The 55,205-nt window shown below is 70.8% G+C and carries 61 protein-coding genes and 1 pseudogene (1 of these 62 cut by a window edge); 33 read left to right on the forward strand and 29 right to left on the reverse strand.

The window, feature by feature from the left end:
* Nucleotides 1-75 precede the first annotated feature (75 nt).
* From ID574_RS36530 to ID574_RS63045, 4 genes are all read left to right on the forward strand, one after another.
* A complete protein-coding gene (locus tag ID574_RS36530) occupies nt 76-342 on the forward strand; it encodes a heavy-metal-associated domain-containing protein (protein ID WP_188193583.1) in 267 nt (88 codons plus the stop codon).
* Nucleotides 343-527: 185 nt separating this feature from the next.
* Complete coding sequence (locus ID574_RS36535; RefSeq protein ID WP_188193584.1) at nt 528-683, forward strand: hypothetical protein; 156 nt, start codon at nt 528-530, stop codon at nt 681-683.
* Nucleotides 684-720: 37 nt separating this feature from the next.
* The gene (locus tag ID574_RS36540) at nt 721-927 is read left to right on the forward strand and encodes an FAD binding domain-containing protein (protein ID WP_188193585.1); all 207 of its coding nucleotides are present in this window, start codon (nt 721-723) and stop codon (nt 925-927) included.
* Complete coding sequence (locus ID574_RS63045) at nt 882-1,013, forward strand: (2Fe-2S)-binding protein (RefSeq protein ID WP_223167489.1); 132 nt, start codon at nt 882-884, stop codon at nt 1,011-1,013. Before ID574_RS36540 ends, ID574_RS63045 begins: the two co-directional genes overlap by 46 nt.
* Before the next feature lie 82 nt (nt 1,014-1,095).
* On the opposite strand, the gene ID574_RS36545 is transcribed toward ID574_RS63045, so the two are convergent.
* From ID574_RS36545 to ID574_RS36555, 3 genes are all read right to left on the reverse strand, one after another.
* Nucleotides 1,096-1,701, reverse strand: a complete 606-nt coding sequence (locus ID574_RS36545; protein ID WP_188193586.1) for a DUF305 domain-containing protein — start codon at nt 1,699-1,701, stop codon at nt 1,096-1,098.
* A gap of 79 nt (nt 1,702-1,780) precedes the next feature.
* Nucleotides 1,781-2,185, reverse strand: a complete 405-nt coding sequence (locus ID574_RS36550; protein ID WP_188193587.1) for a DUF6153 family protein — start codon at nt 2,183-2,185, stop codon at nt 1,781-1,783.
* A gap of 189 nt (nt 2,186-2,374) precedes the next feature.
* Nucleotides 2,375-2,584 carry a heavy-metal-associated domain-containing protein gene (locus ID574_RS36555; protein WP_188193588.1) on the reverse strand — a complete coding sequence of 70 codons (210 nt, stop codon included), beginning with the start codon at nt 2,582-2,584 and terminating at the stop codon, nt 2,375-2,377.
* Between the two features lie 881 nt (nt 2,585-3,465).
* On the opposite strand from ID574_RS36555, the gene ID574_RS36560 reads away from it, so the two are divergent.
* Nucleotides 3,466-3,780, forward strand: a complete 315-nt coding sequence (locus ID574_RS36560) for a response regulator transcription factor (protein ID WP_336245586.1) — start codon at nt 3,466-3,468, stop codon at nt 3,778-3,780.
* Between the two features lie 59 nt (nt 3,781-3,839).
* On the opposite strand, the gene ID574_RS36565 is transcribed toward ID574_RS36560, so the two are convergent.
* From ID574_RS36565 to ID574_RS36580, 4 genes are read right to left on the reverse strand one after another with little or no spacing between them, the layout of a single operon-like run.
* On the reverse strand, nt 3,840-6,065 hold the full coding sequence (locus tag ID574_RS36565; protein ID WP_188193589.1) for a heavy metal translocating P-type ATPase: 2,226 nt from the start codon (nt 6,063-6,065) through the stop codon (nt 3,840-3,842).
* Between the two features lie 21 nt (nt 6,066-6,086).
* Nucleotides 6,087-7,070, reverse strand: coding sequence for a hypothetical protein (locus tag ID574_RS36570; protein WP_188193590.1), 984 nt, complete (start codon nt 7,068-7,070; stop codon nt 6,087-6,089).
* Nucleotides 7,067-7,279: a heavy-metal-associated domain-containing protein gene (locus ID574_RS36575; RefSeq protein ID WP_188193591.1), complete on the reverse strand. Its 213-nt coding sequence runs from the start codon at nt 7,277-7,279 to the stop codon at nt 7,067-7,069. The genes ID574_RS36570 and ID574_RS36575 overlap by 4 nt, the downstream gene beginning before the upstream one ends.
* A gap of 28 nt (nt 7,280-7,307) precedes the next feature.
* The gene (locus ID574_RS36580; protein ID WP_188193592.1) at nt 7,308-7,589 is read right to left on the reverse strand and encodes a metal-sensitive transcriptional regulator; all 282 of its coding nucleotides are present in this window, start codon (nt 7,587-7,589) and stop codon (nt 7,308-7,310) included.
* Between the two features lie 194 nt (nt 7,590-7,783).
* Between ID574_RS36580 and ID574_RS36585 the strand changes: the two genes are divergently transcribed.
* Together ID574_RS36585 and ID574_RS36590 are read left to right on the forward strand one after the other, a co-directional pair.
* Complete coding sequence (locus ID574_RS36585; RefSeq protein WP_223167446.1) at nt 7,784-8,494, forward strand: MFS transporter; 711 nt, start codon at nt 7,784-7,786, stop codon at nt 8,492-8,494.
* A gap of 126 nt (nt 8,495-8,620) precedes the next feature.
* On the forward strand, nt 8,621-8,839 hold the full coding sequence (locus ID574_RS36590; protein WP_188193593.1) for a hypothetical protein: 219 nt from the start codon (nt 8,621-8,623) through the stop codon (nt 8,837-8,839).
* Nucleotides 8,840-9,170: 331 nt separating this feature from the next.
* On the opposite strand, the gene ID574_RS36595 is transcribed toward ID574_RS36590, so the two are convergent.
* The 4 genes from ID574_RS36595 to ID574_RS36610 all read right to left on the reverse strand — a co-directional run bounded on the left by ID574_RS36595 (nt 9,171) and on the right by ID574_RS36610 (nt 11,910).
* Entirely contained in the window at nt 9,171-9,728 is a 558-nt protein-coding gene (locus ID574_RS36595; RefSeq protein WP_188193594.1) for a dihydrofolate reductase family protein, read from the reverse strand.
* Nucleotides 9,729-9,783: 55 nt separating this feature from the next.
* Nucleotides 9,784-10,722, reverse strand: a complete 939-nt coding sequence (locus ID574_RS36600; protein ID WP_223167447.1) for an RNA polymerase subunit sigma-70 — start codon at nt 10,720-10,722, stop codon at nt 9,784-9,786.
* 92 nt (nt 10,723-10,814) lie between these two features.
* A complete protein-coding gene (locus ID574_RS36605; protein ID WP_188193826.1) occupies nt 10,815-11,060 on the reverse strand; it encodes a hypothetical protein in 246 nt (81 codons plus the stop codon).
* 13 nt (nt 11,061-11,073) lie between these two features.
* On the reverse strand, nt 11,074-11,910 hold the full coding sequence (locus ID574_RS36610) for a nucleotidyltransferase domain-containing protein (RefSeq protein WP_188193596.1): 837 nt from the start codon (nt 11,908-11,910) through the stop codon (nt 11,074-11,076).
* A gap of 87 nt (nt 11,911-11,997) precedes the next feature.
* Between ID574_RS36610 and ID574_RS36615 the strand changes: the two genes are divergently transcribed.
* Genes ID574_RS36615 through ID574_RS36635 form a run of 5 tightly spaced genes read left to right on the forward strand, consistent with a single transcriptional unit; the run spans nt 11,998 to nt 15,463 of the window.
* Nucleotides 11,998-12,342 (forward strand): YciI family protein, encoded by a 345-nt coding sequence (locus tag ID574_RS36615; protein ID WP_223167490.1) that lies wholly within the window; start codon nt 11,998-12,000, stop codon nt 12,340-12,342.
* A gap of 54 nt (nt 12,343-12,396) precedes the next feature.
* Nucleotides 12,397-13,629, forward strand: coding sequence for an RNA polymerase sigma factor (locus ID574_RS36620; RefSeq protein WP_188193598.1), 1,233 nt, complete (start codon nt 12,397-12,399; stop codon nt 13,627-13,629).
* A 31-nt stretch (nt 13,630-13,660) separates the two neighbouring features.
* Entirely contained in the window at nt 13,661-14,248 is a 588-nt protein-coding gene (locus ID574_RS36625) for an ArsR/SmtB family transcription factor (protein ID WP_188193599.1), read from the forward strand.
* 1 nt (nt 14,249) lies between these two features.
* Entirely contained in the window at nt 14,250-14,972 is a 723-nt protein-coding gene (locus tag ID574_RS36630) for an SRPBCC family protein (protein WP_188193600.1), read from the forward strand.
* 8 nt (nt 14,973-14,980) lie between these two features.
* Complete coding sequence (locus tag ID574_RS36635) at nt 14,981-15,463, forward strand: metallophosphoesterase family protein (protein WP_188193601.1); 483 nt, start codon at nt 14,981-14,983, stop codon at nt 15,461-15,463.
* Here the strand turns inward: ID574_RS36635 and ID574_RS36640 are convergent.
* On the reverse strand, nt 15,456-16,481 hold the full coding sequence (locus ID574_RS36640) for an ABC transporter substrate-binding protein (protein ID WP_188193602.1): 1,026 nt from the start codon (nt 16,479-16,481) through the stop codon (nt 15,456-15,458). The two genes, ID574_RS36635 and ID574_RS36640, sit on opposite strands and share 8 nt — an antisense overlap.
* Nucleotides 16,482-16,757: 276 nt before the next feature.
* Here ID574_RS36640 and ID574_RS36645 point away from each other — a divergent pair, with 276 nt between their 5' ends.
* The 4 genes from ID574_RS36645 (at nt 16,758) to ID574_RS36660 (ending at nt 21,742) form a co-directional block, all read left to right on the forward strand.
* Nucleotides 16,758-17,540: an ABC transporter ATP-binding protein gene (locus ID574_RS36645; protein WP_223167491.1), complete on the forward strand. Its 783-nt coding sequence runs from the start codon at nt 16,758-16,760 to the stop codon at nt 17,538-17,540.
* Entirely contained in the window at nt 17,537-19,102 is a 1,566-nt protein-coding gene (locus ID574_RS36650) for an ABC transporter permease (RefSeq protein ID WP_188193603.1), read from the forward strand. Before ID574_RS36645 ends, ID574_RS36650 begins: the two co-directional genes overlap by 4 nt.
* A 33-nt stretch (nt 19,103-19,135) precedes the next feature.
* A complete protein-coding gene (locus tag ID574_RS36655; RefSeq protein WP_188193604.1) occupies nt 19,136-20,161 on the forward strand; it encodes an ABC transporter substrate-binding protein in 1,026 nt (341 codons plus the stop codon).
* 294 nt (nt 20,162-20,455) lie between these two features.
* Entirely contained in the window at nt 20,456-21,742 is a 1,287-nt protein-coding gene (locus ID574_RS36660; protein WP_188193605.1) for an FAD-binding oxidoreductase, read from the forward strand.
* A 37-nt stretch (nt 21,743-21,779) separates the two neighbouring features.
* Here the strand turns inward: ID574_RS36660 and ID574_RS36665 are convergent, their stop codons facing one another.
* Together ID574_RS36665 and ID574_RS36670 are read right to left on the reverse strand one after the other, a co-directional pair.
* Nucleotides 21,780-22,709: a lysophospholipid acyltransferase family protein gene (locus ID574_RS36665; protein WP_223167448.1), complete on the reverse strand. Its 930-nt coding sequence runs from the start codon at nt 22,707-22,709 to the stop codon at nt 21,780-21,782.
* A gap of 32 nt (nt 22,710-22,741) precedes the next feature.
* Nucleotides 22,742-23,461, reverse strand: a complete 720-nt coding sequence (locus tag ID574_RS36670) for a GNAT family N-acetyltransferase (RefSeq protein WP_188193607.1) — start codon at nt 23,459-23,461, stop codon at nt 22,742-22,744.
* Nucleotides 23,462-23,862: 401 nt separating this feature from the next.
* Between ID574_RS36670 and fusA the strand changes: the two genes are divergently transcribed.
* Nucleotides 23,863-25,866 carry an elongation factor G gene (gene fusA / locus ID574_RS36675; RefSeq protein WP_188193608.1) on the forward strand — a complete coding sequence of 668 codons (2,004 nt, stop codon included), beginning with the start codon at nt 23,863-23,865 and terminating at the stop codon, nt 25,864-25,866.
* A 72-nt stretch (nt 25,867-25,938) separates the two neighbouring features.
* Here fusA and ID574_RS36680 read toward each other — a convergent pair whose 3' ends face one another.
* Nucleotides 25,939-26,094, reverse strand: a complete 156-nt coding sequence (locus ID574_RS36680; protein WP_188193609.1) for a hypothetical protein — start codon at nt 26,092-26,094, stop codon at nt 25,939-25,941.
* Between the two features lie 71 nt (nt 26,095-26,165).
* A complete protein-coding gene (locus ID574_RS36685) occupies nt 26,166-28,334 on the reverse strand; it encodes an MMPL family transporter (protein ID WP_188193610.1) in 2,169 nt (722 codons plus the stop codon).
* 112 nt (nt 28,335-28,446) lie between these two features.
* Here ID574_RS36685 and ID574_RS36690 point away from each other — a divergent pair, with 112 nt between their 5' ends.
* The 3 genes from ID574_RS36690 to ID574_RS36700 all read left to right on the forward strand — a co-directional run bounded on the left by ID574_RS36690 (nt 28,447) and on the right by ID574_RS36700 (nt 31,293).
* On the forward strand, nt 28,447-29,133 hold the full coding sequence (locus ID574_RS36690) for a response regulator transcription factor (RefSeq protein WP_188193611.1): 687 nt from the start codon (nt 28,447-28,449) through the stop codon (nt 29,131-29,133).
* Nucleotides 29,133-30,242: a sensor histidine kinase gene (locus tag ID574_RS36695; RefSeq protein ID WP_188193612.1), complete on the forward strand. Its 1,110-nt coding sequence runs from the start codon at nt 29,133-29,135 to the stop codon at nt 30,240-30,242. The genes ID574_RS36690 and ID574_RS36695 overlap by 1 nt, the downstream gene beginning before the upstream one ends.
* A 118-nt stretch (nt 30,243-30,360) precedes the next feature.
* Nucleotides 30,361-31,293 (forward strand): GNAT family N-acetyltransferase, encoded by a 933-nt coding sequence (locus ID574_RS36700; protein WP_223167449.1) that lies wholly within the window; start codon nt 30,361-30,363, stop codon nt 31,291-31,293.
* A gap of 21 nt (nt 31,294-31,314) precedes the next feature.
* Here ID574_RS36700 and ID574_RS60475 read toward each other — a convergent pair.
* Nucleotides 31,315-31,534 (reverse strand): annotated as a pseudogene (locus ID574_RS60475) (IS5/IS1182 family transposase); the annotation flags it as partial.
* A gap of 163 nt (nt 31,535-31,697) precedes the next feature.
* On the opposite strand from ID574_RS60475, the gene ID574_RS36705 reads away from it, so the two are divergent.
* Nucleotides 31,698-32,846 carry an aminoglycoside phosphotransferase family protein gene (locus tag ID574_RS36705; protein ID WP_188193613.1) on the forward strand — a complete coding sequence of 383 codons (1,149 nt, stop codon included), beginning with the start codon at nt 31,698-31,700 and terminating at the stop codon, nt 32,844-32,846.
* A gap of 242 nt (nt 32,847-33,088) precedes the next feature.
* Here ID574_RS36705 and ID574_RS36710 read toward each other — a convergent pair whose 3' ends face one another.
* The 8 genes from ID574_RS36710 to ID574_RS36745 form a co-directional block, all read right to left on the reverse strand.
* The gene (locus ID574_RS36710) at nt 33,089-33,643 is read right to left on the reverse strand and encodes a dihydrofolate reductase family protein (RefSeq protein ID WP_188193614.1); all 555 of its coding nucleotides are present in this window, start codon (nt 33,641-33,643) and stop codon (nt 33,089-33,091) included.
* Nucleotides 33,644-34,261: 618 nt separating this feature from the next.
* Nucleotides 34,262-34,573: a helix-turn-helix domain-containing protein gene (locus ID574_RS36715; protein ID WP_188193615.1), complete on the reverse strand. Its 312-nt coding sequence runs from the start codon at nt 34,571-34,573 to the stop codon at nt 34,262-34,264.
* Complete coding sequence (locus ID574_RS36720) at nt 34,570-34,815, reverse strand: tyrosine-type recombinase/integrase (RefSeq protein WP_223167450.1); 246 nt, start codon at nt 34,813-34,815, stop codon at nt 34,570-34,572. The genes ID574_RS36715 and ID574_RS36720 overlap by 4 nt, the downstream gene beginning before the upstream one ends.
* A gap of 183 nt (nt 34,816-34,998) precedes the next feature.
* Entirely contained in the window at nt 34,999-35,745 is a 747-nt protein-coding gene (locus ID574_RS36725; RefSeq protein WP_223167451.1) for a class I SAM-dependent methyltransferase, read from the reverse strand.
* Between the two features lie 385 nt (nt 35,746-36,130).
* The gene (locus tag ID574_RS36730) at nt 36,131-37,753 is read right to left on the reverse strand and encodes an ABC-F family ATP-binding cassette domain-containing protein (RefSeq protein WP_188193616.1); all 1,623 of its coding nucleotides are present in this window, start codon (nt 37,751-37,753) and stop codon (nt 36,131-36,133) included.
* A gap of 684 nt (nt 37,754-38,437) precedes the next feature.
* Complete coding sequence (gene tsaA, locus ID574_RS36735; protein ID WP_188193617.1) at nt 38,438-38,839, reverse strand: tRNA (N6-threonylcarbamoyladenosine(37)-N6)-methyltransferase TrmO; 402 nt, start codon at nt 38,837-38,839, stop codon at nt 38,438-38,440.
* Nucleotides 38,836-38,976: a sigma-70 factor domain-containing protein gene (locus ID574_RS36740; RefSeq protein ID WP_188193618.1), complete on the reverse strand. Its 141-nt coding sequence runs from the start codon at nt 38,974-38,976 to the stop codon at nt 38,836-38,838. The genes tsaA and ID574_RS36740 overlap by 4 nt, the downstream gene beginning before the upstream one ends.
* A gap of 162 nt (nt 38,977-39,138) precedes the next feature.
* Nucleotides 39,139-39,714 carry a hypothetical protein gene (locus tag ID574_RS36745; RefSeq protein WP_223167452.1) on the reverse strand — a complete coding sequence of 192 codons (576 nt, stop codon included), beginning with the start codon at nt 39,712-39,714 and terminating at the stop codon, nt 39,139-39,141.
* Between the two features lie 12 nt (nt 39,715-39,726).
* On the opposite strand from ID574_RS36745, the gene ID574_RS36750 reads away from it, so the two are divergent.
* The 10 genes from ID574_RS36750 (at nt 39,727) to ID574_RS36795 (ending at nt 46,831) form a co-directional block, all read left to right on the forward strand.
* Complete coding sequence (locus tag ID574_RS36750; protein WP_188193619.1) at nt 39,727-39,972, forward strand: tyrosine-type recombinase/integrase; 246 nt, start codon at nt 39,727-39,729, stop codon at nt 39,970-39,972.
* Between the two features lie 208 nt (nt 39,973-40,180).
* On the forward strand, nt 40,181-40,486 hold the full coding sequence (locus ID574_RS36755; RefSeq protein WP_188193620.1) for a hypothetical protein: 306 nt from the start codon (nt 40,181-40,183) through the stop codon (nt 40,484-40,486).
* A 295-nt stretch (nt 40,487-40,781) separates the two neighbouring features.
* Nucleotides 40,782-41,618 (forward strand): SGNH/GDSL hydrolase family protein, encoded by an 837-nt coding sequence (locus ID574_RS36760; protein ID WP_223167453.1) that lies wholly within the window; start codon nt 40,782-40,784, stop codon nt 41,616-41,618.
* On the forward strand, nt 41,618-42,808 hold the full coding sequence (locus tag ID574_RS36765; protein ID WP_188193621.1) for an acyltransferase family protein: 1,191 nt from the start codon (nt 41,618-41,620) through the stop codon (nt 42,806-42,808). Before ID574_RS36760 ends, ID574_RS36765 begins: the two co-directional genes overlap by 1 nt.
* 44 nt (nt 42,809-42,852) lie before the next feature.
* Complete coding sequence (locus ID574_RS36770; protein ID WP_223167454.1) at nt 42,853-43,377, forward strand: GerMN domain-containing protein; 525 nt, start codon at nt 42,853-42,855, stop codon at nt 43,375-43,377.
* Nucleotides 43,374-44,057, forward strand: coding sequence for a response regulator transcription factor (locus ID574_RS36775; RefSeq protein ID WP_188193622.1), 684 nt, complete (start codon nt 43,374-43,376; stop codon nt 44,055-44,057). Before ID574_RS36770 ends, ID574_RS36775 begins: the two co-directional genes overlap by 4 nt.
* Complete coding sequence (locus ID574_RS36780) at nt 44,054-45,487, forward strand: sensor histidine kinase (protein WP_223167455.1); 1,434 nt, start codon at nt 44,054-44,056, stop codon at nt 45,485-45,487. Before ID574_RS36775 ends, ID574_RS36780 begins: the two co-directional genes overlap by 4 nt.
* Nucleotides 45,484-45,627, forward strand: a complete 144-nt coding sequence (locus ID574_RS36785; protein WP_188193623.1) for a hypothetical protein — start codon at nt 45,484-45,486, stop codon at nt 45,625-45,627. Before ID574_RS36780 ends, ID574_RS36785 begins: the two co-directional genes overlap by 4 nt.
* Nucleotides 45,628-45,685: 58 nt before the next feature.
* Entirely contained in the window at nt 45,686-46,258 is a 573-nt protein-coding gene (locus ID574_RS36790; RefSeq protein WP_188193624.1) for a GNAT family N-acetyltransferase, read from the forward strand.
* Between the two features lie 246 nt (nt 46,259-46,504).
* Nucleotides 46,505-46,831 (forward strand): rhodanese-like domain-containing protein, encoded by a 327-nt coding sequence (locus ID574_RS36795; protein WP_188193625.1) that lies wholly within the window; start codon nt 46,505-46,507, stop codon nt 46,829-46,831.
* 233 nt (nt 46,832-47,064) lie between these two features.
* On the opposite strand, the gene ID574_RS36800 is transcribed toward ID574_RS36795, so the two are convergent.
* From ID574_RS36800 to ID574_RS36815, 4 genes are all read right to left on the reverse strand, one after another.
* Nucleotides 47,065-49,638 (reverse strand): M14 family zinc carboxypeptidase, encoded by a 2,574-nt coding sequence (locus ID574_RS36800; protein WP_223167456.1) that lies wholly within the window; start codon nt 49,636-49,638, stop codon nt 47,065-47,067.
* A 249-nt stretch (nt 49,639-49,887) separates the two neighbouring features.
* The gene (locus ID574_RS36805) at nt 49,888-50,547 is read right to left on the reverse strand and encodes an aspartate/glutamate racemase family protein (protein WP_223167457.1); all 660 of its coding nucleotides are present in this window, start codon (nt 50,545-50,547) and stop codon (nt 49,888-49,890) included.
* Nucleotides 50,544-51,449, reverse strand: a complete 906-nt coding sequence (locus ID574_RS36810) for a hypothetical protein (protein ID WP_188193627.1) — start codon at nt 51,447-51,449, stop codon at nt 50,544-50,546. The genes ID574_RS36805 and ID574_RS36810 overlap by 4 nt, the downstream gene beginning before the upstream one ends.
* Nucleotides 51,450-51,467: 18 nt before the next feature.
* A complete protein-coding gene (locus tag ID574_RS36815; protein WP_188193628.1) occupies nt 51,468-52,970 on the reverse strand; it encodes an FGGY-family carbohydrate kinase in 1,503 nt (500 codons plus the stop codon).
* 71 nt (nt 52,971-53,041) lie between these two features.
* Here ID574_RS36815 and ID574_RS36820 point away from each other — a divergent pair, with 71 nt between their 5' ends.
* Both ID574_RS36820 and ID574_RS36825 read left to right on the forward strand, forming a co-directional pair.
* Nucleotides 53,042-53,809 (forward strand): DeoR/GlpR family DNA-binding transcription regulator, encoded by a 768-nt coding sequence (locus tag ID574_RS36820; protein WP_188193629.1) that lies wholly within the window; start codon nt 53,042-53,044, stop codon nt 53,807-53,809.
* 130 nt (nt 53,810-53,939) lie between these two features.
* On the forward strand, nt 53,940-55,205 hold the 5' portion of the coding sequence (locus tag ID574_RS36825) for a rhamnogalacturonan lyase (protein WP_188193630.1). Its footprint extends 1,059 nt past the window's final position; only the first 1,266 of its 2,325 coding nucleotides appear in the window; the start codon lies at nt 53,940-53,942; the stop codon falls past the right edge of the window.

A 55,205-nucleotide genomic window follows, 5' to 3' on the forward strand; every position in this document is an offset into this window, starting at 1 on the left:
TCTTCCGGCTTGGGGCACGATCGCTCAGAGAGGGCGAGAACCGATCATCGTCCCCATCTTGAAGGAGGAATCCGGTTGATCACCGTTGCGTACAGCCTTACCGCCTACCGGGTCAGCGGCCTGTCACCGGCGACCTGTGAACACTGCTTGTCCGCCGTCAAATCGGAGCTCATCCGAGTGCCGGGCGTCGTGGGCGTGGATGTGACGCCGGCGCGATCTCAGGTGAGCATCCTCACCGACGGCCCCGTGGACGAGAGCGTGCTCCGAGAGGCCTTCGCCGCAGCCGGTTGCGACATGGCGGGTCCGTCCGGTGCCGACCGCGCCGAAACGCCAGAAGGGTAGGTCCAGCCCGCGTCATCGCACAAACGCCGACCGGTGCCGGCCGGCCACCTGGGGAGTCATGGGCAACGGTCGCCTGAGGCGATGCCGAGCGATTCGCATGCGCACCCCGGCCTTGGCGGAATACGGGCATGGGGTATGGTGGCCCATAAGTCGTACATACATGTACGAGAGGTATGGAGTGATCGATGAGCCGCCATACCCTCGTGCCCCTCCGGGTGAACGGAAGACCGTACGAGCTGATCGTCGGCATGCTGGTCGAGGTCTCGGCCGAACAGGCGGTGCTCACCGACGCCGAGATCAGGGAGCGTCTGGCGGGGAACCTGTGCAGGGGCGGTGCCTAAACGGCATCGCCGCCGCCGTCAGGGAGGTGGCCGGGGCGTGGAGTTCGCCTTCGAGCGAGCGGCCGGCGTGGCCGAAGCGCTCGAGCTGGCCTCGGCGGGCAACTCGGTGAAGTACCTGGCCGGGGGTACGAACCTGCTCGACCTGATGTGGGAGGGGGTGGAGCGGCCCGAGCGGGTGGTCGACCTCTCGCGGTCTGGCTGCGCAACACCTGCTGCCTCTACTACACCTCTGCCGAACAGGTGAAGTGCTCAAGCTGCGGCCTGGACACCGTCGACGACCGCGTTGCGAACTACCGGCGGATGCTGGCCGACGGCGTCGTCCCGCACTGACGACCGAGATCCGCGCTCAAGATGGAGGCGCATGGGGATGCCCGGGCGCCTGTGGCGCGCAAGCGCCCGGGCAGGTCCTTGATCAGAGCCGGTCGAGAATCTTCTGCAGCTGCTCCACCTCGGCCTGCTGCGTGGACTCGATCGTCTTGGCCAGCTCCTTCGCCTGCGCGTTGGAGCCGCCGGCCTGCTCGGTCTTGGCCATCTCGATCGCGCCGTCGTGATGGGCGATCATCTGCTGGGCGAACAACTTGTCGAACTCCTTGCCCTTGGCCGCCTCGAGCTTCTTCATGTCCTCATCGGACATGACGCCCGGCATGTCGTGCCCCATGCCACCCTCAGGTGCGGGCTTGCCCCACTCGGTCAGCCAGCCCTTCATGGTCTGGATCTCAGGATCCTGCGCCGCCTTGATCTTGGTCGCGAGCTCCTTGATCTCCGCGTCGCTCGCCCGCGTCGCCGCCAGGTCGGCCATCTCGACCGCCTGCTCGTGATGCGGGATCATCATCTGCGCGAACATGACGTCCGCGTCGTTGAAAGAAGCCGACGGCGAGGCGCCGGCGGTGGTCGCGGCAGGGGCGCTGCTGCTCATCCCCTCGTGGCCGGCCATCGAGTCGCCGTTGCCGCCGCAGGCGGTGAGAAGGGCGAGTGCGCCCGCGGCCACGACGATGGACATCGTACGGTTGATGCGCATGGTTGTTTGCTCTCTTGGTTTGATGCGAACTGTCGGCCTGATCGCGGACAGCCTCGGAGGCATCCGCGTGACCATCGGCCTATATGCGCAGCACCGAGAGACGTGCCAGGCGCAAGGACGTGGGCCTGGGAGGGGGCCTGGCGACCCACCGTGGAGACGCCGGTGACCGGCCCTGAGCACCGGTTCGCCGCCGTGTCCTGATCCAGGCGGCCAAGACCAGCGCGACCATGAGCGAGGTCAGCACGGCCAGGCAAACATCGGTGGGATCGAATCCGGCCATGCCGGGATCGGGTGCGAAGGCCGGCAGACCCACGATGACCGCGGCCTGCTGCGGCGGATTCATGCCGTGTGTGCTGACCGGGGAAGCGGTGTGCCCACCGTCGAGATGTCCCAGCGTGTGCATGCCGCACACGCCCAAGGCGAGGACGACCAGCAGGACGCCGCGCGCGAACCGCGACGCGAGGCGCCGCCGCACTGCTCCCACTGGCTCTCCCCTGGTGATCGGAACTTCCCGAGTCCATCAGTGTACTAACGATCCTCGTAGTGCCCTGTCGCAGGGACGTCCGACACGCGACCGACATCCGCTCACTACGATGCTGAAAGTCATTGGCGGCGATGCCGCGGTGACTACTACGAAAGCCCGGAGGCGGCGGGCCATCTCCGGGCGCCTCGCTCAGACGGTGGCCAGCTCGTAGCCCGCCTCTTCGACGGCGTCGCGGACCAGGGTCTCGTCGATGGGCCGGTCGCCCGTCACCGTCACCTTGCCGGTGGCCAGGTCCACGTCGACGTCCGTGACGCCGGCGATCTTGCCGACCTCGGACTTCACGGTGCCGACGCAGTGGCCGCAGGTCATGCCCTTCACGGTGTAGGTTGCACTGCTCACGGCATCTCCCCCTCGAACTACGGGCACCCCTTATGGGCATAACTCGTGTGCAACTCATGCCGGGTCATGGCCGCTCGGCAACCCTAACCCCCCATGGGTATGCGAGACGTAAGTGACTCCGATCTCTATACCCGCTCCCCCAAGGACCTGATCCAGATCAAGCGCGGCATCGCGGCAGGCACTCGCCTGGACTCCCTGGCGTGACCTCCGCCTCTCGATCGGCGTGAACGTGTGGCCGGGCCGCCGGCGGTCACGGCGCGGCCGGCGGGCCCCGCCATCGTGGCCACTGTCCCCGATGTGAGCGTGTTCCTGACCCACCACCGCCTCCCCTTCCTCACACCTTGACCTTTCTACGACCAGCGATAGTAGCCATCGATAGACTCGCTCCCATCGAACATGCGGGTGAGCGGTCCGATCGACGGACTCAGGCCTCACCTGGACCCAGGGCACCGAGGAGCAGGTCATCGACCTGGGCGTAGGAGCCGCCCGGCCGTCGCGCGTCTACGCCACCACACCGGACGGCCTCAAGGTGAGCGACGACGGCGGCGGGAACTTCACCGACGTGACGAAGGCACCGCTGCTCAGCCACGTGGACGTGCTGAAGGACGGGCTGCCGTTGGGCACCGGAGCCGACGGCCGGATCCATACCAGCCAGGACGACGGCAAGACATGGACGGCCGCCGGCACGCCGCCAGGCCAGGCGGTCGCGTTCACGGCCGTGGACCGGCAACGGCTGCTCGCCGCCATGCAGGAAGGGACGGTGCTGAAGTCCAAGGACGGCGACCACGTTCGAGCAGGACGACTACGTCTTCGGCGCGCTCCGCGCCGGCGCCTCCGGCTTCCTGCTCAAACGCACCCGTCCCGAAGAGCTCATCGCGGCCGTGCACACGATCGCCGCCGGCGACGCGCTGCTGTCCCCTTCGGTCACCCGGCGGGTGATCGACCGCATGGCCCGCCGGCCCGCCCCGCACCTGCCGGCTCAGGCGGGGGCGGTGGGGTTGACGCCGCGCGAAAGTGAGGTCCTCTCCCTTATCGCTCGCGGGCTGTCCAACCGGGAGATCGCCGCGGCTCTCGTGGTCGAGGAATCCACGATCAGAACGCATGTCAAGCGGCTGCTGATGAAGCTCGGCCTGCGTGACCGCGTCCAGGCCGTGATCTACGCCTACGAGAACGGCCTCAGCCGGCCATTGCCGTGATCGCCAAACGCATGTGGCCGAAGGCGGCGATCGCCTTCGGCCACATGGGAGAGTGGTTTCTACTTGAAGCGGCGTAGCCGCAGGCTGTTGCTCACCACGAACACGCTGGAGAACGCCATCGCAGCTCCCGCGATCATCGGGTTGAGCAGACCGAGCGCGGCCAGCGGCAGGGCGGCCACGTTGTAGGCGAATGCCCAGAACAGGTTGCCCTTGATGGTGGACAGCGTGCGGCGCGACAGCCGGATCGCGTCGGCGGCCACACGCAGGTCGCCCCGGACCAGGGTCAGGTCACTGGCCTCGATGGCGGCGTCGGTGCCGGTGCCCATCGCCAGGCCCAGGTCGGCCTGGGCCAGCGCGGCGGCGTCGTTGACCCCGTCGCCCACCATGGCCACGACCTTGCCCTCGCTCTGCAGTTCCTTGACCACGTCCACCTTGTCGGCCGGCAGCACCTCGGCGATCACCTCGTCGATGCCGACCTCGGCGGCCACGGTCTTGGCCACGGCCTCGTTGTCGCCGGTCAGCAACACCGGCGTCAGCCCCAGCGCCCGCAGTTGCTCGATGGCCTCCTTGCTGGTCGGTTTGATCACGTCGGCCACCACCAGCACCGCGCGGGCCTGGCCGTCCCAGCCGACCGCGACGGCGGTACGGCCGGCGGCTTGGGCCGCGTGCAGCGCTCGCTCCAGGTCGGGAGTAAGGTACTGCGACCACTCCTCCAGCAGCCTGGGCCGGCCGACCAGCACTGCGTGCCCGTCGACGATGCCCTGCACGCCGAGCCCTTCGACGTTGGCGAAGTCCTCAGGGGTGGGCAGCTCACCGATCTTCGCCGCGGCGCCCTTGGCGATGGCCTGGGCGATCGGGTGCTCGGAGGCGTGCTCCAGCGCACCGGCCAGGCGCAACACCTCGGCCTCGTCCTCGCCGTCGGCCACGTGGACGTCGACCAGGGTCATCTTGCCTTCGGTGACGGTGCCGGTCTTGTCCAGGACGACCGTGTCGATCTTGCGCGTGGACTCCAGCACCTCGGGGCCCTTGATGAGGATGCCGAGCTGGGCGCCGCGGCCGGTGCCCACCAGCAGCGCGGTCGGCGTGGCCAGCCCGAGCGCACACGGGCAGGCGATGATCAGCACCGCGACCGCGGCGGTGAAGGCGGCGCCCGCGCCGTTTCCGGTGCCCAGCCAGAAGCCGAGCGTCCCGATGGCCAGCGCGATCACGATCGGCACGAAGATCCCGGATATCCGGTCGGCCAGCCGCTGCACCGCCGCCTTGCCGGTCTGCGCTTCCTCCACCAGCTTGGCCATCTGGGCAAGTTGGGTGTCGGAGCCGACCCGGGTGGCGCGGACGATGAGCCGTCCACCGGCGTTGACGGTGGCGCCGGTGACCCCGTCGCCGGGCCTGACCTCGACGGGCACGGACTCGCCGGTCAGCATCGAGGCGTCCACGGCCGAGGTGCCCTCCTCGACCACGCCGTCCGTGGCGATCTTCTCGCCCGGCCGGACGACGAACCGGTCGCCGACCTTGAGCTGCTCGACCGGGACGCGCCGGCCGTCGGCCAGCTCCACGTCCTTGGCGCCCAGCTCCATCAGCGCGCGCAGCGCCGCGCCCGCGCGCCGCTTGGAACGGGACTCGAAGTAGCGCCCGGTCAGGATGAACGCCGTCACCCCCGCCGCGGCCTCCAGGTAGATGTTGCCCGAGCCGTCGGTGCGCTCGATGGTGAACTCGAACGGGTGAGTCATGCCAGGCGTGCCGGCGGTGCCGAAGAACAGCGCCCACAGCGACCAGCCGAGCGCGGCCAGCGTCCCTATCGAGATCAGCGTGTCCATCGTCGCCGCGCCGTGCCGCAGGTTGGTCCACGCGGCCTTGTGGAACGGCCAGCCCGCGTACACCACCACCGGCGCCGCCAGCGTCAGCGACAACCACTGCCAGTTCGTGAACTGCAGCGGCGGGATCATCGCCATCGCGATCACCGGCACGCTGAGCACGATCGAGGTGATCAGCCGGTTGCGCAGGGGCCGCAGCTCGTCCTCGGCCTCCTCCTCAGTGGAGTCCTCGGCGGGTGGGGCGGGAAGCGCGGCGGTGTAGCCGGCCTTCTCCACCTCGGCGATGAGCTGCTGGGGTTCGATGCCGTCGCTGAAGGTGACCTTCGCCTTCTCGGTGGCGTAGTTGACCGTCGCGGTTACGCCGTCGAGCTTGTTGAGCTTGCGCTCGATGCGGTTGGCGCACGAGGCGCAGGTCATGCCGCCGATCGAGAGCTCGACCGCGTTCTGCCGGTCATCGGTGAGGGAGGACATCACCGTTCTCCTTTCTCTCGCTCAGTGGCTGTGATCGCCGTGGCCGCTGTCGGCAGGCGTCGGGGTGGCGTTGGGAATGGCCGGCTTCGCGCCCGCGCCGAGGGTGAAGTCGGCGGTGCGCACTTCGCCGTCGTGCTGGAAGTCCAGGAACAGGCGGTAGTCGCCGGTGCTGGGCACCTCGGCGTAGAAGACGATCTCGGGTCCGGCCTTGGTCTTGCCGTCGCCTGGCTCGCCGTCCGGGTGGACGTGCAGGTAGGCCAGGTCTCTGGCGCGCAGGGCCACCAGGTGCCCGTAGGCGCCGAGGTAGGGCTGCAGGTCGGTGACGGGCTTGCCGTCCTTGCTGACCTTCAGAGTGAGCTTGCCGGCCTGTCCGGGCGTCAGCTCGCCGTCGAGGGTGACCTCGTATCCGTCGACGCTGGCCGTGCGACCGGTGTCCGGCAGTGCCTTGAGCTCGTAGTCGCCGGCGGCGAACAGGTCGGTGCCGAGGGTCAGAGCGCTGCCGCCGGTGGGGGCGAAATCAGCGAAGGCGCGATACGTTCCCGCGTCGGGGAGGGTGAGCTTGACCGACCAGACGCCGTCGGACGTCATCTCGGGGTGCAGGTGCTGGAAGGTGCTCAGATCTCGGGAGACCACGATGAAGTGGAGCTTCTTGTCGTGCTCGACCTCGTAGTCGGTCACCGGCTTGCCATCAGGACCTGTGACGGTGAAACGGAAGTCGGTCGGCTCACCCGGTTTGATCGTTTCGGTGAGCGGGGTGAGGGTGTAACCGTTCTCGGACACTTGGAGCCCTCCGGGGGTATCGTCCTTCGCCTGCTGGGTGGCGTGCTCCCCGTGTCCCGCACTCGCCGTGGGCCCTGCAGTGGGCGTTGCCATGGCCGTCATCGCGGCATGGTCATCCGCTGGGGGCGTCTCGACCGGCCCCACCGCGTTCCCCACGCCCAGGGCGCCGCCGAAGACGACGGCCAGCCCCAGGACGTAGGAACCGAGCTTGGCTGCGGTATTCACGACTGATTCGCCACTTCGTATCCGGCCTCCTCGACCGCGGCGACGATCTTCGCCGGGTCGACGGAGGCGTCGCTGTCCACGGTCAGCAACCCGGTGGCCAGGTCCACTTCGACGTTGGTGACGCCGGGGACTTCGCTGACCTCTTCCTTGACCGAGCTGACGCAGTGGCCGCAGGTCATGCCCTTGACGGTGTAGGTGGCGGTGCTCATATCGATCTCCTTCAATGGTCGGTGACGGTCAGGAACGGACGAGTCTGGCGATGGCGTCGGAGGCTTCCTTGACCTTCGCGTCAGCTTCGGGGCCACCTTTCAGCGTGGCCTCGGCGACGCAGTGGGCCAGGTGCTCCTCCAGCAGCGACAGGGCGAATGACCGCAGCGCGCTGGTGGCGGCCGACACCTGGGTCAGGACGTCGATGCAGTATTTGTCATCCTCGACCATGCGCTGCAGGCCGCGGATCTGTCCCTCCACGCGCCGCAGCCGCATCGCATGGTCATGCTTGGTGTCGGCGTATCCAGCCATGTTGCGCTCCCATCGGGTTCGTCACCCTGCACAACACTATACCCCCCTATGGTATTCCCTACGCAAGAGGTCAATTCACCGGGTGCTCGTCGCACCCTTGACACATACCCATGGGGTGTATGGTCCTCGGCCTACGCCCCAGAGGTATGAACGACTTCGCGCTATCCTTACCCCTGTAAGGCATATAGATCATCATGTCCGCACCATCCCCCCGACGCTGGACCGCCCTGGCCCTGATCGCCACCGCCCAGTTCATCGTCATCATGGACACGTCGATCATCGGCGTGGCCCTCCCCCGCATCCAGGAAGACCTCGGCTTCACCCAGGAAAACCTCTCCTGGGTCTTCAACGCCTACGTCGTCGCCTTCGGCGGGCTCCTCCTGCTCATCGGCTCATTCGCGGCCCGCATCGCCCCCGAGATATGGGTCGAGCTCACCGGCCGCGCCCTCCAAGGCGCCGGCACCGCATTGATCGCCCCCTCCGCCCTCACCCTGCTCATGATGCTCTTCGGCCACGACCCAAGGAACTCACCAAAGCCCTCGCCCTGTACGGCGCCGCCGCCCCGGCCGGCGGCACCGCCGGAGTCTTCCCTCGGCGGCGTCATCACCCGATACCTGAGCTGGCCCTGGGTCTTCTCCATCAACATCCCCCTCGCCGTCATCGCCCTGCTCGCCAACACCCCCCTCATGCCCGCCACCCCCACCCAGCGCGGCACCATCGACATCACCGGCGCGCCTTCTCCCTCGCGTCCGACGCGGCGGTCTCGGTGCTCGATCCGGACGGGACCGTCCTGCGGCAGGAAACCTCCTGCGGCAAGGTCTGCATGCTCGACCCGGTCACCCTCCCGGCGACCGGCACGTACACGATCCTGTTCGACCCGCGCAAGGCGCTCACCGGCTCGCTGACCGCGCAGCTCACCGAGGGCGGACGTCACCGCGACGACCTCGATCGGCGGGCCCGCCTCGACGCTCACCACCGTCGGGGCCGGGCAGAAGGCCGTCTGGTCGTTCACCGGGACGGCCGGGCAGCTCGTGTCGTTCAACCTCACCGACGCGAGCTTCACCGGCTCCACCTACGCGTGGGTGTCGGTGAAGAAGCCGGACGGGACGGCGCTGGGCAGCTCGCCCTACTGCGGGCGCAACTGCACCATCTCGGCGACGACGCTGCCCGACACGGGCACGTACACGATCGTCTTCAACCCACAGAACGACAAGACCGGCTCGCTGACCGCGAAGGTGGCGGCGTCATGATCTGGTAGGAGAGTCGCGCAGGCCCGCCCCCCATCCGGGGGTGGCGGGCCTGCGTCTCTTGCAGGGAAGAGCAGACAGACGCGTCCACAAGGCAGTCTGGATGAACGACAACACGATCGACGCGCGACGGCCGTTCGAGGCACGCGCACCTCAGAGCGGCTGCAAGTCCGACAGTTCGGTCCTGGGTCTTCAGGTGCTGGGGACATCTGGACCCGAACCGGCACGTGGTCTTGGAGAAGTGCGGAGCGCCGGTATGGACGAAGTTTCCGACCTTTGAGTGCTTCGGCTTGTGTCCTAGTGATCTGCCGTCCTTGATGGAGAGCGGGAACGGTCACCTTACGGTTCTCCCGTATCGGGTGAGGACGGTGGCGCCGGTCTGCTCGGCCGTCAGGCACTCCAGGTAAGCGGGTGGCCTGCCGCCGGGAAAGAGCCGCTCGCCGGTGCCCAGGATCGTGGGGAAGGTCAGCAGCCGGTATTCGTCGATCAGGTCTTCGGCCATCAGCGCCTGGACGACGCTCAGGCTGCCGGGGACGATCACATCGCGGTCCTCGCGTTTGACGGCGTCGACGAGGTCGCCGTCGATGACCTTGGAATTCGCCCATGCCGAGGTGTCGGTCAGCGTGCGGGAGGCGACCAGCTTCGGCGCGGCGTTCATCCGCGCGGCGAACGGGTCGTCGCGGCCGGGCCAGATCTGCGAGAACAACTGCCAGGTCGCACGCCCCAGCAGCATGACCCCGTTGTCGAGGGTGCTGCCGAGCTGGAACTTGTCCCCGGCGACGCCTTCGGGGCCGTGTCGGAACGCCCAGCCGCCGGTCGCCGTGCCGGCGGACCCGTCCGGGTCGGCCACGATCCCGTCCAGGGTGATGAACTGTATGACGATGACGCTCACGATGATGTCCTTTCGTTCGATGCTCGCCGGTATGTACCGGCGGCACCGGCTCGACTCATCGCGCCCGGCGGAACTCGTCGAAAGAAATCTGCCGGGGCAGGTCGAACGCCTCGAGCACGTGCGGATCGGCGAACACCACGTTGTGCGCGACCCGGCCGCCGGTAACGGTGAAGACCTGCAGCGTGTGCAGCCGGTGCCCGCCACCGGGCTGGGGTGCGTACGCGGCGAGCGCGGGCTGCCCGTTGGCGGTCAGAAGCCTCGTTCTCCAGTCCGTCCCGTGCATGTCGAACACCCGGCGCATGAACAGTCCGTAGTCGCGGCTGCCGCGGTACCACAACGGCACCGGCGGCATCTCCATGATGGCGTCGTCGGTGAGGAGCCGCACGAGGGCGGGGACGTCCGCCGCCTCGAATGCTCGCGCGTACCGCTGGATCGCCGCGCGGGCCTCGGGATCGTCCGGCTCGGCCACCCCGCTCACATCGCCCACGTCCGCGAGGGCGGCGCGGGCTCGCTGCAAGGCGCTGTTGACGGCCGGGACCGTGGTCTCCAGTTGCGTGGCGACCTCGGCGGCGCTGAACTGCAGAACCTCGCGGAGTACGAGCACAGCCCGCTGCCGCGGCGGCAGCAGCTGCATCGCCGCCACCAGCGCGAGCCGCAGGTCGGCCCGCATCCCCAGGTCGAACCGCGCGTCGGGAAACGGCTGCAACCAGGGGATGTCCAATGCCGGCGTGAGCGGCGCCCCAGGATCATCGCTCGGCGCGCCCAGCCCGGTCGGCAACGGCCGGAGCGCACGACCCTCCAGCGCGGTCAGGCAGGCGTTGGTGGCGATCCGGTACAGCCACGTCCGTACCGACGCGCGAGTGCTGTCGTACCGATCGCGGGCCTTCCACGCCCGCAGCATCGTCTCCTGCACCAGATCCTCAGCCTCGTGGAACGAGCCCAGCATCCGGTAGCAGTACGCGACCAGCTCACCCCGGTAAGGCTCGAACTCCACCGGCCCATCATGGCGCACACGGCATTCCAGCATCACATCGGGCCCAGCTCCGCTGTCGGGTAGCGGCGGCACGTTGCCGTGCCGCCGCCCCCTCAGAACCGGGCGAGCGGGCTTTCCCCGCACCACGGCTCAAACAAGCCCCGAGGGCTCGTCGCCTTGACGATCCTGCGCCGCAGCCTCACTACGTTCTGCTCATGGATCCGCCAGTCGATGGCGTCCCAGTCGAGAATGCCCTCGGGTCCGTTCACCGCGATGGTGTGCAACTTGCCCCTCGGTGCGAAGCCCTCGGCCTCGGCGTCCAAAGGCTCACCTGACCATCCGGCGACACCGAGCGACATCAACCGAGGATTCTCATAATCCGCAGGCGGCGCGTACCTCCGCGATGAGCCGGGCCGCTTCGTCGATGGTGTGGGTGATCTCCTCCGGTGTCCGGCCGACGGCCGCGAGCAAAGACTGGGCGCGGTCGCCGAAGCCGGGCGGTGCCGAGGGGAGCCGGGCGGCGGAGGCCACCATGCCCTTCTCGTTGATGAGCCAGGCGCCGTCGGCCGCGTGCAGGGCGTGGCAGGCGACGCCGATGGCGCGGAACAGCGCTCCCGCCGTGTACACCGGGTCGCGGCCGGCGGCGCCGTAGCGGGCGATCATCAGGGCGAAGTCGGACTCCCACAGGCCTCTGATCAGGGCCGCGCGCAGGGCAGGCGGGTAGTCGGCGGTCTGCTCGCGCAGCGCGGCCAGTTCGCCGCCGGGGTCGGCGAGGATGCGGCACAGGGCCACCTCCCCCACGTACGCGTGGGAGTAGAAGCCCAGCGGGTGGCCGACCTGGACGCCGATCTCGTAGCGGCCTTCCCTGCAGCCCCGCCAGATGCGGTGGACGCGGTCGAGGTCGCGGTAGATCCAGTCGACCCGCCGGCCGTCGACGGTCAGCCAGCCGCCGCCGTCCACCCACGGGCCCCAGCCGCCGGGCTCCGTCACCTCGGTGGGCTCCCCCGTCATCTCCCGAGCGAGGGTGCGCAGTTCGTCCACGGCGAGGTGGCCCCGGTAGTAGAGGCCGAGGTCGATGTCCGAATCGGGGCGGTGGGTGCCGCGGGCGCGGCTGCCGCCCAAGACCACGGCCACGACTCCCGGCACCTGGACCAGCCGGGCGGCGATGGCGTGAAGATCCTCGTCCTGCACGGATCGAGCGTAGAGCATGCGCGGAAAGGGTGGTCGGGGTCGGCGGGTCACGAGATGCTCTGCGGTCGGGGGTGCGGGGCGGCCTAGGATGAGCCGGTGAAATACATGCTGATGATCTACACCAACGCCGAGTCGCAGCAGGCCGTCGCCGAGCGCGTCGACGAGGTGATGGCGGAGGTCGACGCGCTGACGGAGCAGCTCGCGAAGAGCGGCGAGCTGGTCGGCGGGCAGGCGCTGGACGGGCCCGGCGGGGCCAGGACCGTGAAGGTGCGCAACGGCGTGCCGGCGGTCACCGATGGGCCGTTCGTGGAGGCCAAGGAGTTCCTGGCGGGTTATCTGATCGTCGAGTGCGCCGACATCGAGCGGGCCACGGAGATCGCGGCCCGCTGGCCGGACGCGCGGCTGTGCGCGATGGAGGTACGGCCGATCATCGACGAGGTGACGGGGTGAGCCCGGCCCAGGAGCGGGAATGACACCACACCTGAGCGGCGGGCAGGGGCAGGGGTGAGTGCTGTCGAGGAGGTGCTGCGTGAGCTGGCGCCGCAGGTGCTCGGGGTGCTCGTGCGCCGCTACGACCAGTTCGACGCCTGCGAGGACGCCGTGCAGGAGGCGATGCTCGACGCGGCCGTGCAGTGGCCGGAGCAGGGGGTGCCGGACAACCCGCGGGCGTGGCTGATCACCGTCGCCTCGCGCCGGGTCATCGACCACATGCGCAGCGAGCACGCGCGGCGGCGGCGGGAGGAGAGCGTCGCGGTCAGCGTGCCCGCCGACGAGTTCGTGGCGCCGGCGCCGGGCGAGGAGAGGCCCGGCGACCAGGACGACACGCTCACGCTGCTGTTCCTGTGCTGCCATCCGGCCCTGTCGAAGCCCTCGCAGCTGGCGCTGACGCTGCGGGCCGTGGGCGGGCTGACGACGGCGCAGATCGCCAGCGCGTTCCTGGTGCCGGAGGCGACGATGGCGCAGCGCATCAGCCGGGCCAAGCAGCGCGTCAAGGCCACCGGCGCGCCGTTCGCGATGCCGCCGGAGGCCGAGTACGCCGACCGGCTGCGGGTCGTCCTGCACGTGCTGTACCTGATCTTCAACGAGGGTTACACCGCCACCTCGGGGGCCGAGCTGCACCGCACCGAGCTGACCAGCGAGGCGATCAGGCTCGCCAGGGCCCTGCACCGGCTGCTGCCCGGCGACGGGGAGGTGGCCGGGCTGCTGGCGCTCATGCTGCTCACCGAGGCGCGGCGGCCGGCGCGCACCGGGCCGGACAGGCAGCTGATCCCGCTCGCCGAGCAGGACCGGAGCCTGTGGGATCGGCGGCTGATCGACGAGGGCGTCGAGCTGGTCACCAAGGCGCTGTCCACGACGGCGCTGGGCCCCTACCAGGTGCAGGCGGCCATCGCGGCCGTGCACGACGAGGCGGCCACGGCCGGGGAGACCGACTGGCCGCAGATCCTGGCGCTGTACGGCGTGCTGTCCGGGCTGGACGACAACCCGATCGTCAAGCTCAACCACGCGGTCGCCGCGGCCATGGTGCGCGGCCCGCGGGCGGGGCTCGACCTGCTGGAAAGCCTGGTGGCCGACGACCGCGTGGCGGGGCACCACAGGCTGGCCGCGGTACGCGCCCACCTGCTGGAGATGGCGGGCGACACGGCGGCGGCGCTGGCGGCGTACCGGGAGGCGGCCGGGCTGACGACCAGCCTGCCGGAGCGGCGCTACCTCGAGGACCGAGCAAGCCGCCTTTCTTGACAATGATTTTTTTCGGTGCCATCGTTCCCCCATGTATGAAGTGGCGGTGATCGAGGATCCGGCGGCGGCCGAGGCGTCGCTCGATCCCATGCGCTCGAAATTGCTCGCTGAGCTGGTCGAGCCCGGCTCGGCCACGTCGCTGGCCGCCAAGGTCGGCCTGGCCAGGCAGAAGGTCAACTACCACCTGCGGACGCTGGAGAAGCACGGCCTGGTCGAGCTGGTCGAGGAGCGGAGGAAGGGCAACGTCACCGAGCGGGTGATGCGGGCCACCGCCGCGTCCTTCGTGATCTCCCCGACCGCGCTGGCCGCCGTCCAACCCGATCCCAGCCGGTCGCCGGACCGGCTGTCGGCGCGCTGGCTGCTGGCGGTGGCCGCGCAGCTCGTCCGCGACGTCGGCACCCTCATCACCGGGGCCGCGAAGGCGCAGAAGCGGGTGGCGACGTTCGCGATCGACGGCGAGGTGCGCTTCGCGTCGGCGGCGGACCGGGCGGCGTTCGCGGAGGAGCTGGCGAACTGCGTGACGTCCCTGGTCAGCAAATATCACGACGCGACGGCCGAGGGCGGGCGCGAGCATCGGCTGGTCGTCGCGGTGCACCCTTCCGTGAAGGGCGAGCGCTGAGGTGGGTCGCGAGTTCGAGCTGCCTCAGGAGGCCGTGGTCGAGGCGACTCCGGAGGAGGTGTGGGAGGCCATCTCGACGGGGCCCGGCATCGACTCGTGGTTCATGGGGCGCACCGAGGTCGCGGACGGCGTCGTACGCACCGCTTTCGGCGGGTTCAACCTGGCGGATTCGGTGGTGACGTCCGCCGAGCCGCCCCACCGGTTCGCGCACGGCAGCGACAAGGCCGACGACGGCCGCTTCGTCGCCTACGAGTTCCTCGTCGAGGGGCGGGAGCGGGGCACCGCACTCGTCCGGCTGGTGACCAGCGGTTTCCTGCCGGGTGACGACTGGCAGGACGAGTTCGAGGCGATGTCCAGGGGCATGGAGATGTACTTCGCGACCCTCGTCGAATACCTCGGCCACTTCGCGGGGAGGGTGGCGACGCCGGTCACGGAGTTCGGGCCGCCGGTGCGCGACTGGGCGCTGGCGTGGGAGATCCTGGACGCCGAGTTGGGCGGCCGGGCCGAGGCCGGCGACCGGGTGCGGTTCGGGCCCGCGCCGGTCGACGGGGTCGTCTACCACCGCAACTCCCAGACCGTCGGGGTCCGCACCGAGGATGCCCTCTATCGGTTCCTGCAGGGGTTCGGCGGCTCGATGATCGCCGCCCATCTGGTGTTCTCCGGCGAGGGCCGCGGGGCGGAATGGCGCGACTGGCTGGAGCGACTGTACGCGAACGGGGCATGAGGATTGGCATGAACGTCGTCGTGCTGTCCGACACCCACGCGCCCCGGCGGTGGCGTTCCTGCCCGCCCCGGGTCGCCGAGCACCTGCGAGACGCGGACGTCATCCTGCACGCGGGAGACGTCTGCGTCCCGTCGGTGCTCGACGAGCTCGCCGCGTACGCGCCGGTTCACGTGGTGAAGGGCAACAACGACGGCCCGGACGTGGTGGCGCCGGAGACGCTGGAGCTGACCCTGGACGGGCTGCGGATCGGCATGATCCACGACAGCGGCCCGGCCAAGGGCCGGCTGGCGCGCCTGCGGCGCCGGTTCCCCGATGCGGACCTGGTGGTGTTCGGGCACTCGCACATCCCGCTCGACGAGTCCGGCGAGGGCCTGCGGATCTTCAACCCGGGCTCCCCCACGGACCGCCGCCGGCAGCCGCAGGGCACGCTCGGCCTGCTCACCATCGAGGACGGCGTCCTGACCCGGGCCGAGATCGTGCCCGTCACTTGACGACGTCGTCGCGCGCCTTCTCCAGGTTGGCCTTGAGCTCCTCCATGACCTGGGCGTAGCCGAGGTAGCTGTAGCGCTCGGCGGCGCGCCAGGGGTAGATCTGGCCGGCCTCGACCGCGGGCAGCTTGGCCCAGGTCGGCTTCTTCGCCATCTCCTCGATCGTCATCGACTGGGCGCGGGCGTCGACGAGGATGACGTCGGCCTGGTACTTGTCGGCGTCCTCCCAGCTCAGGACCTCCCAGAAGCCGCCTTCCGAGGGTTTGGGCGGGGAGACGATGTTCAAGCCCAGCTCGCCCCAGTATTTGATGTCGGGGTGGTCCGGCCGGTACGTGACGTACAGGGAATCGGGTGACCCTGCGACGATCATGACCTTCAGGTCGGGCTTGGCCGCGGCGAGGGTCTTCAGCGCGGCGCTCGCGGCGTCGAAGCGGTTCTTGGCCTCGGCCACGGGGGCCGCCTTCGGGTCCGCACCGAGCGCTGCGGCGAGTTGGGCGTACCTCTCGATGATCTCCAGCAGGGGCTTGCCGCTGTGCATCACGCCCGCGGACGGCGCGAGCTGGTCGACGGCCTGGACGGAGTCCGGCGGGACGTACCAGAGCTTGTCCTTCTCGTACATGCCCGCCACCATCAGGTCGGGCTGGAGCGAGGCGTACTTCTCGACGTTGAACTCGCCGAAGGCGTTCCCGATCGACTCCACCTTCGTGATGTCGACCTCGCCCACCGCACGGTCACGGCTGCCGTCCTTGAGCCTGTGCGGGCCGAACACCGCGATGGGCCGCACGCCGAAGTCCCACAGCGCGGCCGCCGAGTCGAACTGGGCCACGACGCGCTGGGGCCGCTGCGGGAGCGAGATGTTCTTGCCCCGGTCGTCGGTCCAGGTCCAGGGGCCCTGTCCAGCCGAGGCCGGCGCGGTGGGCGCGGCGGCGGGCGGCGCGGCCGTGCCGCCACAGGCGCCGACGGCGAGCACGGTGGCGAGGCCCAGCGCGGCGGCAAGAGTGCGTCGCGGGACAGTGGGCATGAATTCTCCTCATCGCAGGGGATCTACCCTTATGGACCGCATATTAGATTAGCCTTACCTAACCCGAAAGCCCTGCCGGTCCGGTGGGCGCTGTCGATGTCGGCATGCATAGAAGGCCCCGGGACCGAATCCGGCCGCCCTGGAGGAACGCACGATTTCCGGACGCGGGTCAGGGTCGTGCGCGCCGCGAAACGGCAACTTTACGGCCGGGAAAGGGCCGCGTAGCCGCATGCGGTGAGCATCTCACCAAAGAGCTGGTGGGAGCGTTCTTTGACTGTGACGGAGAAGACGATCGCCGGGCTGACGCTGCGCGGGCTGCGCAAGGAGTTCAGACTCGGCCGATCCACGGTGACCGCGTTGGACGGGGTCGATCTGGAGATGCCCTCGGGCCACTTCCTGACGTTGCTCGGCCCTTCCGGGTGCGGCAAGTCGACCGTGCTGCGGATCCTGGCGGGCCTCGACAGCCCGTCGGACGGAGAAGCTCTGATCCAAGGGGAGACACCCGAGGCGGTACGGCGCTCGTACGGTGTGGGCATCGCCTTCCAGGACGCGGCGCTGCTGCCCTGGCGCAGCGTCCACGCCAACATCAGGCTGCCCCTCGAGGTCAGCGGCGTGAAGCCGGCGAAGGGCCAGATCGAGGAGTTGATCGGCCTTGTCGGATTGGAAGGTTTCGAGAGGGCCCGTCCCGCGCAGTTGTCGGGCGGCATGCGCCAGCGTGCCGCCATCGCCCGGGCCCTCGTCATCGAACCCAGGGTTCTCCTGCTCGACGAGCCGTTCGGCGCGCTGGACGACATGACCAGGCAGCGGCTCAACCTGGAGCTGCTGCGGATCTGGACCGCGCGCGCCACGACCACGCTGCTGGTCACCCATTCGATCAGCGAGGCGGTGTTCCTCTCCGACACGGTCGCGGTCATGACCCCGCGTCCGGGCAGGATCGCGACGACCGTCCCGATCGACCTGCCACGCCCGCGCACGCCGGAGATGCTGCGGAGCCCCGAATTCCACAAGCTGGAGGATCATCTCTCGGAGATCCTCTTCGGCTCCGGATCAGCCGTATGACCGCCCCGCACGACGACGTCACCGCGAGAGGGAAGAGGCTGGTGGTGGCTCGGCTGGCGGGGCCGCTCGCCGTTCTCCTCGTGTGGCAGGTCCTCGCGATGACGGTGTTCGCCGGCGGGCGGACGGTGCCCGGCCCGGTCGCCGTCGTGGGCCGGGCCGTGCGGGATGTGCCGTTCGCCCTGCCGCACATCGCCCAGACGGCGCAGGAGGCGGCGTGGGGATGGCTGTGGGGCAACCTCCTGGCGATCGTCGCTGGGGTGGTGTTCGTCCTGGTCAAGCCCGTCGAGCTGGTGGCGTTCCGCTTCTTCGTCGCCCTCTACTGCCTGCCGCTGGTCGCGATCGCGCCCATCCTCACCGCAGTCCTGGAGGGCGACGACCCCCAGATCGTCGTGGCCGCGCAGGGGGTGTTCTTCACCACGCTCGTCGCCGTCATGCTCGGCTTCCGGTCGGCTGACGGCACCAGCCTGGAGGTCGTCAGGGCGGCCGGCGGGGGGCGCTGGCGGCAGATGCGCAGTGTCCGGGTGCGGGCGGCGTTGCCCGCGCTCTTCGGGGGTCTGCGCATCGCGGCCCCGGCGGCCGTCCTCGGCGCCGTGGTCGGGGAGTATCTCGGCGGTCGCCAAGGGATCGGCGTGGCCATGGTCTACAGCCAGCAGACGCTGGACGCGACCCGGACCTGGGGCCTCGCCCTCGACGCCGCGCTGCTCGCCGGCGTCGCCTACGGGCTGACGGCGGCCGTGGAACGCCTCGTCGTCCCGTGGGCCCGGTCGGAGTCCACCGCCGCGGTGCCGTCGACCGCCCGTCAAGGGGGCTTCGGCAGGCGCACCGTGGTCGCGCTGGCCACCGGCCTGGCCGGCACGGCTCTCATGCTGGTGTTCTGGCAGGTCCTCATCGAGGTGAGCGGCCTGAGCCCGTTCTTCGCCAAAGGGCCGCTGGATGTGTGGACGTACCTGACCCGCAACCTGGACCAGGTGCTCGGCCCGCTCGGGGTGACGCTGCGCAATGCCGCCTTGGGGTACGCGGCGGGCACCGCCGCCGCGGTGGCCCTCGCCTCGCTGGTGGTCGTCAGCCGGTTCGCCGAGGCCGTCGTCATGCCGATCGCGATCGTGCTGCGGACCGTGCCGCTGGTCGCCATGACGCCGCTCATCGCGCTGGTCTTCGGCCGCGGCGTGCTCACGGTCATCGTGATCGCGGGGCTGGTCACGTTCTTCCCGTGCCTGGTGACCGTGGTGGCGGGCATGCGTGCCACACCCCGGTCGGCGGTCGATCTCGTCGTGACGTACGGCGGGGGGCCGTTGCGGACGCTCGCCGCCGTCCGCCTGCCGTACGGAATGGCGTCGATCTTCGCGGCCTCCCGGGTGGCCGCCCCGACGGCGCTCCTCGGCGCGCTCCTCGCGGAATGGCTGGCCACGGGCCAGGGCCTCGGCTTCGTCATGCTCCGAGCCAGCGTGAACGCCCAGTACAACCTGCTGTGGAGCGCGGTCGTCCTGGTCACCGCGGTCTCGATCATCGCCTACGCCGTCGCCGCCGCCGTGGAGAGCAGCCTGCTCCGCCGGTTCTCCTGACCTCGCACCCCCCACGCTCGAAAGGAAACACCCATGTCGTACAACCGTCGCGACCTGCTCAAAATCGGCGGGATCGCCGCCGCAGCGGGCCTGGTCTCTCCCCTGCTCGCCGCCTGCGCCGGCGACGGCGAAACCGCCGCTTCCCCGAGCGCCGGCAAGGCCACCGAGAAGATGACCTTCCAGCTCAGCTGGCTTCCGACCACGGAGTTCGCCGGCACCTGGCTCGCCTTGAGCAAGGGATACTTCACCGCCGCGGGCATCGACCTCGCCTGGCTGCCCGGCGGCCCGAACGCCAGCCCGGCGACGGTCGTGGCCGGCGGCAAGGCCGAGGTCGGCATGCTCAACGCGGACGCCATCGCCACGGCCCGCGCCCAGGGAGCCCCCATCAAGATCATCGGAGCATTGCTGCAGAAGTCGCCGTTCTGCATCCTGAGCAAGGCCGAGACACCGATCAAGTCGCCCCAGGAGATGATCGGCAAGAAGATCGGCGTGGCGGCGGCCAACGAGACCGCCTTCGACGTGATGCTGAGCCTCAACAACATCAAGAAGAGCCAGCTCACGATCGTCCCCGTCCAGTTCGACCCCGCGCCGGTCGCGAACGGGGAGGTCGACGGCCAGATCGTGTACGTCACCAACGAGCCGCCGACGCTGGAGGCCCGCGGGATCAAGACCCACACGTTCCTGCTCGCCGATTTCGGGTTCAGCATCCTGTCGGACTGCTTCTTCGCCACCGAGCAGACGATCGCCGACAAGCCCGGCCTGCTCGCGGGTTTCCTCTCCGCGACGCGCAAGGGCTGGCTGGACAACCTCGCCGATCCGCAGCCGGGCACCGACCTGGCCGTGGGGACGTACGGCAAGGATCAAGGGCTGGACGCCGCGCAGCAGCTCGGCGAGAGCAAGGCGATGAACTCCCTCATCGTCACACCCGACGTGCCCAAGCCGATCGGCCTGCCCGACGCCGCGATGAGCGCCACGGTGGAGACCCTGAAGAAGGTGGGCATCAGCGTCACCGTCCAGGACCTGTTCACCAAGGACATCCTTGCGAAGATCAGCACATGAACGCTTCTGCCTGCGGCCGATCGAGCAGTTCGAGGAGGTCGGCTGCGGTGGAGCACTCCTATCGATCACCAAGCACTACATCGACAACAACGTCGACCCACTTGAGCTCCCGGGTCCGCGCTACGCGCTCCGGGTTGTCCCGCCTACTGCGGGCCATCCCCTGAAGGGGACCGGCGGTCATCCCCGACCCTGAAGGAGGGGGCCTTCTGCGGCTTCTCAGGAAGGCGACGAGAAGAATCCCGTAAGCGCCCTCCAGCACAGTGATCACAGACCACTGAGAAGAAGGGCAGACAGATGAGCCGGCCGTACACCATCCAGGACGAGATCGCGATCCCCGGTTTCACCGGCGCCGTGCACCACCCCGGCGCGACCGGGTACGACGAACTGCGCCGCTCCCTCAATCCCTCGGTCGACGCCCGCCCGGCCGTGGTGGCCGAGGCGTACGGGGTGGCGGACGTGCGGGCGGCGCTGCTGACGGCGCGGGCGCACGGCGTGCCGTTCGCGGTGCAGGCGACCGGGCACGGCACGCACGCCGCATGCGACGGCGGCGTGCTGCTCAGGACGTCTCCGATGGCGTCGGTGCTGGTGGACCCCCTCCGCCGGGTCGCGCGGGTGGGCCCGGGCGCCCGCTGGGGCGAGGTGATCGCCGCCGCCGCGCCGTTCGGCCTCGCGCCGCTGTCGGGGTCGGCGCCCTCGGTCGGCGTCACCGGGTTCACCCTGGGCGGCGGACTCGGGTGGCTGGCGCGCAAGCACGGGTTCGCCGCCGACAGCGTGGTGCGCGCCGACGTGCTGCTGGCCGACGGCAGGCACGTCACCGCGAGCGCGACCAGCCACCCCGAGCTGTTCTGGGCGCTGCGCGGGGGCGGCGGCGGGTTCGGCGTGGTGACCTCGCTGGAGTTCCGGCTGTACCCGGTCTCGCAGGTGTACGCCGGGTTCGCGTACTTCCCGATCGAGGCCGCGGCCGAGACCCTGGAGGCGTACCGGACCTGGATCGACGACGCCCCCGACGAGATCAGCACCGCCATCGTGCTCAAGCGGATGCCCGCCGACGGGCCGCTGCCCGGCCGGCACGTGATGATGCTGAAGGTCGTGCACGCCGGCGAGGCTGCGGAGGCCCGGCGGGTGCTGGCGCCGCTGTGGCGGGCGGCGGGCCCGGCGCTGCTGGACGAGACCCGCACGATCGCGTACGCGGACACCGCGATGGGCGGCACGCCGAACCGGCACATGGACATGTTCGACACGGTTCCCGGCGAGGTCGCCGACATCCTGGTGCGGGCCGCCGAGCAGGCGCAGACGGTGGAGATCCGGCACTGGGACGGCGCGATGGGCCGCCCTGGCCCGGACGCCGGCCCGGTCAGCCACCGGAGCACCAAGCTGTCGGTCATCGTGGACACGCCGGTGCCCGGCCTAGCCGAGGCGCTGCGCCCGTACGCCAACGGGGGCACGTTCCTCAACTTCCTGTCCGACCCGCGGCGTACGGCGGCCGCCTACACCGCGGCGGACTACGGGCGGCTGCGGGAGGTCAAGCGGGCCTACGACCCGGACGGCTTCTTCCGCGTCGGCCACGTCGTCCAGCCGTGACCCGGGCCGTCTGCTCCCGGCTCCCGATCACTGCGGTCTATGAGGCGAGGCTCCTCACGGAGGAGGGCCGGGAAAGGCCAAAACGGATATGTCCGGCAGCCCCGAGGTTCTCGCGGATCCGGCCCTCGGCGGTCCCGGCCAGGGCCGCACGCGCCGGGGCGACGCCGGGCAGCGGCGCGCGGGCCTCGGGACGGCGTTCGGCGGGTGCCGGGGGGATCGGGGTGTGAAGGGTCACCTCGACGGCGAGGTGACGGGTCGCGGCCACCCGCAGCAGGGACGCCAGCAGCGAATCGTCACCGACGAAGCAGGCGCGGGTCGAGATCTCCGCGCCCTCGCGGTAGCGGAGCGTCGCCGGGAGCACCGGGGCCCCGGCGTCGATCGCGGCCTGGAACACCGCCGGCCGGAACCGGCCCATCCCGCGCCCGCACCACGTGGTGCCCTCCGGGAAGGCCACGACCGAGTCGCCCTGCCGCAGCACGGCCGCGACCGCGGCGACGGTCGCGGGCAGCGCGTACAGACGCTCCCTGTCGATGAACAGCGCCCCCGAGCCCGCCACCAGCCTGCCGATCACCGGCCATCCGGCGATCTCCCTCTTGGCGAGCGGCCGCGCGGGCATCGTGGCCGCGATGACCAGCGGGTCCAGCCAGGAGATGTGATTGGCCACGACGAGGCCGCCCCGGTTCCGCGCCTCCGGCGCGATCTCGACCTCGACCCTGAGGCCGAGCGCCCGGAGCATGAGTCTCGCCCACGCCCTGATGACGGCCGCCCGGCGGGCGGCCGTCATCCAGGAGATCGCGAAGGACAGCGGCACGCCCGCGACCACCACGAGCAGCGCCGCCGACAGCCGCGCCATCAGCCGGACCGCCCCCGCGGCGGCGGCCGGGACCTCCACGCAGGCGGCGGGCGAGCACGGCCCGAGCGGCCGCCAGGGGTTGAGCTGGGCGGCGCTGCTCACCACACCGCTCACGGGGACACTCGTCATGGGATGCCCGGACGCGTTCACCGGATCTCCCCCAGGAAATAGCGCAGGTAGCGGGCGTTGACGCGGGCCATGGACAGCAGCACGAAGAAGTCGGCGGTGCCGAAGTCGCGGTCGTGCGCGGGCGCCCCGCACACCCAGGCCCCCAGCCGCAGGTAGCCGCGCAGGAGCGCGGGCGGCACGAACCGGTCGGCGGACACCCCGCCCCGCCCGCCGCGCCACGGGTCGCGCGGCGTGACCCGGTACTCCTCCGGCCCGAGCGGCACCCGCTCGACGATCGCCGCCGCGGCCACGCCCTGGTCGTCGAGCGGCACCGAGCAGCAGCCGGCCAGCCACTGGTGGCCGCCCTCCACCATGTAGCGGGCGATGCCGGCCCACATCAGCGCCATCACCGCGCCGTCGCGGTGGTCCGGGTGCACGCAGGTGCGGCCGGCCTCGACCAGCCCCTTCCTGATGGGCGCGAGGTTGCGGAGGTCGAACTCGGCGTCGGAGTAGAGCCGGTCGGCGCGCCCCGGCGGCAGCAGCCGGTACGTGCCGACGACCTCGGCGCCGTCGCGGACGAGGAGGTGGTCGCAGTAGGCGTCGAACCGGTCCGCGTCGATCCCGGACAGGGGGCTGTCCAGCCGCGCCCCCATCTCGTCGGCGAAGACCGAGTACCGGAGCCGTTGCGCGGCCCGCACGTCGGCCGGGCTGGTGGCGAGGCCGACCGTGTACCGACCGGTGTCAAGAGAGATCGTCATGGGCGCGCGTCCTTCCCTGAAAGCGTCTCGCGCCTATGTCGACATGCGGAAATGACGGTGACGTCGCGCTGCGGCGGCAGGCAGGCGTCCGCGTGGTGAACCTCACACGGGGGCGGGAAAATCCGTTTCCCCGCTCACCCCGTTTCACTAAACTCGCTGCGAACAGACCAGCCGTGATCAACGAGGGAGAGGAGCCGGCCGTGCGTGACCACACCGCCGCCGTGGTCTCCCCGTCGCGGCATGAGGTGATCCTGGTGTCTTCGTCGCCCCGGTGCCGGCTGCGCGGCCGTCACTGATGCCCTGACGAGCACCTTTTCAGTCTTTCCTGTTGCCCGGATCCGGGCCGGCTCGCCGGGGAATCGCGCTGTCCTGTCCCCACGCGTCATGAAGGGCCATAGGCCGTGCGCACTCGTACTACCGACCCCCTGACCGCCGTACGCAACCTGGGCATCCTCGCCCACGTCGACGCCGGCAAGACCACCGTCACCGAGCGGATCCTGTACCTGACCGGCGCCACCTACAAGCGTGGCGAGGTGCACGACGGCACGACCGTCACCGACTTCGACCCGCAGGAGCGCGACCGCGGCATCACGATCTTCGCCGCGGCGGTGAGCTGCGTCTGGGACGGCCACCGGATCAACCTCATCGACACGCCCGGCCACGTCGACTTCTCCGACGAGGTGGAGCGCTCGCTACGGGTGCTCGACGGCGCCATCGCCGTGTTCGACGGTGTGGCCGGGGTCGAGCCGCAGAGCGAATCGGTGTGGCGGCGGGCCGATCGGCACGGGGTGCCGCGCGTCGCGTTCGTCAACAAGCTGGACCGCGCCGGGGCCGACCTCGACGCCGCCGTCGAGTCGATCCGGACGCGGCTGCACCCCGCGCCGCTGGTGGTGCAGCTGCCGATCGGCCGGGAGGACGGCTTCGCCGGCGTCGTGGACCTGCTGCGGATGCGGTCGCTCGTGTGGGCCGGTGAGGCGGTGGCGGAGGGGCCGGTGCCCGAGGCGCTGCTGGAGGAGGCGCGGCGGCGGCGCAGGCTGCTGGAGGAGGCGGTGGCCGAGCTGCATCCGGGCGCGCTGGAGGAGTTCTGCGCGGAGCCGGAGATCTCCGCGCCGACCCTGGCGGCGGCGCTGCGGGACCTCACCCGGAGTGGCGAGGGGGTCGTCGTGCTGTGCGGGTCGGCCTACCGGAACCGCGGCATCGAGCCGCTGCTGGACGCCGTGGTGTCGTACCTGCCGTCGCCGCTGGACGCGCCACCGGCGAGCCGGTCGGTCGCCGCCGACCCGGCGGCGCCGCTGGTGGCGCTGGCGTTCAAGGTCAGCTCCACCGGCGGCGGGCGGCTCACGTACGTGCGGATCTACTCGGGGACGCTGCGGAAGGGGGACACGGTGCTGGACACGGGTGCGGGACGGGCCGAGCGGGTCGGCCGGATCCTGCGTGTCCAAGCCGACCGGCACACCGACGTGGACCGGGCGGTGGCCGGGGACATCGTCGCGGTGGTCGGGCTCAAGGGCGTCCGCGCCGGCGCGACGCTGTGCGCGCCGGAGGCGCCGCTGGTCCTGGAGCCGCCGCGCGCGACCGAGCCCGTCGTGTCCGCAGCGGTCGAGGCGCGCCGGAGCACCGACGCCGACCGGCTGGCCGCGGCGCTGGCCCGGCTGGCCGAGGAGGACCCGTCGCTGTCCGTGCGGACCGACGCCGAGACCGGCCAGACGCTGCTGTCCGGCATGGGCGAGCTCCACCTCGAGGTGGCGGCGGAGCGGCTCCGCCGCGACCACGGTCTGGACGTCGCCGTCGGACGGCCGCAGGTGGCCTACCGGGAGACGGTGGCGAGCGGGGTGTCGGGGCTGCTGTACCGGCACGTCAAGCAGGACGGGGGCGCCGGCCAGTTCGCCCACGTCGTGCTCGACGTGGAACCGCTGGACGGCGAGGGCTTCGAGTTCCGCTCCTCCGTCATCGGCGGGCGGGTGCCGCGTGAGTACGTGCGCGCGGTGGAGGCCGGTTGCCGTGATGCCCTGGCCGGCGGTCCGCTGGGCGGCCACCCGGTGACCGGGCTGCGGGTCACGCTGACCGACGGGGCCACCCATCCGAAGGACTCGTCGGATCTGGCGTTCCGCACGGCGGGGCGGCTGGCGCTGCGCGAGGCGCTGCGGGCCTGCCGGATGGTGCTGCTGGAGCCGGTGGCCGAGGTCACGGTCACGGTTCCGGACGACGCCGCCGGCGGGGTGCTGGGCGACCTGGCCGCCCGCCGCGGGCGCGTGACCGGGTCCGCGGCACGCGCCGGCACGGTGGTGATCACGGCGGCGGTGCCGCTGGCCGAGCTGTTCGGGTACGCGACCCGGCTGCGCAGCCGCACCCAGGGCCGCGGCTCGTTCACCACCCGGCCCGCCGGGTACGCCCCGGCGCCGTGACGCCCGCGCGCTGAACGGCCCCGTTCGGGGGCGGGGCCGTTCGAGGGCGGCCCCGTTCGGGGGCGGGGCCGTTCAGCCCTTGGCCGCCGTCGCGTCCGGGCCGCCCGTCACGGGCGGACCACCCGGGTGGCGGTCCTGGTTTAGGTGTTGTCCTGCGTCCTCGGAGTAGTCGGACAGGTTGGCGTCCACCAGATACCAGCGCCGGCGCCCGCGGTCCAGCCTGCGCATGATCTCCGCAGTCTCGGTGAAACCGATCAGGATGTGATGAAGTACAGGTTTGATCCCCGCCGCCGATCGCGTCAGCCGACGGGCTCCGGGACCCGCTCGGGGGCCTCGTCCAGCAGTGGCGAGGGGCTGACCCGCAGGAGACGGGCCGCCCAGCCTGGCAGCCACCAGTTCCACCGTCCCATCATGGCCACGAACGCGGGGACCAGGATGCCGCGGATGAGCGTGGCGTCCAGCAGGATGCCAAGGGCCAGGCCGCTGGCGAAGACCTTGACGTCCAGCTCCGGGGTCATGGCCAGGGCCGCGAACGAGATGAAAAGGATCAGCGCGGCCGAGGTCACCAGCCGCCCGGTGCGCCCGACGCCCTCCACGACCGCCTGGCGGGTGTCGCCTGACTTGTCGTACTCCTCACGCATCCGGGCCAGGATGAACACCTCATAGTCCATGCTGAGCCCGTACAGGAAGGCGAAGATCGTCAGGGGGACGAACTCACCGATCGAGCCGGTGGGCTGGATGTCGAGAATCTCCCTGGTGCCCCAGCCGAACTGCCACAGGAGCACCATGGCGCCGATCACCGCGCCGAGGGAGAGCAGGTTGAGCACGATCGCCTTGATCGGCAGCAGGAGCGACCGGAACGCCCTGGCGAGCATCACGAAGGTGACCAGTGCGATCAGCGCCAGCATCCAGGGGAACGCGCCGTAGGTGTGGCTCTGGAAGTCCATGCTCTGCGCCGCGTTGCCGCCGACGCGGACGTTGTCCGGGACGGCCGCGCGGATGCGCTCGATCGTCGCCTCCCCGGCCGGGCTGCCGTTCTCGGCCACCGGCAGCACCGAGATGACCGCGGTCCCGTCGCGCCGCCAGGAGGGCGCCTGCGGCGCGAGTACGGTGGCCACGCCCTCGATCCGCCTGATGCGTTCGACGGCGGCCGCGGGATCGCCGGTCACCAGGGCGTCGATCGGCGTGATCGAGCCGGCTGGCACGCCCGCACGGGTGAGCGCGGTCAGCCCCGCGTGGCCGGGGCCGGTGGTCAGCAGGTTCCGGCTCTCGGGCAGGGCCAGGTTGACGCCCAGACCGGTCAGCGCCAGCGCCAGCAGCAGGCCGCCGGAGACCAGCGCCGCGGGCCGGCGCAGCCGTACGACGCCGCGTGCCCAGGCCGACCACGCCCGACCGGCGTCGGCCTCGCGGGCGAAGCGGCCACCTGCCGCGGCCCGGCGGTCCAGCCGCCGGCCGGTGAGCGCGAGCAGCACCGGCAGCACGGTCAGCGTCGCGGCCACGCTCACCGCGGCGATGATCATGCCGGCCAGCCCCAGGCTGCGCAGGAACGGCACCGGCAACACCACCATGGTCACCAGCCCGATGGCGACCGCCACGCCGCTGAACAGCACCGCGCGCCCGGCGCCCGCCATGGCCCGGTGCACCGCCTCGTCACCGCGGAAACCGTTCGCCTGTTCCTCCCGCCAGCGGGCGACCAGCAGTAACGAGTAGTCCACGGCGATGCCCAGGCCCAGCAGCGGCATGGTGGTCAGCGCCACGTCGTGCACCGTCATCACGAGCGTGAGCAGCAGGATCACGACGAACGACCCGAAGATCGACAGGACGGAGATGAGGATCGGGACGAGCGCGAGCATCGAGCGGAACACCAGGAACAGCACGATCGCCGCGGCGAGCACGCCGATGCCGATCTTGGCGGGCACGTCCACGCCGCCCGCGTCCACGCTGGGCGCGAGCGTGTCGAGCCCGGTGACGTGCACCTTGGTGCCGGGCGGGAGGTGCGGTGTCATCACCGCGACGATGACCGGGCTCTCGTCGGGCGTCTCGCCGAGCCCGCCGCCCGGCGGGCTGCCGTCGGAATAGGTACCGGGGAACACCAGGCCGAACGTGGTCCGGCCGTCGGCGCCGACCAGCCTCGGGTCGCCGGTGTCGGCGTAGGACACGATGCGGGCCTGGGGCAGCTTCGCCGACACCGCGGTGTAGGCCCGGCCGAGCGCCTCCTTGGAGCCGTCCGCGTGCTGCCCCTCGGGCAGGACCACGACCGGTACGAACGGCCGCTGGTAGCCGCCGTTGCCGTAGATCCGGACGATCTCCTGGTTGGCGTCGAAGGCGGGCATGCCCGGGTGGGCGTATTCCTCGGACAGACGTTGGATGGCGATGGGGGTGGCGCCCATGCCGACGAAGAACGCCACCAGCGCCAGCAGGGCGACCAGTCCTTTGCGTCGCAGGACGAAGGCCGAGAGTGTCTCCATGGCAACCAGTGGAACAAAATGATCTTCAACGGCTGCGCGGGCGTTCTTAGACGCTTCTGTGAATCGCCGATCCCTGGGGGATCTCCTTCTCCGGGCGGGTGAGACTGGACGCGTGAGCCGCATCCTCGTCGTGGACGACGAACCCTATCTCGCCGATCTTGTCGCGACCGCCCTGAGGTATGAGGGATTCGAGACGGCCATCGCCGCCACGGGCGCCGCGGCGGTCGCCATGACCGGCTCCTTCCGGCCGGACCTCATCGTGCTCGACGTGATGCTGCCGGACGTGCTCGGCACCGAGGTGTGCCGCAGGGTCCGCGCGGCCGGGACGGAGGTGCCCGTGGTGTTCCTCACGGCCAGGGACGCGACCGAGGACAAGATCGGCGGCTTGGCGGTCGGGGGCGACGACTACGTGACCAAGCCGTTCAGCCTGGAGGAGCTCATCGCCCGGATCCGGGCGGTGCTGCGCCGCACCAAGCGGGCCGAGCCGGACACCGGCCTGCTGAGCTTCCAGGGCCTGGTCATCGACGAGGACGCCTACGAGGTGCGGCGGAACGGCACCCTTCTCGACCTGACCCCCACCGAGTTCAAGCTGCTGCGTTTCCTGATGGTCAACGCCGGCCGGGTGGTGACCAAACGGCAGATCCTGGACCACGTCTGGGAGTACGACTTCGGCGGCAACGACGGCGTGGTCCAGACCTACATCAGCTACCTGCGCCGCAAGGTGGACAACGTGGACCCGCCCCTCATCCACACCGTGCCCCGCGTCGGGTACGTCCTGCGCCTGCCCAGGGAGAACTGATGTCGCTGCGAGCCCGCCTGGTCGCCACCGTGGTCGGCCTGCTGACGCTGGCGCTGGCGCTGGCCGCCGGAGCGACGTTCGGCGCCATCCAGGACTGGCGCGGCCCCGGCAACTCCCGCGTCCTGTCGTTGAACACCCCGCAGGAGCTCCTCGCCGCCACCGACGAGCTCTCCGAGCGGGTGGCGTTCGTGCTGATCGGCACGTCCGGCTTCGGACTGGCCTGCCTGACCCTGCTGGCCGCCCAGCTGATCCGCCGCGGGCTGCGCCCGCTGGACCGCATCGTCGAGACCGCGGCGGCGATCGGCGCGGGCGACCTCGGGCGGCGGATCGAGACGGCCCCGCCCGGCACCGAGGTCGGGCGGCTCGGCGACGCGCTCAACGCGATGCTCGGCCAGATCGAGGACGCCTTCCGCGAGCGGCAGGAGTCGGAGGACCGGTTGCGCCGCTTCGTCGCCGACGCCTCGCATGAGCTGCGCACGCCCATCGCCACCATCCGCGGCTACGCCGAGCTGTTCCGGCGCGGCGCGGCCGTGCGCCAGGACGACCTGGAGAAGGCGATGGCCCGGATCGAGGGCGAGGCGACCAGAATGGGGTCGCTGGTGGACGAGATGCTCCTGCTGGCTCGCCTCGACCAGGGCCGCCCGCTGGACCGCGCGCCCGTCGAGCTGACCGGGCTGGCCGCCGACGCGGTGGCCGACGCGCTGGCCGTCGACCCCGACCGGCCGCTGACACTGGACCACGACGGGCCGGTCTGGGTGACCGGCGACGCCGCGCGGCTCCGCCAGGTGCTGGGCAACCTCCTGGCCAACGTGCTGCACCACACCCCTGCGGGCACCCCGGCGGCCGTACGCGTCGGCACGGCGGACGGCCATGCGCTGATCGAGGTCACCGACCAGGGGCGGGGGCTGGACCAGGAGCAGGCCGCGTTGGTCTTCGAGCGTTTCTACCGGGTGGATCACCGGCACGGGCACGACACCCGCCGCGGCGGCGCCGGCCTCGGCCTGTCCATCGTCCAAGCCGTCGTCACCGCGCACGCGGGCGAGGTCTCGCTCCACTCCCGCCCCGGGGCCGGCGCCGCCTTCCGCGTACGCCTCCCGCTACGCGGCTGAGCCCCACCGCCCAGCAGGCGCGGCCCGCACGGCAGCCTTCCCGGCCGCACGAGGATGGGTTCAAGCAATGACCGGACACTTAGCTCAGATGATGACAAAGGCTCGCTAGTTTGTTCAGGTGATCTCCTACCGCCCTACCGTCCCCGCCGACCTTGACCGCGTGACCGCGTGGATCGTGACCGAGCCCGTCGGTTGGATCCCCGCCGACCGTTACCTCGCAGATCTGGCCGAGGACATGTACCGGCCGGAATGGACGTGGATCGCCGAGGTCGGCGACCGGGTCGTGGGACGGGCGCTGTGGTGGGGGCCAAGGGACAGCGCGCACCCGGTCGCGCTCGACTGCCTCGACGTGGATTCCGCCATGGGGGACCGCGCCGCCATCGCAGCCGAGCTGATCAGGGCCGCGCTGGCCGGATTCCCGCAGACGGTGCAGTACGGGATCAAGGCGGCCGGCGGCTGGCGCGACGATCCGGCCACCTCGATGGCGGTGGAATGGCGGCGGGCGGCAGCACACGCAGCGGGCCTCACCCGGGAGGTGGAGCGGCTGCAGTTCGAGTGGGCACCCGCCGACGGGGTGCCCCCGGCGGCCGGCGTGTTGCGGTTCGCCGAGGCGTCCGACGAGGAGTTCCTGGCGGTATTCAGGAGGATCGCCGAGGGCAGCCTGGACGCCCAGACCCGTGCGAACCTGGCGGCCAAGGGCGTGGACGTGACCGCGCGCGAAGAGATGGACTTCTATCTCGGGGCTCCGGGCAAACGGGAGTGGTGGCGGATCGCCTATACGCACGAGGGCGCGGTGGCGGGCATGGCGATCCCCTCGGCGACGCCGTACAACGTGAACGTCGGGTATCTCGGGGTGGTCCCGGAGTTCCGGGGGCGCGGCTACGTGGACGAGGTGCTCGCCGAAATCACCCGCATCCATGCGGCCAATGGAGCGCTACGCGTCACCGCCACCACCGACGTGGGCAACGCGCCGATGGCGGCCGCGTTCCGGCGCGCCGGATACCGCACCACGGAGATCCGGATCAACCTCTCCAACGACCTCCGGCCCTAAGAGCTGCTTCTTAGCTCGGGTGCGGAGCCAGATCACCAGGTCCGCCAGGGTGACGGTGCCGGGAAGACGTAGGCGCGTCTGTCATGTCGCGTGGCCACGGCCCGGAAGTTCTTCAGCCGGTTGATCGCCCGTCCGCCGTATTGCGCTGCTTGTAGCGTTCGGTGTCGAAGCCGGTGGGCCGTCCCTCGGTCCAGCCGCGCCGGCGACGGTTGGCGCGTTGATCGTGTGGTTCGGGGAGGCTCGTGTACACGCACAACTTCGACCCGGTGACTGCCCGCGCGGGCCGCACGCTCCAGGGCGGTATGGCCGATGGAAGTATTCGTCGATTGCGCAAGTCATGAACGACGCCCGTGCGCTACCCCGTGAACTCCGTCGATCCTTGGAGGGTTGAAGGGCTGACCACGGTGGTCCTGGAGCCGTTGGACTTCACGACAGTGGTACTGCTGGCGGCGGGCGGGACGCGGCCGGTCTCGGCCGATGGGTTTGCGTGGCACGGTCATGAGGCGGTGACCGGGCAGAGCCTCGTACTCGACTGCTGGGCGGCGCGATCCCGGCCGCCCGCCTCCGACTGGTTCAGGCCCGGCTGGTTCGAGCGAGCCGAGTCCTACATCGACGGGGAGATAAAGGCTGCCGGTCGGGTGCGGCTCGGTCCCAGCCGCCAAATCAAGCACTGGAGCATGTCCGCCGTGCTCCGCACGCCGACTGACCGGGGTGACGTGTACCTGAAGGCGGTCCTGCCGAGGCTGGCTCGCGAACCGGACATCACTCGGTACCTGGCGTCGTTGCGCATCGCGCCGTTCGCCACCATCACCGCGATGTCACCTGGTGACCGCTGGTGGCTCGCCGAGGACTTTGGCGGTGTGGACGGCTGGGTGGTCTCCAAAGAGCAGCGTCGCGCATGCCTGACACAGCTGGTCATGGTACAGAAGGAGACCATTCACCGCGGGGACGAGCTGATCGCCGCGGGGTGTGTCCCGCTCACCCCGACCTCGATAGCCGACGGCGTGCGGTCGACCATGGCCCGCGACGACATCTGGCGGGCGCCCAAGCTTCCGAAGAACCTGGGCCGGGCGCTGACCGACGAGGAGGCCGACCGGCTGCAGGCACTGACGCCGTATCTGGTCGAGTGCGACGAGCGCCTGGACGAGGCGGCCATCCCGGCGACGATCGTCCACCGCGATTTCCACCCGGGCAATGTGGTCGTGCGCGACGACGAAATCCTGTTGCACGACTGGAGCTTCGCCACCGTCACGAACCCGTTGTTCGATCTGGCCTCATGGCTGCACGACGCGTCCGAGCCGGACGCCGCGGCCTACCTCGACGCCTGCTTCGCCGCCTGGGCCGACACCGTCGCTCCGGAGCGGATGCGGGGCGCATGGCGCGTGGCTAAGCCGCTCGCCGCCGTGGTGGAGATGATGAAGCTGATCGAACTGGCCGACATCGTCGGACCGGACCACGACTTCAACTGGCTACCGATGACCTACGGTTGGGCCCGGCGGCTGCTGAACGCGGCCACCGACCCCCACCTGACCATCAACGGTTGGCGAAAGTAGGGCTCATCGGCCGCGTTCGAGGGCCACTCGAGGCCCGGCGCGTAAGGTGCGCCGGACGGTGACTCCGGTCTCTGCGAGGAGATCGCACCACTGCCGTAGGTGCCGAGCCGTGGGTGGCGGCGTCCCTGGTTCCAGGTGCTCACCGAGCAGTGACGCGGGCGCCACTTCGTCCAGCATCGCGCACGGGCGTACGGCCACTGGGCCTTCCGTGGGTGCGCCCGCGCGGGTCCGCTCCTGGTCGGTCAGGGTCGTACGTAGCGCCGGAACATGGTTCCTGAGGCGAAGGAACGGTGCTCGACCAGGCGCAACCGCAGTTTTTCTCTCACGGGCAGGTACGGCTTGCCGCCCCCGACGATCACGGGGAATGCGTACACCCAGAACTCGTCGATCAGGTCCAGCAGAGAGGCGGCCAGCTCGGGGCCGCCGAGCTGGAGGGTGCCGTCGATCTCCTGCTTGAGGCGCGTCACCACGGACACGGCGTCCTTGCGACGGACGATCGTGAGCCCTTCGGGGACGGTCTGGAGGGTGTCGGAGAAGACGTACCGCGGCGTCTCCTTGTAGAACTGGGCGAACTCCCGCTCGACGGCCGGGGCGCCTTCCTTGCCCAGGTCCTGCGTCCAGGGCTTTTCCATCGCCTCATACAGCCGCCGCCCGAACAGGAACGCCGCGGTCCGGCGGACATGGTCGTTCGCCGCCTGATGAAAGTCCTCGTCCGAGTCCAGAAAGTCCATGCCACCGTCGGGATCCTCGATGTAGCCGTCGATCGAGGTGTTCATCCAGTAGATGACCTTGCCCATGAAACCCTCCTTGGTCGTGGCGGTGGTCCAGAGTGGAGACCCGATGGAGCTCCGGAACTCATCGCAGGCAGAGCGGCCAAACGGCGCTTTTCTGAATGGACTGGAGGCCCCGTGCAGCAGGGAGACAATGCCCAGCAATTCCTCGTGCGGGTGGACGGCTGGGCCGCTGGCCCACCTTCGGAAGAGGCGTCGCTGCTGGTCGAGGGTGAGGGTCTGGCCGATGAAGCCCGTGCGTGCCTTCGCCGACAGTCCGCTGGTGGGGCTTCGCGCAGATAGCCCGGGCGTCCGCAGCGTGGGCACGGCTGCTGAGCCGCCCGCTGGCACGGCTGCTGAGCCGCCCGCCGGCGCGCCTCGCGGGCGCAGTCCCGGCACAGTGTCGCATCCGGTGAGCGGACCGGATGCCCGCACGCGGTGCATCCGCGTGAGCATGTGATGCACCGGCCGGTGTCGGCCTGCAGCACCCGTTGTCTCCCGCAGGCCGGGCAGGACGCCTTGGCGGCTGCCTGCTTGAGCCGGTTCAAGCAGCGCCAGCATTGCTGGCGGCCGATGATGCCGACCGCGCCGCCGCAGTCCACACCGTCGCGTTGCCGTTTCCCCATCGCCGCCCTCCTTATTCGGTCACAGCGGGGGCATGGACCGGCCACCGCTGGAGGCGGCCTTGGGCTCGGCCGTCGGCTGCGGCGGCCGGACGCGCCGCTCGACGGGGGTGGTGTCCACCTCGAACAGGTCGTTGGGAGTGAACGCCAGCGCAGTGCACGACGCGGCCAGGGTGGACAGCTTCACCTGCGTGGGTTCCTTGTTCAGCAGCGCCGAGACCGAGGCCGCCGACAGCTCCGGCCCGACCTTGTCGGCCGGCAGCCGCCGCAACTGGGCACCGGTCCACACCTCCCGCAGCGCGGCGGCCATCCGCAGTTTCCATGGGAACTTCACGCTGTCGGCTCCCCTTTCCCGGTCAACTCGCCCAGGATGCTGGTCACCCCCCGGCGATAGGCGTCTTCGATGAAGGTGGCCGACGGCCGGACATAGCGCATCGTCGAGCTCACCGTCCAGTGCCCGAGCAACTGCTGAATGGCCACCAGGTCCACGCCGCGCTCGTCGTTGTGAGTGGCGCACGCCCAGCGCAGCGCATGCGGGCTGAACCACTCGGTCTGCGGCCGGCCCTCCAACTGCATGAGGTAGCGCAGCCGATTACGGGCAGCGCCCCGCCCGACTCATCGGCGAACAACACCGGCGAGTCGGGGAAGCGGCCGCGCGTGGCAACATCATCGAGACCGGCACCGAGTTGTCAGCGGCACTACCAGCCAACTCATCCTGCGAGCTTTGGGCGGGCCGACTTGTACCAGTCTGCGGCGGGGTCAGGTTACGAGTAGGCGAAGGCCGAGCTCCGCTGCGTCGAGAGCGATGAGGTCGCGGTTGCGTTCGGCCCACCGGCCTGAGTCAAGGTCATCACGGAGGTTGCGCACAACCCGCTGCTCGGCCTCCGGCCCGACTTTGGCCCACACCGACACTCCACGACGTACACGATCATCCAGGTACGCCTCGGGCCTGCGCCAGTAGGCCTCGAAGAAGCCGTCAGCGCAGTCCCAGGGAATGAGCACCGGCTCCGTGCGGGCTCCGATCGCGTCGGCCAGCTCGGTCAGCGAAGGCCAGCCGACCAGGAGGTCAGCGACCTCAGGCAGGTAGTCGCGAGTGAGCCAGAACCGATGACGCCATCCGGTGTCACTGCCCTCGAACGTGAACACCACCACGCGGCGAGCCACGCGCCGCATCTCGCGCAGCCCGGCGATCGGGTCCTGCCAGTGATGAATGGTGCTGACAGCCATCGCGGCGTCGAAGGACTGGTCCTCGAACGGGAGGCTCTCCGCGCTGGCAGCCACGCATGGCGCTGCGCCTGCGGGGCGCTTCGCCCGCATGACCGCCGACGGTTCCACCGCGGTGACGTCGCGGTCCGGGGGCTCGTAGGAGCCGGTGCCGGCCCCGACATTCAAGACCGTCCGCGCACCGCCGAGCGCAGCCCAGATCCTCGCGGCGATCCGCGGCTCGGTGCGCCGCGTCACGGCGTAAGTGGCTCCGATGGTGTCGTACAACTGCGCGCCGGACATGTCGCCGCCTCCCTGACTGGGGCCATTCCCACGCCAGGCACGTGGGCTGGCGTCGCCGCGCTGGATCCTCGGTGCTCTTGCCTCGACGCTGTGATGATTGCCGCTGCCCGTCCCGGGGTCAAGATCATTCGTCTTCGTCCTCGCCTGCCGGCGCTGCATTCTTGACCCGCTCATAGCAGCGGCGGACCAGGGCGTTGCGGCTTCGCCATCCCCCATCTCCAGACCACTCGCGCCCCTCCACGACAGCTCGCGAGGGTTCGGGGTCATCCAGGAGCGGCTCGCCCGGGCCGACGGTGTTCAGGACAGAACGTCGGAATCCATGCCGTTCACACAGCGCCGGCCCGGGACGTGGACGAACTGGTCGAGCTGCCGTCGAAGTCCGCCCTCAGAGCTGGAGCCGCGGCCAGGACGCCGTGTCACGCAGTAACTGCCTGTCGTGGGTGGCCAGCACCACCGCGGCCCCTGTGGTGGTCAGCGCCTGGGTCAGCTCCTCCACCAGGGCCATCGACAGGTGGTTGGTCGGCTCGTCGAGCAGCACGACCTGCGGTTGTGTGGCCAACAGGACCGCCAGGTCGAGCCGCCGTCGCTGGCCGATCGACAGCTCGGTGACCGGCCGGTGAGCGGCCTCGGACGGCAGCAGCCCGAGCCGGCCGAGCCCGATCGTGTCGGACTCGGCCAGCCGTCCTGAGCTGACGAGCCGGCCCACTACGGCGTCGTAGACCTCGAAGGCCCGCCGCCGCGACGGCGCAGGCGATTCCTGTGCGAGCAGCCCGACGCGCACGCCCCGATTCCGCTGTACGGATCCGGAGTCGGGGGTGAGCGTGCCCGCGAGCACGTGGAGCAGGCTCGACTTGCCGCACCCGTTGGGCCCGGTGACCGCGAGGCGGTCGCCTGCCCGCAGGAGCACCGACTGGGGCGTGTCGAGCCTGCCGTGCACCAGCACGTCGTCGGCCCGCAGCAGCGTGACTCCCGGTGGCGCGTCCAGGGGTGGCATCTGGAACCGCAACGGCGGCTCGGGCACGTCGACGATGTGCGCCTCCAGCGCCTCCTGCCGCCTGTGCACCGCCCGGACCAGCGCCGGCGCGCGGGTGGCGCGGGTGTGCTTGCCGGTGCCCTTCTCCGGCCGCCACCCGGTGGACAGCCGGTTCTGGGCCTCCGACAGGTCCTGGGCGAGACGCTGTCGTTGCAGCTGCTGGTCCCGGTACGCGGTCTCCCAGCGTTCCCGTTCGGCGCGTCGCCCCTCGTGGTAGCCGGCGTATCCGCCCCCGTAGGTGCGGGGACGGCCGTCACTGGTCGGATCGAGGTCCAGCACCGTGGTGACCACGTCGGACAGCAGCGCCCGGTCGTGGCTGACCAGCACCACGCCGCCTGGATGCGCGCGCAGCCTGGCGGTCAGGTGATCGAGGCCGTCGGCGTCGAGATGGTTGGTGGGCTCGTCCAGCAGGAGCAGGTCGTGCCCGGCGCCCAGCAGGCAGGCCAGCCTGATCCGATAACGCTGGCCGACGGAAAGCCCGGCCAGCGGCCGGGAGCGGTCGCTCACCGCGCCGAGGGCGGCGAGAGAGATGTCGACCCGGCGGTCGGCGTCCCACGCGCCGATGGACTCCGCGCCCGCGAGCGCGTCGGCATAGGCCTGCTCGGCACCGGGCCGTTCCTCGGCCAGGGCGATGGTGGCCGACTCGAACGCGCTCAGCGCCGCGCGCACGTGGACGAGTTCGTCGTCGATCAGGTCACCGACGGTACGGTCGTCGCCGTTCGGCATCTCCTGCTGGGCGACGCCGAGCGTGCCCGCGCGATGCACGGTGCCCGAGTCGGGCACCAGGGTGCCGGCGAGCACCTGCAGCAGCGTGGTCTTCCCGCGGCCGTTCTCGCCGACCACGCCCAGCCGGTCGCCGGGGGAAACGGTCACGTCCACGCCGGTCAGAACCGGCCGGCCGCCACGAGAGACATGGAGGTCGGTGGCGTTGAGATGAGCCCGCGCACGGGCCGGTAGAGCAATGAGGGGAGACATGCTTCCTCCGAAGGCAGGCTCCCGCGCGCCTCGGCACAAACGGAGGCGGGGAACCTGAAGGGTGAGTGACGACAGCAGAGAGGCTCAGCCGCGCCCGTGGCAGGCGGCCGAACGTGTCGTCCTCAGAGGAAGTACAAATGCACGCACCCACTGTATCCGATGTCTCACGGGCAACGTTCCGTATCCCGTCTCGGCACGACCGAAGCGCTGGGCTGCGCCGCTCCACGTCGTATGCGGCGGAGGCGTGTACGCCGGCCAGCCCGGTCACCGCGATCGCCGCACCGACGCGCGCCACGCAGGTGCGGCCGGCCCTGTGGCAGGATCCGCGCGCGAGGGCCACCACGTTGCGCCGACTGTTCTTCCCACGGCGGGCCGGGCGCGGAGTGCGTCCCTCCTCCTCGTTGGCGCGCACGTGGCGGGGCGGGTCACCGGCCAGACCGAGGCGCTGCTCGAGCGCCGCAATCCGGCCCCGGCGGCTTCGTCTGGGAGGTGGCTCCCGCTGGAGTCCTCGCCGGCTCGTAGGTGGACTCGTGCGCCGCCCTCCTGGCAGCGCTCACCTGTGACCCCGAAAGCGTTTCTCTGCGTTGTCGTCGGCCATAGAGACCGCTACGGCCCCTGCTCCGCCTCGTGATGCACCGCTCTGGACGCCGCTCGCCACGGGAGGCGATCAGGGGACACCCTCCGCTAGCGCGTTGCGTCCAGGACCGGTTTCACGTCGACGATCGGGGTGCCGTCGATGGCCTCGAGATCGGCTACCCGCACTCGAAGCCCGTCGATCGCGAGCACTCGAACGCGGTGCAGACCGATGGGATTGGGCCGGTCGGAGGAACGGGTACTGAAGACACCGGTCAGCGGCTTGCGCAGATCATCGCGCGGATGTACGGCCAAAACGGATCGGTCGGCGAGGTGCAGCCATGTGAGGACGAACACCTCATCGCCAACCGCGAGATCACGGATACCCTCGGCCATCGCGGGATCGAACGCCAGCCAAGCTTCGGGACTGCCCTCCACACCCTGCTTCGGAGCGCTCGCGCGATCCACCAAGGGCGACTCGACGACTCCGACTGGACGAATCTCGTACATCATGACTCCTCCATACCGTGGAGCAGGATCTCAGGTGTGCTCGGCCATAGCGCGGTTGCCTCGATCCGCTTGCCCAACCCCTCCTCGGCGGCGGCGGTCAGCAACGGGACGGCACCGATTCGTGCGAGGTAGTCCGTCATCTGGTCATGCGGTTCGAGGCTTACCTCGACATTAACGGCGTGCTCCTAACGACGGCAGCGGGCAGGGAGATCGGAGGAGCAGCTCGTGAATGATCGAGCCGAGTCCGCGGGTCGCCCGATCGCCTCCGTCCCTAATGAGCGCACCGGAGACGGCGGGATACGTCACGGACGCATCGGTGAATCAGGCAGGGCTCGAAGCTCCTGAGCACCCGGCGCGACGCGCGGCTTCGCAGCAGCCACGATCGTCGCCGCGAGAGCCATTCGATGGTCCTTCGCCCAGGGCGGCCCCAACGTCACCCGAGGGCCGTACAGGACCTCGCCGGTCCGCTCAGCCAGGATTCCGGCCGCTTGGTTCTCCACGTCCTTGGCGTCATAGACGTGGACAATCCAGCCACGTGCGTGTGCGACCTCGGCCAAGATCTGGCGGTACATGACGGAGTCCGCTTGGGATTCGTACGGTGCACGTCGTTGGACGGCGATGTCTTCGGGGAAATCGAGCGGCCAGGCTCGCAGCGAAACTGAGATGATCGGTTCGCGCAGTGCGGATGCGAGTGCGTCCAGTGAAGCTGCCGTCGCCCGGGCTGCCGACGCCCGCACTCGGGCTACCAGCTCCGAGGTCGCGGCATCGCTGAGCGGTTTGCCTTCGTGGTGGATGGGCGCCGTCGGCATGCCGGGCTCGATCAGTTCGATCCGCCGGCGGTCCACTACCTGGTAGTCGGCCGATGCGGTGACTGCCACGGCCCAACCGAGATGATGGGCTATCCCCACACGCATGGCTTCGAGTATGCCCTCATCCGCACCGGCCGGCCCGCGAACCCCGGCGCGTCGTCGAAGGGCAGCCACCGGTCTGCCGGCACCTTCTCCGCGACCACTCGGCAGAAGTACACGTATGCCATCCACCAGCACCTGATCCCGGAGTTCGGCGCTCCCCGGGTGGTCGACATCCTGCCTGTGCACGTGCGTCACTGGCACGGCTGGCGCATCTCGAGGATCTGACGCACCATCACGCGTGCCGGCATGCGGTCAACCGGACGCTGCTTGCGCCGGTTCTGTGCACTTTGACCGATTGTGATGTGACGTGCCTTCGCCGCTCGCACTGCCTGGCGAATTCGCCGTCCCGGAGAGGTGGGACCTCACAGAGGGGTTCGAACCGGGCGTCGTGGGGTTCGAAAGCAACCTGCTGGGTCCCGCGGGGGAGGAAGTCATGCTCAGCGTGGCCGACAAGAGCACAGGATCGAAGGTCCGGGTCACGAAGACCGTTGACGTGAGCAAGGACACCAAGCAGCAGTGGAAGCGCGAGGTGCACCCGGGCCGGGGCATCACCTACACCAATGTCTTCAGCGACATGCGCCTCACCTATCGCCCTCAGGGCGGCTTCGACTTCGAGCAGTGGCCCATCGGCATCTTCAACGAGGGTCAGTCTTCGAGGAGAAGCCCATCGCCTGCCAGGAGCGGACGCCGCAGTGAGCCGGTCGGCCACGGTCAGAATCAGCGTCGCCGAGTGCCGTGACCATACCGCTGTGACGAGCTGGACGAACCCAAGCGCCCGGGTGGGGCCCCCGGTTCACCCTTCCGGCGAGCTCTGCCGACGGTCGCGACAACCGGAACGAGGAGCAGGCGGAGGCGGCTCGTCCTGGGCTGATCGTGGTCATGGACCGTCGTGGCGCATGCGGGCGGTTGCGCCGGCGGGCCGTACCGCGCCGGAGGCGAGGGCCAGCAAAGCTTTGTGATGGCTGATCCCTCATTGTGTGATGAAACGATGACGACGCGGTTGATCACCGGATTCGTCTGATTGCCTACGGATCATGCAGCCGACGAACCCCTCTCCTGACTCCCTGTTCCCCCAAGGATCCACGGGCCGCCGTCGTGCCCGGGTGATGGCGGCCGTGGCCGTCGCGGCCGGGGCCACGCTGGCGGCCTGCGGCGCATTCACCGCAGCCCCCGGCGACGGACCTGCCGCGGCGGACGCGACGGCCCAGCACGCCGATCAGGCCGCGACCAGCGTCAGGGTGTTGTGGATGGGCGACTCCATCGCGGGCGCCGAGGCCCCGGCCGTGGAGGCCGCGCTGAAGGCCAGCGGTGTGCAGTTCAAGAACGCCACCTCCGACGGCGGCGGCAACATCGTCGCCGGTGATCATCCGGTGACGGCCGTGGCGGCCAAGGACACCTGGAAGAGGCTGAAGGAGGACCTCGCCTCCTTCCGGCCGACGGTGATCGCGTACCAGATCACCACCTACGACTGGGGCACGCCCCGCCAGCAGCTGGCGGCCTACCAGAAGCTCTCCCGGACGGCGAAGGACGCCGGTGCCCGGCTCGTCCTGGTGTCCGCCCCGCCGTTCAAGATCGACGAATTCTTCAAGCCTCACGAGGACGCGATCAAGAGCGCGCCCGCGATGGCCGCCAAGGTCGCTGACGTTCGCTACCTGGACGCCTCTGAGCTGTGGGGGGACGACTACGCCGCCGACAAGGCCCAGCGTGCCAAGGACGGGATCCACTCCTGTCAACAGGGGTCGGCGGCCTTCGCCACCTGGTTCGCCAGGCACCTCGGCAAGCTGGCCGGCTTCACTCCGGCCGCCCCCGGCACTTGGGCCACCGGGCCGTGGACCGGCGACGAGCGCTTCGTCAAACTCGGCTGCGGCTGATGGCTCCAGCCTCCCGCCGAGCGCATATCGGCGCGCTCGACGGGCTGCGCGGGCTTGCCGTCGCCGCGGTCCTGCTGTTCCACGCCGGGCACATGCGCGGCGGGTTTCTGGGCGTCGACCTGTTCTTCGTCCTGTCCGGCTTTCTGATCACCGGTCTGCTGCTGGAGGAGCTCGCCGGGCGCGGCCGTATCGACCTGGTGGCCTTCTGGGGGCGCAGGGCCCGTAGGCTCCTTCCCGCGCTGGCCGTCATGGTCGCGGCAACGTTGCTGCTGGCCTGGGCGTTCGCCGGGCCGGACGTGCTGGGGTCCGCCCTGCGGGACGCGCCATGGGCCGCCGCCCAGAGCCTGAACTGGCATTTCATCGGCGAGCAGATCGGATACTGGAACGCCTCCGGCACCCGTCTGTTCGCCCACCTGTGGAGCATCAGCGTGGAGTGGCAGTTCTACCTGGCCTGGCCCCTAGTGGTGGCGCTGGCCGGGAAGGGGCACGGCGGGCAGCGGCGGGTCGCGTTCGTCGCGGTCGCCGGCGCGTTCGTCTCGCTCCTGCTCATGATCAGGCTTGGGGCGGCCGTGGACACCACCCGCGCCTACGAGGGTACCGACACCCGGGCCTGCTCCCTGCTCCTCGGCGCGGCCGCGGCCAGCGCGCCCGTGCGCCACGCCGTGGCCCGCCTGTCACGCACGGCCGTGGACGTGATCTGCGTCCCGCTGCTGGGCGGGCTGCTCGCGTCATGGGCGCTGACCAGCGGGGAAACGTCCCCCGGCCTGTTCCAGGGCGGGATGTTCGCGCACGCCCTGGCCGGTGCCGCGCTGATCGCGCTGCTCGCCCACGCGCCGGACGGTCTGGCGGGCCGGGCAGTGGGCAGCGCCGTACCGCGCCGGCTGGGCGATCTGTCCTACAGCCTGTACCTGTGGCACTGGCCGGTCTATCTGCTGCTGCCACGGCCGGTGGCCGGGCTCACCGGCTGGGGCTGGACGGTCACCGCGATCGGCCTGTCGCTCCTGGCTGCGGTAGTGTCGAAGATCGCCGTCGAGGACCCGGTACGGCTGCGCGCCCGGTGGGCCACCGGACGCCGTGGATGGGTGGCCCTGGCCGTCGCGGGAGTGATGGCGGCGGGAGTGTGGGCGGCGATACCGCGGCCGCAGCCCGGTGCCGGGACGGTCGATGTGAGCAGGCTCGGCCGGCTCTAGCCAGGTCACACTGGTGACATCGCGTCGAAGAGGAGGAACCACACATGCCGGGGATGCTGTGCCGCGTGGCGACCGTCCTGGTCGCGACGGTGGCGCTGGCGGGCTGCGGGATCACCGACACCGATGCGCTGCCCGCCGGTCAGCCGGTCCAGGGCGGCCTGACCGAGAACAGCGACCAGCTACTGCGGGTGTACTTCGTCACGCAAGAGGGCACCTGGCCGGTCTCGCGGCCGGCCCCGGCCGGAAACCGGCTGCAACGGGCCATGAACGCGTTGCTCGCCGGCCCCACGGCGGAGGAGCGGGCCCGAGGGCTGGTCACACAGCTTCCCTCGTCAACCCAGCCGGTCCGGGCCACGACGATCAGAGGCCGGGTGGAACTGCGTCTGCCCTGGCAGGTACGCAACCTGCAGCCGGTGGCGGTGAGCCAGCTCGTGTGCACGGCCGCCGCCGCGGACGTCGGCGACGACTCCGTCGTCGAGGTGGTCGAGCCCGCGATGGAGCGGCCCTGGCCGGTCAGATGCGACGAGAACGGGTCGGCCGTCCCAGCCGACCAAGGAGCCTCCTCATGACATGCGTGCTCGTGATAGAAGACGATCCGGCCGTGCGCTGGGGAGTGAGCGTCGGCCTCCGCCACAGGGGTCACGAAACCATACTGGTCGCGACCGGTGAAGACGGTCTGGCCGAACTCGTCGCGGGCGCCCCCGAGGTCGTGCTGCTCGACCTGATGCTGCCCGGCATGAGCGGCCTGGAGACCTGCCGCCGAATCCGCGCCTTCAGCCAAGTGCCCATCGTGATCCTGTCCGCGCGCGACGATGACGTGGACATCGTGGTCGGTCTGGAGGCCGGCGCCGACGACTACGTGATCAAGCCTGCCAGCAGCGAGGTCATCGAGGCACGCATGCGTGCGGTGCTGCGCCGTACCACGCCGCCCGCCTCCTCCGGCCAGACACACACCACCCACGGCGACTTGCTCATCGACCGGGTCGCCCTGCGCGCGCTCAAGCACGGCACGCAACTTGCGCTGGCGCCGACGGAGCTGAAGCTGCTGCTGTTCCTGTCGGCCGCGCCCGAACAGACCTTCAGCCGCCAGCAACTCCTGGAACAGGTGTGGGAGCACAGCTTCCACGGCGACTACCGGCTGGTCGACGCGTGCGTGATGCGGCTGCGGGCCAAAATCGAGGACGACCCCCGCAACCCCCGCTACATCCAAACCGTGCGCGGCTTCGGCTACCGCTTCGGGCCGCTGTGATCCACCTATCCCTCGCTCGCGGCCTGCGAGCTCAGCTGGTCCTGGTGTTCCTCCTGGTCTCCGTGCTCAGTGCGCTGATCGCCGCCACCATCACCTTCCGTCAGGGCCGCACCGCGATCGTGGAGCGCGCCCAGGCCGACGCCCTGCAGGATCTGCGCGCCCACCTCGCCTCCCGGACGCCTGACCTGCCCGCCGACCCCACCGAGACGGACCTGCGTACGCTGGCGCTGCAACTGGACCGCGCGGCAGGCATCCGCGGCTGGCGCACCGCCCTGTCCTATCGCGGCGGCCCGCTCATCGCCACCGGAGCGCAGCCGCCACTGCCCGCGCAGTTGCGCACTCAAGCGGCCACCTCGACCACCGCACTGGCCCAGCGCTTCCATCGCGGCCAGGCGCCCTGGCTGGCCGTGGCCCTCCCGGTCACCGCCGCCGCCCGCCCACACGGCCCCCCGCCCCTCGTCGTGTACGCCTCCTTCTCCCTGGCCTCCCAGCAGCAGGATGTGGACACCCTGGCGGCCGCCGCCCGCGCCGGAGTCCTGCCCGTCGCCCTGGTCGCCATCGTTCCCGCGCTGCTGGCCGCGCGCAGACTGCTGCGACCGGTACGGCGTCTGCGGACGGCCGCCGAGCGGATGGCGGGCGGCAGTCTCGACACCCGCGTACACGTCACCGGCAACGACGAACTCGCCGACCTCGGCCGTACTTTCAACACCATGGCGGCCACGCTCCAGTCCGACGCGGCCGCGCTGCGCGACATGGAAGCGCGGGCACGCCGGTTCGCCGCCGACGTCTCCCACGAGTTGCGCACCCCGCTGGCGGCCATGTCCGCCGTGACCGAGGTCCTCGATGCGGACGCCGCCTCCGGCCGCCTCGCGCCACTCACCGCCGAGGCGCTGCGACTCGTCTCCGACGAGACACGTAAGCTCAGCCGCCTGGTAGAGGACCTCATCGAGGTGTCCCGCTTCGACGCCGGCGTCGCCGTGCTGAGCCTTGACGAAGTCGACGTGGGAGAGCTCATCGGCAAGACGCTGGCGCTGCGGCACTGGCGCGACCGGGTCCGCACCGACGTTCCCCCTGGGCTGCGCGCCCGGCTCGACCCGCGCCGCGTCGATGTCATCCTCGCCAACCTCGTCGGCAACGCGCTGCGGCACGGCGGCACGGCGGTATCGGTGCTCGTCCAGGTTCGGGCCGATACCGAGCAAATCGCCGTCACCGTCTCCGACGACGGGCCCGGCATCCCCGCCGACCTGCTGCCCCACGTCTTCGACCGCTTCACCAAAGGTGACGCCGCCCGTACCCGTACCGACGGCAGCGGCCTGGGCCTGGCCATCGCCACCGAGAACGCGCGCCTGCACGGCGGCACTCTCACCGCGACCAACGCCCCCCGAGGCGGAACCATCCTGACGCTCACGCTGCCGCGGAATCCACCATGAGGAACGCCCGTCACGCGCGGCACCAGATAAACGGGCAGGCCGGACCCGCGGGGCGGGCCGCCGCCCTGGCCGGAGGCGGCACCGCCTGCACCGAGGTCGGGGCGTTCACCCACGATCAGAGCGTGTCGGCCTTCGCCTGACGAGTGCGTCCCCACCGCAAGAGCAGCCGGGCCGCGTCCGCCGTGACATCGTGGTGCCATGACCATCGAAGTTCGCCCGGCTTCGGTTTTCGAGGATGTCCGTGCCCTGCTCGGCCCGAAGACACCTGGGGCCAACGTCTGCTGGTGCCTGAGCTACCGGATCCCGTCCAAGCTCAACAACGAGCTTCGCGGGCCCGCCCGCGGTGAATACGTCGCCGAGCTGTGCCGTGCCGATCCCCCTCCGGGGGTGCTCGCCTACGACGGCGACGAGCCGGTCGGCTGGGCCGCTGTGGCACCGCGCTCTGAAACCTCCTTCGCGCGCAACCGTAAGATCCCGAACGTCGACGACCAGCCGGTCTGGTCGCTGTGGTGCATCCGCGTACGCCCCGGTCACCGGAGGAGGGGGATCTCACATGCCCTCATCGCCGGCGCGGTCGAGTTCGCCCGCGCCCACAGCGCGCCGGCGATCGAGGCGTACCCCCTCGACAACGGCGACGCCAGGGTCGACATGACGATGGCGTACGCGGGGATCCGGAAGAACTTCGAGCGCGCCGGGTTCGCCCACGTTGCCGACACCACCTCGGTGCTGGCCGGTCATCCCCGGGTCCTGATGCGGCTCGACCTGCGCTGACAGATCAGCCCTCGACACTGGCGGCCGGCGCAACGAGGCAGCCATCGATCTTGAGTGACAACGCTCACGGCGAGCTGCATGACGAGCTGGAGCTGCTCGTGCGGGCGGGAGGTCGCGTGGCAAGGCGCCCCAGGCACTTCGGCGAGCGCGTAGCCGTTCCAGAGGCATTGCAGAATCGGACCGCGGTCCGATATTGTCTCGGCAGAGACAACCGGACTATGGTCCGATTAGTTTGGAGGTAGCGACGTGACCGCACTTATCACTCGTGACGAACTGAAGGCGGCGATCGACGCCGGGACCGTGACCGTCGTCGACACACTCGGCGGCGAGTACTACGCCAAGCAGCATTTGCCCGGCGCCCTGCCCCTGACTCCAGCCGAGACGAACACCCGGGCCTCGGCTGTACTACCTGACCGCGACGCCGCGATCGTCACGTACTGCTCCAACCCAGCATGCGCCAACAGCGGCCAGGTCGCCGACCGGCTCACCGCCCTCGGCTACACCAACGTCCGCAAATACCGCGAAGGCATCGAGGATTGGGCGGCCGCGGGCCTGCCCACCGAATCCGTCTGAACAGCGCGGCAACCGGCCGAGCAGCACGGCCGCCTGGCGCAGTCCGTCGAAGACGGCACGCAGGGGGCGGTCGGCGCCTCCAGCGTGGCGAAGGGCAGGCTGAAAACCTGGTTGAACCAGGCTGCGGCCGGTGCCGCTCGGGAGGGCCCGAGCGGTCCGCAGCCGGCTGAGCCCGGCCGCGGCCGAGGCCCCGCCGACCGGCTGAGGTGCTGCCGGGCCGGCGGGGGGGTGTGTCAGGGGGTGGTGACGGTCGCGCCGGTGACCGCGGCCGACCAGTACAGCGCCCTTGCCACCTGCGGGAACAGGCCCTTCGGGTGGTTGCGGAACATCGGCTCGGTGCCGAACAGCACCACCGCCGCGCCCCGCTCGTCCCGGCCGCTCACCACGGCCGCCTGGCCCCTGGCCGCGTCCGGGCCGCCGGTGCCGTCGGCGTTGGCGCGCCAGTGGCCGGAGACGAGCGGGCCCTCGGAGGCGTACGACTGCTCGACCGTGACCTCGGCCCCGAGCGCGGTGAACCAGCGCGGCGAGTACACGAACGAGTGCTCGGGCGAGCCGCTGCCGACGGGCCCGCCGGACGCGACCGTGCGCACCACGCCGTTGGCGTCGCCGCGGCCGGCGACGGCGGTGGCGGTGAGCAGGCCGGCCGCGGCGTTGAACGTCGCGCCCGTGCCGCCCCGGGTGATCACTCCCCCGGTGGCGAGGAACGCGTCGAGCGCCGTACGGGCCGCCGGGTTGAGCGCCGCGTAGCTGAGCCCGCTGGAGACGTACAGGACGTCGGTGGCGCTCCAGTCGAAGCCGGCGTTGAGCACGGCGGTGGAGACCGGGGTCACGGCGAAGCCCATCTCGCGCAGCGTGAAGAGCTCGTCGGCGGAGGCGGCCGCGGCGATCCGCACCTGCGCCAGCGGCGTCCCGGTGGCCGAGCCCGCCGGGGTGAAGACCACGCCGTAGCGGTCGGACACGGTCTTCGCGGCCTGACGGGCACTGGCGGGGACGATCGCGGCGCCGTCGTTCGTCCAGGTCACCGCCACACCCTGGGCCAGCAGGTCGTTGAGCGCCAGGACCTCCTTGGCGTCGGTTACCTTGAGCACGAGGGGGCCGGTGGTCCGCGGGACCGACCCGGTGGGGGCGGCGGCCTTGACCGGCTCGGACCAGACGTTCAGCGCGCCGGAGGCGACGCTGTCCACGGTGGCGCCCCAGAGCAGGCCGTGGCTCCAGCCGGAGATGTCGTACATCGCATCGACCCGGCCGGAGATGTCCGCGCCCGGCTCCAGCATCACGTTCGCCAGGCCGCGCTTGGGCTGGCGCATGTCCACGACGTACGAGCCCGCCGGGTACGTCGTGCCGTTGAGCCTGAAGGGATGCTTGGCCCGCTCGACCCGCACGTCGTTGGCGATCAGGTGGTCGACCAGGCGGGCGGCCGCGGTGGCGGAGCGCTGCCCGGTGATGACGTACGCGCGGGGGAAGGTCGTGTTGTAGACGTCCTCGGGGCCGAAGCCGGGCACGATGCCGAGCGGCACGACCTTGGACGGCTCGCCGGCCGCGCCCCGCCGGAAGGCCTCGATCTGGTCGGCGATCAGCTCGTCGTGCTTGGACTGCACGAAGCCGTACGTCGCCCGGATCGCGGCCGCGGCCACGTCGGTGTTGATCGCGGATCGGCGGCGCAGCTCCTCCACCGGCAGGGAGGTGTAGTCGGCGTTGTTGACCCTGAGGGGGATCTCGACGGTGTGCGAGGCGACCGTGCCGTGGAAGGGCGCGTACTGCGGGGTGAAGATCGGCGGCCAGTCGTCCCAGCCCTCCGCCGAGTCCCGGAACGGGATCTGCACCGGGCGCACGCCGTCCTTCTCGGCGGTGTAGCCGAGGCCGTTGACGGCGGCCTCCATGCCGAGCCCGTTGGCGTAGGTGTTCCTGATGAACAGGTCGTACTCGTAGTTGGCGCCGTGCGGGGGCGTGGTGGGCTCGATGAGGGTGCCGTTGACGTACCCGTGCAGGTCGATCATGGCAACCGGCTGGGTGTCGATCATCACCTGGCGCATGGCCCGGACCTCCGGCTGGGAGGCGGTGACGAAGTCGCGGTTGAGGTCGAAGCCGACGGCGTTGGCGCGGGTGCCGTTGACGCGGCCGTCGGGGTTGGCGGTGATGTTGAAGTACAGCCTGGTGCGCTTCATGAGGTCGGCGACCCGAGGATCGGTGCTGGTCGCCAGCTGCTCGATGGTACGCAGGGCGGCGTCGGTGCCCTCCCACTCGTTGCCGTGGATGTTGGCGTTGACGAAGATGGGCGCCTTGTACTTCTTGACGAGGTGGCGGGCGGCGGCCGGGGCGTTCTCGATGCGGTCGCGGATCCGGCTCTGCTCGCCGGCCTCGCTCCGGCTCTCCGGCGCGGTGACGGTGACGAGGTAGAGGTCGCGGCCCTGGTGGGTGCGGCCGATGATCTCCGCGCTCACCCGGTCGCTGCGCCGCTGCAGGTCGTTCAACTTGGGCGCGATGGCGTGGTACGGCGCCAGGCCCAGTTTGATGGAGGCGTCGGCCGGGTTCTCCGCGGGGACGGGGAGCTGGGTCCGCCTGGGGTACCCGCGGTCATGGGTCCATCCGTACGCGTCCGCGCCCGCGGTCGTGTCGGGGGCGCGGCGGAGCGACTCGGCCTGCTGCCCCTTTTCTGTTCCGGCCGCGACCTCGTTCCGTTCGGGACCGTTGCCGAAGTCGCGGACGGCGGGGTGGGGCGGCTCCGCCGGATCGGCGACCGCCGCCCCTGGTGAGGCGACGAGCGCGGCCGAGACGGCGATGCTCAGGAAGGCATGGGATAAACGCACAAAGGCCTCCACAAATCAGAAGTGCGGTCTCGTTCGTAAGATTCAGGGCCAAACCCACACAAGACACCGTGATCAGAGCGACGCGCAATCCATGCCATTCCGTGTCGCGGGACGACGGTACAGGGACGTCAGACGGAGGGCAGGGCGACACACAGAAGCGAGGCCAGGCTTCTCAGCGGGCGGACTGGGCGACGCCAGGCCAAGGGCGCATCAGCGGACAGGCCGGGGGACGCCGGAGGCAGGGGTGCCTCAGCGGGCGAGCTGGGCGATGCCGGAGCGAGGGGAGGACAGGACCGGGACGTGGCCGGCCGCCTCCGTGAGGATCCTCGCCATCGACGCCTGGGCCAGCACCACCACGTCCACCTTCCCCGCCAGCTCGCCGAACCCCGCGAGCACGAGGGCGTCGTGGCGGGCCGCGTCACCGCCGCGCAACGCCTCGAACGCCCCTTCGCACAGGTGCGGGACGATCTCGCGTGCCACCCGCCGCCGGTCGGCCGCGCGCCGGACCGCCCTGGTGGTGGGACCGAGCGTGGTGTGGAGCGTGGCCAGCACGCCGATCCGCGCGCCGGCCGCCACCGCCTCCTCGGCCATCGGCTCGTCGATGCGCAGGATCGGCAGCTCGGCGAGCGGACGGGCCTGCTCGGCGGCCTCGCCGATGGAGGAACAGGTGACCAGCAGGGTGCCGGCTCCGGATTCCTTGGCGAACATCGCGTACGACACCAGCCGGCGCAGCACGTGGGGTGGCGGGCCGTCGGCGGCGATCGTGTCCTGGAGGAGGCTCTCGTCGACGAAGTGGATGACCCGGGCATCGGGCCGCACTTCGGCCGCCAGCTCGGCCAGCGGCGCGGCCAGGGCGGGCACGGTGTGCAGCATCGCGATCTTGGCGACGGCGGTGGCGGCCGGGCTCATCGGGCGCTCCACGGACGCGCGTGTTCGTCGACGATCTCGGCAAGACGCCGCAGCCGGGGCACGGCACGAGCCCGGAGCGCGGCGGCCAGCTCACCACCGGTGCCGATGCCGACCAGGTCGCTCCAGACGGCGCGTCCCGCCAGCATCCCGGACGCGCCCGCGCGGCAGGCGGCCCGTACGGCGGCCGGGAAGTCGTCGCGGTCCACGCCCTGCGAGAGCACCACCCACGGGACCGGGATCACCTCGTCGAGACGCGCGCACTCCTCGACGAGCCGTTCCTCCGGCGCCGCGCCGCCCAGCGGGACCTGGGCCTTGTACAGGCTGGGCCGCAACCCGGCCAGCTCGGCGGCGGCCTCGCGGATCGCGGCCGGACCGTCGAAGCCGGTCTCTCCGGGGGCGGGCTTGGCCACGCCTTCGAGGACGGACAGCAGCCCGGTGGCCGCGCATCGCCGTACGAACTCGGCGGCGACGTCCAGGCGGCGCTGCCGGTGCTCGTCGTCGCGCCAGATGAGCAGGAGCTTGGCGGCGACCCCGCCGGCCCGCCTGGCGCCGGCCAGGTCGACCCGCTCGTCGATCGAGGTGTCCTCGACGGGACCGTCGGCCGCCTGCTGGAGGCTGTCGACGGCGACGATCAGCCCGCCCGGGATCAGGCCCTCGGCCGCCACCTGGTGGAAGCCGTACTCCTGGTCGATGAGGAAGCCCGAGACGTGCGGGCCGAGCTCCCTGGCCACCGCCAGCTTGAACGCGGTCAGCGTGTCGTCCCCCACGCGTTCGCCGGTGGCGGCGGCGACCATCTGCCTGAGGCTCTCCCGCTGGTCCATCGCCACCATGGCGAAGCCGCCGGAAGGGCGGGCCAGCAGGTCGAGCGTCGGCGTGGGCGTGACGGTCTCGGAGGTGGTCATGCGGACTCCCATCTCGGGTCAATCGGGGCGGGCGGAGGCGAGGAAGCGTTCGTACTGGGAGGCGTAGGCGGCGGTGAGGGCCGGGTCGGCGCGATGCCGCTCGGCGGGCAGTACGGGGACGTCGTCGAGCGAGCCGCCGGCCTGACCGGCGATGAGCGCGGCGCCCGCGCACACGGCGTCGCCGGACCCCACCACGTCGACGGGCATGGTGGAGACCGCCGCCTTGACCCGCGTCCACAGCGGGATCCTGACCTGTCCCCCGAACATCACCAGCCGCCCGGGGACGACTCCCGCCAGCGCGGTGATCTCCTCGACGGTCCATCGGACGTGCAGGCAGGTTCCCTCGATGGCGGCGGCCAGCAGATCCCCGGCCGTATGCCCGGCTCCGAGGCCCGCCACCGTCACCCGCCGCCCCCGATCGGGCGCGGGCGCCGCCCGGCCCCGCAGGTACGGCTCGACGATGATCCCCGTCGGCAACCGCACGCCGTCCAGCAACCCCGGCAATGCGCCGTACCGCCCCGCGCCGGGTGGCCCCGGCGGTGGCATGGGTGCGAGGCCGTCGTCGCCCGATCGCGCCTCTGGAGGGTCCGGCGCGGGCCGTTCGCCGGCGGCACCGCCGGGCAGAAGACCGAGGAGCCAGTCGAGCAGGGCGCCGCTCGTGGGCAGGCCGCCCACCAGCACCGTCCCGCGCCCGTCCAGCGAGGGGTCGGTCGTGACGCCGAGGGCGAACGCCGCGCCGGGGTCGGGCGGGGCGAGGGCGGGGAGCATGACCGCTTCGGCCGTGCCCAGCGAGTCGGCGACGCCTCCCGGACGGCGCACGCCCGCGGCCCACGCCCCCACCGCGTGATCGTGCCCCGCGATCACCACGGGGATCCCGGGCGTCAGCCCGCTCACCGGGGCCGTCAGCGGGCCGACCGGCTCCGCGGAGCCTGCCGTCGGAGGCAACTGGCCGGGGCTGAGGCCGGCCGGACGGAGCAGGTCCTCGTCATACGCCTGCCGCCGCACGTCGTAGGCCAGCGTCCGGGCGGCCAGCGTCTCGTGCGTGCGCAGCGTGCCGGTCAGCGCGTACGCGACCGCGTCCGGCACGCTCGCCCACCACCGCATCCGCTCCAGCGCCCCCGGCGCGTGGGCTCGCAGCCACAACCACTTGGCCAGCGGCGCCTTGGCGTCGGCCCGGCGCCCGGTCACGGCGTAGAGGGCCGCCGCGTCCAGGTCCAGGGCGGCGAGCTCCGTCGCGCCCCGCGGATCGTTCCACCACAGCAGCGGGGTGAGCGGCCGGCCGGATCGGTCGAGCGGCACGCCGGTCTCGGCCATGCCGGCGATCCCGATCGCGCGCGGGCCGCGGCCCGCGCGGGAGGCGCACTCCGCCAGGCCCGACGACACGGCGGCGACGAGGCCGGGCAGGTCGCGTGGGGTCGGCCGGCGTACGGAGGCGGCGCAGCGGCCCTCCTCGTCGAAGAAGCCCACCTTGACGTGGGTGGTCCCCACGTCGATCCCGGCCAGCAGGGCTCCCAGCGCCATGTTGTCACTATAAGTCCAGAAGATGGCGGAAAAGTGCCAACTTTTGGTGGAGTGTCACTCATCATGGGTACATGACCGACACCGACGCGAGCCTGCGGTACTCGTCGGCCCCCCACCGCCGCGAGGCGATCCTGCGCCGGATCGAGCTGGACGGCTACGTCGCCGCCGCCGACCTCGTTTCCGAGCTCGGCGTCTCCCCCAACACCGTCCGCCGCGACCTGCGCAGGCTGGCCGGGGACGGCCTGCTCCGGGCGGTACGCGGCGGCGCCACGGCGGTGGACACCGGCGCCGTGCCGTTCACCGACCGCACGACCCAGGCGGCGGCCGCCAAGCGGGCGATCGCCGCGAAGGCCGTGCGGCACGTGGAGCCGGGCACGGCGGTGGCGCTCGACTCGGGCACCACCACGCTGGAGATCGCCCGACTCCTGCCCGCCGGCGCCGGCCTCACCGTGGTCACCCACTCGCTCCCGGCGATCGCCGTCCTCGCCCCCAGGGCGGACGTCACGCTGATCGGCATCGGCGGCCAGTACGGCAGGGACACCCGTTCCTTCGGCGGCCCCGAGACCCTGGCGGTGCTGGAGCACCTGAGCGTGCGCACGCTGTTCCTGGCGGCCACCGCGCTCGACGGCGAAGGCGTCTACGGTGCGACGCCGTACGAGGCCGAGACCAAGCGCAGGCTCATCGCGATCGCCCGCCGGACCGTCGTGGTGAGCGACGCGCGCAAGTTCGCGCTGAGCGCCCCGATCCGGGTGTGCGGGTGGGACGCGGTCGAGGCCCTGGTGACCGACCAGGCCCCACCGGCCGGCTTCGACGCCGTCGCCGTGGAAATCGCATCGTGAATGGCACAGTCATTCACGACTGCAACTTGTGCGGTAATTTCGCGAAATAACGCAGAAATTCGTCATTGACAAACCTCACGGGCGAATCGATTATATCGATTCAATCCCGCACCCTGAGGAGCCCGTGATCATGAGTCCCCCCAGCGGCATCCGACGCGCCGCCACCGCCGCCCTGGCGGCCCTCCTCTGCGTCCCGGTGACCGCGCCCCCCGCGGCCGCCGACGACCGCGGCAGGCCGGGCGCGCGCGTGCAGCTCGAACACCTCGACCGCGGTCTCGTGGCCGCCTCCACCAGCGAGGGAGTTTTCCTCAGCTGGCGCCTGCTCGGCGACGAGGTGTCCGGCCCCGGCGCGGCGGGCATGACCGGTGCCGACTTCCGGGTCTACCGCGACGGCCGCCCGATCGCGACGGTCGCCGACAGCACCAACTACCTCGACACCGCCGGCACCGCCTCCGCCGAGTACCGCGTCGCCCCGATCGTCAAGGGCCGTGAGGGCCGGCGCAGCGCCGCGTCCATGCCTTGGCTTAAAACGTTTTACGATCTGAAGCTCAAGAAGCCGGCCGACGGGGTGACCCCGGCGGGCGAGGCGTACACGTACGCGGCCAACGACATGAGCGTCGGCGACGTGGACGGCGACGGCCAGTACGAATACGTCGTCAAATGGGAGCCGTCCAACTCCAAGGACGTCTCCCAGCGCGGCTACACCGGCAACACGTACGTGGACACCTACGAACTGGACGGCACCCTGCGCTGGCGCCTCGACCTGGGCGTCAACATCCGCTCGGGCGCCCACTACACGCAGTTCCTCGTCTACGACTTCGACGGCGACGGCCGCTCGGAGATGATGCTCAAGACGGCCCCCGGCACGAAGATCATCCGCTACGGCCCGGCCGGCGAGGTCGTCTCCGAGCGCCACGTCACGATGCCGAGGCAGGACGTCAAGGCCGGCCACTCGCACGCCGACGACTACCGCAAGAGCGCCGCGGACTACTTCGACCACGTCGTGGCCATGTTCGAGAAGTGGCACGAGCACCCCGAGGTGGTCGCCGGGCGCTGGCCGAAGACGCTGGAGCAGGCCTTCGGCATCGAGCCGAGGCATCAGTACCCGCTCTCCCACGAGGCCGCCGTCGACCTGGCCACGTACTTCGTCGACGTGTACGCGCCGAGCCGCAGCGGCAACAACCGGCTGCGGGAGTTCGCCGGGTTCGTCATCACCGGCCCCGAGTACCTGTCGGTGCTCGACGGCGCCACCGGCCGGGAGCTGGAGACCATCCCCTACAAGCCGGGCCGCGGCGACGACGGCCTCATGTGGGGCGACTACGCGATGGGCCGCATCGAGCCGGGCAACCGGGTCGACCGCTTCCTGTCCTCGGTCGCCTACCTGGACGGCAAGCGC

It is taken from the genome of Nonomuraea sp. SYSU D8015, assembly GCF_008065375.1.
Lineage (GTDB): Bacteria > Actinomycetota > Actinomycetes > Streptosporangiales > Streptosporangiaceae > Nonomuraea.

What these genes read in the sequence shown, in the direction of transcription:
- ID574_RS36625 (WP_188193599.1), top strand. Translation starts at nt 13,661, where the DNA reads ATGTATGAAGTGGCGGTGATCGAGGATCCGGCGGCGGCCGAGGCGTCG.
- ID574_RS36765 (WP_188193621.1), top strand. Translation starts at nt 41,618, where the DNA reads ATGGCTCCAGCCTCCCGCCGAGCGCATATCGGCGCGCTCGACGGGCTG.
- ID574_RS36820 (WP_188193629.1), top strand. Translation starts at nt 53,042, where the DNA reads ATGACCGACACCGACGCGAGCCTGCGGTACTCGTCGGCCCCCCACCGC.
- ID574_RS36585 (WP_223167446.1), top strand. Translation starts at nt 7,784, where the DNA reads ATGTCCGCACCATCCCCCCGACGCTGGACCGCCCTGGCCCTGATCGCC.
- ID574_RS36750 (WP_188193619.1), top strand. Translation starts at nt 39,727, where the DNA reads ATGATGGGCTATCCCCACACGCATGGCTTCGAGTATGCCCTCATCCGC.
- ID574_RS36740 (WP_188193618.1), bottom strand. Translation starts at nt 38,976, where the DNA reads ATGACGGACTACCTCGCACGAATCGGTGCCGTCCCGTTGCTGACCGCC.
- ID574_RS36685 (WP_188193610.1), bottom strand. Translation starts at nt 28,334, where the DNA reads ATGGAGACACTCTCGGCCTTCGTCCTGCGACGCAAAGGACTGGTCGCC.
- ID574_RS36650 (WP_188193603.1), top strand. Translation starts at nt 17,537, where the DNA reads ATGACCGCCCCGCACGACGACGTCACCGCGAGAGGGAAGAGGCTGGTG.
- ID574_RS36575 (WP_188193591.1), bottom strand. Translation starts at nt 7,279, where the DNA reads ATGAGCACCGCCACCTACACCGTCAAGGGCATGACCTGCGGCCACTGC.
- ID574_RS36635 (WP_188193601.1), top strand. Translation starts at nt 14,981, where the DNA reads ATGAACGTCGTCGTGCTGTCCGACACCCACGCGCCCCGGCGGTGGCGT.
- ID574_RS36610 (WP_188193596.1), bottom strand. Translation starts at nt 11,910, where the DNA reads ATGCTCTACGCTCGATCCGTGCAGGACGAGGATCTTCACGCCATCGCC.
- ID574_RS36580 (WP_188193592.1), bottom strand. Translation starts at nt 7,589, where the DNA reads ATGGCTGGATACGCCGACACCAAGCATGACCATGCGATGCGGCTGCGG.
- ID574_RS36565 (WP_188193589.1), bottom strand. Translation starts at nt 6,065, where the DNA reads ATGTCCTCCCTCACCGATGACCGGCAGAACGCGGTCGAGCTCTCGATC.
- ID574_RS36695 (WP_188193612.1), top strand. Translation starts at nt 29,133, where the DNA reads ATGTCGCTGCGAGCCCGCCTGGTCGCCACCGTGGTCGGCCTGCTGACG.
- ID574_RS36670 (WP_188193607.1), bottom strand. Translation starts at nt 23,461, where the DNA reads ATGACGATCTCTCTTGACACCGGTCGGTACACGGTCGGCCTCGCCACC.
- ID574_RS36720 (WP_223167450.1), bottom strand. Translation starts at nt 34,815, where the DNA reads ATGCAGTTGGAGGGCCGGCCGCAGACCGAGTGGTTCAGCCCGCATGCG.
- ID574_RS36605 (WP_188193826.1), bottom strand. Translation starts at nt 11,060, where the DNA reads ATGTCGCTCGGTGTCGCCGGATGGTCAGGTGAGCCTTTGGACGCCGAG.
- ID574_RS36545 (WP_188193586.1), bottom strand. Translation starts at nt 1,701, where the DNA reads ATGCGCATCAACCGTACGATGTCCATCGTCGTGGCCGCGGGCGCACTC.
- ID574_RS36615 (WP_223167490.1), top strand. Translation starts at nt 11,998, where the DNA reads ATGCTGATGATCTACACCAACGCCGAGTCGCAGCAGGCCGTCGCCGAG.
- ID574_RS36535 (WP_188193584.1), top strand. Translation starts at nt 528, where the DNA reads ATGAGCCGCCATACCCTCGTGCCCCTCCGGGTGAACGGAAGACCGTAC.
- ID574_RS36730 (WP_188193616.1), bottom strand. Translation starts at nt 37,753, where the DNA reads ATGTCTCCCCTCATTGCTCTACCGGCCCGTGCGCGGGCTCATCTCAAC.
- ID574_RS36710 (WP_188193614.1), bottom strand. Translation starts at nt 33,643, where the DNA reads ATGGGCAAGGTCATCTACTGGATGAACACCTCGATCGACGGCTACATC.
- ID574_RS36640 (WP_188193602.1), bottom strand. Translation starts at nt 16,481, where the DNA reads ATGCCCACTGTCCCGCGACGCACTCTTGCCGCCGCGCTGGGCCTCGCC.
- tsaA (WP_188193617.1), bottom strand. Translation starts at nt 38,839, where the DNA reads ATGATGTACGAGATTCGTCCAGTCGGAGTCGTCGAGTCGCCCTTGGTG.
- ID574_RS36775 (WP_188193622.1), top strand. Translation starts at nt 43,374, where the DNA reads ATGACATGCGTGCTCGTGATAGAAGACGATCCGGCCGTGCGCTGGGGA.
- ID574_RS36815 (WP_188193628.1), bottom strand. Translation starts at nt 52,970, where the DNA reads ATGGCGCTGGGAGCCCTGCTGGCCGGGATCGACGTGGGGACCACCCAC.
- ID574_RS36725 (WP_223167451.1), bottom strand. Translation starts at nt 35,745, where the DNA reads ATGTCCGGCGCGCAGTTGTACGACACCATCGGAGCCACTTACGCCGTG.
- ID574_RS36760 (WP_223167453.1), top strand. Translation starts at nt 40,782, where the DNA reads ATGCAGCCGACGAACCCCTCTCCTGACTCCCTGTTCCCCCAAGGATCC.
- ID574_RS36755 (WP_188193620.1), top strand. Translation starts at nt 40,181, where the DNA reads ATGCTCAGCGTGGCCGACAAGAGCACAGGATCGAAGGTCCGGGTCACG.
- ID574_RS36785 (WP_188193623.1), top strand. Translation starts at nt 45,484, where the DNA reads ATGAGGAACGCCCGTCACGCGCGGCACCAGATAAACGGGCAGGCCGGA.
- ID574_RS36805 (WP_223167457.1), bottom strand. Translation starts at nt 50,547, where the DNA reads ATGAGCCCGGCCGCCACCGCCGTCGCCAAGATCGCGATGCTGCACACC.
- ID574_RS36660 (WP_188193605.1), top strand. Translation starts at nt 20,456, where the DNA reads ATGAGCCGGCCGTACACCATCCAGGACGAGATCGCGATCCCCGGTTTC.
- ID574_RS36810 (WP_188193627.1), bottom strand. Translation starts at nt 51,449, where the DNA reads ATGACCACCTCCGAGACCGTCACGCCCACGCCGACGCTCGACCTGCTG.
- ID574_RS36790 (WP_188193624.1), top strand. Translation starts at nt 45,686, where the DNA reads ATGACCATCGAAGTTCGCCCGGCTTCGGTTTTCGAGGATGTCCGTGCC.
- ID574_RS36655 (WP_188193604.1), top strand. Translation starts at nt 19,136, where the DNA reads ATGTCGTACAACCGTCGCGACCTGCTCAAAATCGGCGGGATCGCCGCC.
- ID574_RS36680 (WP_188193609.1), bottom strand. Translation starts at nt 26,094, where the DNA reads ATGCGCAGGCTGGACCGCGGGCGCCGGCGCTGGTATCTGGTGGACGCC.
- ID574_RS36770 (WP_223167454.1), top strand. Translation starts at nt 42,853, where the DNA reads ATGCCGGGGATGCTGTGCCGCGTGGCGACCGTCCTGGTCGCGACGGTG.